The sequence below is a fragment of the Bacillus gaemokensis genome (genome assembly GCF_001590835.1).
Taxonomy (GTDB): Bacteria; Bacillota; Bacilli; order Bacillales; family Bacillaceae_G; genus Bacillus_A; species Bacillus_A gaemokensis.
Window position 1 is genome coordinate 872,806 of record NZ_LTAQ01000001.1, and the last position, 57,157, is coordinate 929,962.

Here is a 57,157-nt window from a genome sequence, read left to right on the forward strand (position 1 = left end):
TCCAAGCGCCTCCACTGCAAAACGGTGGTATTTATTTTTAGGTGGTGCTGCTGTTGGTGGAATTTTGAGTTGGTTTATTTTTTTGTACATATACGGTGTTTTTCAACAAGAACAAGCAAGTACAATTGGGGAGCAAGAACAAATTATTAAGAAACAAGAAGAGAAACTCCGCGTTCTCCTTGAAGATCACGATAAATTGAACGAAGAAAATAAACAGCTCTTAACAATCCAAGAAATTAAAGTTAAAATTTCAAATCGCGAGAAGGATGATTTAGATAACCTCACTCTCGAAAATATTACAACATCAATTCATAATGATCTCCAGCACCTTTTAACGAAAAATGTACAAAGTATTGCCAAAAATAAAGAACTCCTTAAAAAGGTAATTGAAAATAAAGTATACAAGCACTATGACCGAACCTATCGCTTTAAAGTTGACACAATCTCTTTTGATACCGTGCTTGAAATTAACATCAATATAAAACAAGAAAAGTAGGGACCAAAGGCCCCTACTTTTCTTGCTCTTGATATGAGTATTCTTATTTACAAATCTCACGTAAGTCTGCAAAAAGACGGTCTGCTTCTTCCCAAGAAGATGCTTTCGCACCAGATGCCATTGGGTGGCCTCCGCCGTTATACTGCATCGCAAGTTTATTAATAACCGGTCCTTTTGAACGAAGGCGTACGCGAATTACATCGTCTTCCTCTAAAAATAGAACCCAAGCTTTTAATCCGTCAATATTACCAAGCGCTCCTACAACGCCAGATGCCTCAGAAGGAAGTACATCAAATTCCTCTAATACTTCTTTTGTCAGCTTAATATACGCAGCTCCTTCTTCTACCATCGTAAAGTTTTGTAAAATGTATCCATTTAAACGAGCGATCTTCTCTTTCGTTTTGTACATTTCATTATATAGCGCCGGAAACTCCACGCCCATTTCTACAAGTTCACCCGCATATCGAAGTGTTCTTGCTGATGTGTTCGGGAATAAGAAACGCCCTGTATCTCCAACAATACCGGCTAAAATAAGACGAGCCGCCTCTTTCGGTAATGTTAGACCTTTATCTTTTCCGTAAGAATAAAATTCATAAATTAGTTCACTTGTAGAGCTGGATGTCGTATCTACCCACGTAATATCTCCATATGGATCTTCATTTGGGTGATGATCGATCTTAATAAGCATTTTCCCTTTTGTATAACGCTGATCACAAACTCGCTCTTGGTTGGCTGTATCACACACAATAACAAGTGCCTCTTCATATGTCTCATCATCAATTTCATCCATTACTCGTAAATAAGATAAGGACGGTTCACTATATCCAACCATGTAAATTTTTTTCTCTGGGAACGATTCTTGAAGAATAGTTCCTAATCCACATTGAGAGCCTAATGCATCCGGATCCGGGCGCACGTGACGGTGAATAATAATCGTATCAAACTCTTTAATCGCTGCTAAAATTTGCTCGTGCATATGTAATCTCCTTTTTATCAAATTCTACAAAATGTACTATAAAAGCCTCACTTTATTCTTCATTATAACGTAAAACAATTTATACACGGAAAGAATTGCTTTATAATAATAGTGTGAAAGTTTCGATAATCTTTTTTCTGTTCTCCACTGCCCTCTCATAATTCGTGGAGTTACACTATATAAATCCAGTTTGTTTTTCCAGCATATCAGTCACGGCTATGAAAACAAAAGGTAATCTCCACTCATTTCCTCCCTTTGTTTTCACTTAACATGGGGCTGACCGCTTCTATGCATGGACGGATCCTCTCTTCCGCCTAAAAAGAAGGTTTTTAATTTAGATTTACCTATATACAAAACGATGGAGGATTGTATCATGCCAGTATTAGTCTTTTGTATTATCGTCTCATTTATGTTGTATCTCTTTTATAAAACAAAATATTTTCGTACAAACCGTCCAATGGAGAAAGGTTGGCTTTCGGGAAAATCAGCAATGGCTCTTGGTCTATTCGTTACATTGTTTGGTGCAAATCAATTTTTCTTAGAGCTTTCTACAGCACGTATTATCGTCGGCGTATTATTTATCTTGTTTGGCGGTGCAAGTATTTTTAATGGATTCCGTCAGTATAAACATTTCTTGCCGCTTGCAGTAGAAGAAGCGGAAGCTTACAAAACAATGTGACACATGCAAAAAGCATCAGAGTTTCATTCTGATGCTTTTTCACGCCATTTTATTTTTAAAATCATATATGCAACCAATGCAGACGGTATATTGAAAGGATTTCCTTGCACGTGAAAATGTAATTGCTCTTCTTCAAAAGACATATTTTTATAACGTTCTTGTTGTGAAAGTTTTGTTCGTTGTTTTTGTTCGTATAACCCTTCAATGTAAAGATACTGAATAGGTATCATAATAAGAAAATAAAACAATGCAACACCTACAAAAAAGAGACCCTCTGATGCCATATCGAACACCATCCTTTTTCTTTTTATATAACTATTATCTGGTAATTCAATTATACCATAATTGAATTACCAAATAAAGGGATGTGTTGTCATATTGATTCATCACATTGGTCCGCTTCTCCTACAATTGGTTATCATCATTTGCCCGCGAATAGCAAGGCAAAAAAGAGCTGAATGAATCTCCCTCTAAAAAGGGATTCTTCATTCAGCTCTTTTCCATACTTATCGATCGATCAATTGCACCATCAATAATGCTTTCCCAACAACATTACCTTCATGATGCACTTCTACATCAACCTTACCAAATTTCCGCCCAATTTCTAATACTCTTGGATGCACAGATACGATATTATCAATTTGAACTGGCTTTACAAAATAAATTGTTAAGTTCTCAACAATTAAATCGCTTTTCTTCTGCGCACGAATGACGCGGTTTGTCGCCTCTGTAACAATCGTTGTAAATACACCGTAAGATAATGTCCCAATTGAATTCGTCATTTGCGGCGTCACAGAAAATTGATAATTATGTTCATGTTTCGTTTCTTTTGGATTTACAAATTGATTCGTTACAATATCATCAATCGTTTCACCAACTTGCGGTTGACGCTGAATCATTTGCAGCGCTTGAAGTACATCTTGACGGCTAATGATTCCTTGAAGCTTATTTCCTTCTTCAACAACAGGAATCATTTCAATACCTTCCCACACCATCATACGTGCTGCCGCTGCAACGGACATTTTTCCGGTTACTGTAATGGGATGCTTTGTCATTACCTTTTCAATCGGTGTTTCTTTCGCGACACCAATCATATCTTTTGAAGTTACGATACCGAGTACTTTTTTATTCTCATCAACAATTGGGTAACGCCCATGCATCGTTTCTTCATTATATGCATGCCACTGCTGCACCGTATCATTAGGCTTCAAATATAGTGTTTCTTCAATTGGCGTTAAAATATCTTCAACCAGTACAATTTCTTTCTTAATAAGCTGATCATAAATCGCACGGTTAATAAGCGTTGCGACAGTAAATGTATCATAACTACTCGAAATAATTGGCAACTTTAATTCATCTGCTAATTTTTTCACATAATCTTCTGTGTCGAATCCACCTGTAATTAGTACTGCCGCCCCAGCTTCCAATGCTAGTTGATGCGCATTCGTACGGTTACCGATGATCAATAAGTTCCCCGCTTCTGTATAGCGCATCATCGCTTCTAATTTCATAGCCCCAATCACAAATTTATTTAACGTTTTATGTAATCCTTCTCTTCCCCCAAGCACTTGACCATCGACAATATTGACCACTTCTGCATATGTTAGTTTTTCGATATTCTCTTTCTTCTTTTGCTCAATTCGGATTGTTCCGACACGTTCAATTGTACTAACATACCCTTTATTTTCTGCGTCTTTAATCGCCCGATATGCCGTTCCTTCACTTACACTCAAATCTTTTGCAATTTGGCGCACAGAAATCTTATGCCCTACCGGCAGGCTATTAATATGTTCTAAAATTTGATTATGTTTGGTAGCCAAATGGTTTCACCATACTTTCTTTTCCCTAAAGTCTTCATGTGTTGTATTTTCAGTATACTATATTTCCTAAACTGTTACACCGCTCTTTTACATATCTGTACTATTTTTTTTATAACAAATTGACCTTTACATTCCACCAGTCATATTCTTACAACAGTGTAATGCTATTGTCATCTCATTCAATAGTTTGTCTGCTGGTTCCGATATACAATAAAGACAAGAAATCAAACAAAGGAGCGAATGAAAATGAAAAAAATATTAGAAGTTGTAGGTGCTGTACTTTTAGCTTTCGTCGACGGAAAAAAGGTTGCAAGGGAATTAAATGAAGCACCAGAACAAGCATTACCAAAAGCGAAAGAAACAATAAAACAAGCTCATACGTTCAAGCCTGTATTACACACATAAAAAACCCTTCACTTGTCTTTTCAAATGAAGGGTTTCTTTTCTATAGTGTAATACTTTCCCCAACTTCTAATACCTTACCTGTACTACTTGTTAGTTTTTGTACAAAAAGATGCGGGTCTTGTTTAATAACCGGGAATGTATTATAGTGCATTGGCACAACCGTTTTAGCACCAATCCATTCCGCTGCTAACACAGCGTCCTCTGGTCCCATTGTAAAGTTATCACCAATTGGTAAAAATGCTAAATCAATATTATTAAGAGCACCGATTAACTTCATATCAGAAAATAACGCAGTATCCCCTGCATGATACACCGTTTTATCTTCTGCCGTAATTAAAATGCCAGCTGGCATCCCTGTATATGTAATCGTCTTATTTTCTTCATCAATATAACTAGATCCATGAAATGCTTGTGTAAATTTCACTTTTCCAAAGTCAAACATATGTGAACCACCGATGTGCATCGGATGTGTACTCACACCTTTCCATCCTAAAAATGTTGCCAATTCAAATGGAGCCACAACAACTGCATTATTTTTCTTCGCAAGCGCTACCGTATCACCAACATGATCCCCATGACCGTGCGATAAAATAATTACATCTACCTTTACATCTTCAGCCTTTAAATCTGTTTGCGGATTACCTGTTAAAAACGGATCGATTAAGATGACCTTTCCATTCGTTTCAATCTTTACAACTGAATGCCCATGATAAGATACTTCCATTGTTACATTCCTCCCTTATTCACATTCACACCTTTTATTCTACATGATTTCACAATTTCCTGTCTTTTCTAACATCGATTTGCTTGTCATAACGCTTTCATCCGATGTAAAGTTATACATGTAACTGAAATCTCGGAGGTGCAAATCTATGAATACTAGATTAGAAAACTTAACGCAATGGCTACAAGAACAAAACGTGGAAGCTGCCTTCTTAACTTCTACACCGAACGTCTTCTATATGACAAACTTCCATTGTGAACCACACGAAAGACTTCTCGGTCTATTTGTATTCCAAGAAAAAGAGCCAATTTTAATCTGTCCTAAAATGGAAGAAGGCCAAGCTCGAAACGCTGGCTGGGCACATGAAATCATCGGATTTACTGATACAGACAAACCATGGGATATGATTACAAAAGCACTTAAAGATCGCGGCATTGATGCAAATGCAGTTGCAATTGAAAAAGAACATTTAAATGTAGAGCGCTATGAAGAACTAACAAAATTATTCCCAAAAGCATCTTTCAAATCTGCTGAAGAAAAAGTGCGTGAACTTCGTTTAATTAAAGATGAAAAAGAGCTTTCTATTTTACGCCAAGCAGCTCATATGGCTGACTATGCTGTTGAAATCGGTGTAAATGCGATTGAGGAAAATCGTAGCGAATTAGAAGTGTTAGCAATCATTGAGCACGAATTAAAGAAAAAAGGCATACATAAAATGTCCTTCGACACAATGGTATTAGCAGGAGCGAACTCTGCCTTACCACACGGTATACCAGGCGGAAACAAAATGAAACGCGGTGACTTCGTACTGTTTGACTTAGGTGTAATCATCGATGGTTACTGCTCTGACATTACACGTACAGTCGCATTCGGCGATATTTCAGAAGAACAAACACGCATTTACAACACGGTACTAGCAGGTCAATTACAAGCAGTTGAATCATGTAAACCAGGCGTTACACTTGGTGAAATCGATCGTGCTGCTCGCTCTGTTATCGCAGATGCAGGTTACGGTGAATTCTTCCCGCACCGCCTTGGTCACGGACTTGGAATTAGCGTACACGAATATCCAGATGTAAAAGAAGGTAACGAATCTCTATTAAAAGAAGGTATGGTCTTCACAATTGAACCAGGTATTTACGTACCAAACGTAGGTGGCGTTCGTATTGAAGATGATATTTATATCACAAAAGATGGATCAGAAATTTTAACGAAATTCCCAAAAGAATTACAGTTTGTAAAATAATGAAAAAGGTAGCGCAGTCGCTACCTTTTTTATTTTAAGCTATCATTTTTCTCTACTATCTCAAACTTATTAACAATTATTCTTCCTGGATAACTTTCAAGTATCTGAGAAGACCATACTTTTATTTTATATCCTGATTTTAACTTTCCATATGCACTTTTATCGTTAAAATTTAGAATCATATCTGCTGGAATGTCCATATGTAGGTATTGATCTATATAACTCTGTAACTCTTCTATCGTTTCGAATTTTTTATTCATGATGAAATATACAGTCTTATTTTTCACCATAACGTATCCTTCCATAGCACCTTTTTCTGTTTGTTGATATACATTCGCTGGTTCATTTTCAATTTGCTCATTACGTGTACACGCTGTTAATATCGTGAAAGAAACAATAAGTAAAACATACATACACAACATCAATATAATTCTCTTCATCTCATGCCCCCATTCTAGAAATTGTACTGATTAATCCCATTTTTAATATTTTTGAAATCCTTAATACAAAGTATGTATTACTTGTATATTCTCTGTTTCTATCATAATATTTAAATGCGGAATTTTCTAAATAATAAAGGAGAGATTGCATGCAACAACTTCAAAAACAATTAGAAGAAATAAAAGCTAATCATTACGCTATAGATTCCACTATAAACATTGATGATTTAAGTTCAAAAATGCTTCAACATATCGGCGCACCCGATGGCTACTTACGGGATAAATTAATCTACACGACCTTTTTCCATCTCATTACAAATGCCCATATTACAAACACGCAATTACAACAATTATTGTCAAAAAGTATAAACAAGCAATATTTATTTTACAAAATACATACTGAAGATAACGACGCTGTATTCACTCGCGCGTTTACAACACTATTAATCGCTTTGATTTTAAGTGCTGACATAAAACATAATTTCTTATCACAATCCGAGATACTAGAGATAAAAGACAAATTAGTTTTATATATGAACCAAGAACATGATTTCCGCGGGTATGTTAACGATCGAGGTTGGGCTCATAGTATCGCTCATGTCTCGGATACATTCGATGAACTCGTGAAAAATCCAAAACTGGAGGTTTCATACTATCCAGAAATACTACAAGTCTTGTTAGAGAAAGTAAGTGTACATACAATTTCTTATAAGTACGAAGAGGATGAGCGAATTGTCTATCCCATCGTCGCTATGTTGCAAAATGGTTTAGACGAAAAAGAACTCATTACATCCTTACATTTCTTAGTGGAACAAATGCAAATTCAAAAAGCAGAATTATCTATCATTCCTTATGAAACGTTGTATGGAAATGTAAAATCATTTTTGCGAAGCTTGTTCTTTAGATTAAGATCTTTGTCCATATGTGAAGAAACAGAGAAAGAAATTGAAATTTTATTAAAAGGACTAAGCAAATACTACTAAAAAAGAAGGTCACTCAAAAAGTGCCTTCTTCCATTTCACTAATATTTAATTGAAATTTTACAATCCAAACTGAGAAAAGGTGTACACAAATCGCAATAGCCATACATGTCCCGCTCAAAAAAGTTAAAATCGGGTGCGAGTATAAATGCCCTAAACAATAAGACGCTCCAACGAAAAACATTGTTATGTAGATGTAAATTGCTCCATGTATTTGCTTCATATAAGCCCCCTTTTCCCATATTATAACATAAATTTTCTGATTTTTCTAATTAATGTATGTTGTTCATTGTTTCTCAACCGTTACACCTCTTACAGCTGCTTTTATATAGGGTTCCCCTTGTAACTGTTTTAATTCCTCTGTCTTTCCTGTTACGACTATGCCGTAGATAGGTAGGTCTTTTGATGGTATATTTTGAATTTCTTTATAATATTGATTAAAATAATCGTTTGGTATACCCTCACTATTCTCTGCTAAATACTTCATATTATCCAGAAATCCTTTTGAATTTCTTGTTAAATCATTTTTAATATTTTCTTCCGCTTTTGCATAACTCCCTTCAAAGCCAAATGCATTTATAGCCATTACAGCATTTAATACCGCACCACTCTGAGGATCTTTTAATCCTACATACGTATCGGCCTTTTTTTCATTATATGTATCAGCCCAAAACCAAACAGGTTGTATACCTTTTGGTAACATCTCTACAATTTGCTCAGCCGTATATGCTTTATCAAAAGATAACGCTACTTCCGCAACTTTATTTTGCAGCTCTCCAATGTTTTTTAAATCATTCACATAATTTTCATACGTAACGAAAGGCAAGTAAAACCTCATTTCCCTTTGCATTGTTTGAACATTATAATCTGGTAATTTAATAGTCTCTCTTTCTTTATTTACCTCTTCCTCATCTAACCTAACAAGATCACCATTATAGTGCATCATTCTATAATTCCATACACCTGATTCATACATCTCATTTGCCCATTTTACTGGTTGTCCCGCTATATTTTTATAAGAGTTATATATGATGGTTCGACCTATCATACTATTATTTAAATAAACACTACCACTAAAACGTATATTAGGCCCTTGGACAGTATGCAACGCAGCCACCTGTCTTTCCATTCTTTCAAAAGTTTGTTGTGAAAAATATGTTGTCCCTAAAAACATGCCTACTATAACTACAACAGATGCACAAATAGAAATAAGCCAGTTTCGCAAAAGCTGTTTCCGCTTCGCCCTCTTCATCAAAGCCTTCATCTGCTTCTCATCCATATCAAGCTCAAAGTCCTTCCGACTCATCATTCTTCCTCCTATACAATTTCTTAAATTGATTCCGTGCACGGTACAAACTTGTTTTCACTGTTTCTTCTTTCATACTTAATAAAACGGCTATTTCTTTGTAAGAGAGTTCGTATTCATATTTCAGCAATAACATATGCCGATAGTCTTCTGTCATCGTCTCTAATATTTCCTGTACTTCTCCTTGAAGCTCACTTGTTAAAAGAACTTCGTCTAATGATTTTTGACCAATCAAGACAACTGATTCAATTGCAACTGGATTTAATCGTTTTTCTTTTCGGTATAAATCGCGGTGCTGATTAATCGCTACGCGGAATAACCACGGTGTCAATCGTTCTAACGGTATTTCTTCCATGAGCAGAAGAGCTTTATACAGCGTATCTTGTACAATATCTTCTGCTTCTTTTCTTTCTGCGCCAATCTTAATTAAGTATCCATAAACAGCTTTTGACTTTTCTATCAATAATGATTCAAACGTATCATGGCTCATTCTGCACTCCCTTCTACATACTCAACGTTTGAGAGCTTAAAATGTATACAACTTTCCCCAACAATTTTTCGCACACAAAAAAGCACATCCATTTTGATGCGCTCCGTTCGTTACATGCAAAGAATACTATTCTAGTATTTCATGGCCTCTTTGACAACATCTTGAATCATGATAACTTCTGTTTTCATATCAATGACAGGCGATTCCTCATCCATGCATTCATACCAAAACTCTACATGTTTCTTATCAACTTCATGCTGAGAATTTTCGACGTTTGTCCCGCCTTCTCCTTGGACAGAATACCAATATAGATACTCTTCTCCATCTTTTATTTCCCGGAAAATTGTCTCTACATACATTTTCTCGTCGTTTAATGTCAACAATACTTCTTTCATATGATTATTTAAAAACTGCATCCATTCATCAACGCGGTGACTCTTCCCTGGCTTCACTTTGAATCTTGTTAATTCGACGTTCATCTTTTCCCTCCACCTTCTTACGAACATACAAAGTGTATTCCACCGGCTGGTCAAAGCCTAATTTACTAGCAAGCCTCTGTGAAGGCATGTTATCCATATTACAATCCCAACACGGCGTAACGCCATTTTGTATACAATGTTCGATGAAATACGTTGCGACTAATCTAGCAAGCCCTCTTCCTTGATAATCTGAATCTGTTGCAATATCAATTTCAGCAAAAACATTACTCCTAAAAATTGAAACACATTCAATAACTACCTTTTGATCGTGGATAATATAAAATCCAAAACCATTATTTAAAAAAACTTCTTTTGAACCCCAATATTCTTTATAATACCGCTCCGTAAATTCAGTACTTTTTTCTACTATGTTTTTATCAATTCGCATAACCTTGTATGTAGAATCGTCTAATCCTCTCTTTCTATCTTCAAAAATATTTCTCTGAAATAGAAATTTTTTTCTTGGAATTTTCTTCAACGAATCCTTGAAATGATTTTCAATAACCATTTCCCACTCTTTACTAGAAGTAAATAATGTGAATCGGTTTCCCTTTGTTAAAACGTCATTTTGAATATACGAAAACAAAGTATGTTGAAAATCCTGATCATGAGTATCTCCAAACAAATAGTAAATGCCATTAGCTGTTACGATCAATCCTGCTGTTACTCTCTCATTTACAAAAATCTCACCATTTATTATTTGATCACATACTGCATAGGCAAAAGTGGATGTTTGTTTATTTACTTCTAAAATCGGAAAAATTGTATGATATTCTGCTAATGCTAACTTCCTCATACATTCTTCACAATAACCGTATCTGCCTCTAAGTCTTCAAAACAAAGATTCACTGTTCGCTTCAAGGCCCTTGTTCGATGAATTGTACCCGCTGGAATCAAGATTGAATCATTCGGTTTTAATACCGCGGTTTCCCTGTCTTGAAAATCAATAAGCAATTCTCCATCTAATACGATAAATAATTCATCCGAATTAGAATGAAAGTGCCAATCATATTCCCCTGTAAAAACTGCAATCCGTAAACCATGGTTATTCACATTTGATACAACAAAATTTTTGTGCTGTTCTGTAATATCTTTTGTTAGTTCTAATAAATTTATCTTCTTCATCTCTTTCCCCATCCCTGAGCTATTTATTATTTCGTCCAAAACCACCCGATTGCAATAACAGTCATACAGACCCAAAAGCCCATATCCCCAACATCAAATGGCTTTTTCTGTTTTTTCTTCCTTAACTTTTTTACTTCTTCTTTCAACTCTTGTACACTTTGCTCTAAACTGACGATAGTATCCTTCATCTCATTCATTTCAATTTTGTCTTCTCTTTTTTCTTCTGGTTCTTTTGTTAAATTCATTGTTGTGCGCCCTTTCTATGATGTTCTATTCTAATGCTCTCGTTTTTTCAAAATCTATTTTCATTAGCGTCCCTCTTATTTATTCTGAATAATAAAATATTTTAAAATGAATTACTTTCATTTTTATTCCCTACCACAAGAAGAATAAATGATAGAAAATCAACAATATAATTCATGACAATCCTCTAGCGTTATTACATTATATAACATAAATACCAATATTTTAACAACAAAAAAAGACCCTCCTTATATAAGGAAGGTCTCAAATTTATTTCTATTATGATAAAGCAGGAGCTTTTTCTAGAAGCTCTTTCGCGTCAGCATATTGTAAGCCGTGTGCTTCTGCAACTGCTTCGAACGTTACATAACCATCTAATGTGTTAATACCTTTTAATAATGCAGTGTTGCTTAGGCAAGCTTGTTTGTAGCCTTTGTTTGCAATTTGTACTGCATATGGTACTGTCACGTTTGTTAATGCAAGAGTTGATGTACGTGGAACCGCACCAGGCATGTTTGCAACTGCATAATGAACAACGCCGTGTTTTTCATAAGTTGGGTTATCATGAGTTGTAATGCGGTCAGTTGTTTCGAAAATACCACCTTGATCAATTGCGATATCTACTACAACAGAACCTGGTTCCATTGATTTAATCATTTCTTCAGTTACAAGTTTTGGCGCTTTTGCACCTGGAATTAATACGGCACCAATAACAAGATCAGATTCTTTTACAGCTTCTGCAATGTTATATGGATTAGACATTAAAGTTTTTACTTGGTTACCGAAAATGTCATCTAATTGGCGAAGACGTTCTGCACTTAAGTCGATAATTGTTACGTCAGCACCTAAACCTACTGCGATTTTCGCTGCGTTTGTACCAGCTTGACCACCGCCGACAATTGTTACTTTACCGCGTTTTACCCCTGGAACGCCTGCAAGTAAAATACCTTTGCCACCTTTATTTTTTTCAAGGAATTGCGCACCAATTTGTGCAGACATACGACCAGCTACTTCACTCATAGGTGCAAGTAATGGTAAAGAACGATTGTCTAATTGTACTGTTTCATAAGCAATTGATACTACTTTGTTATCAATTAAAGCTTTTGTTAATTCTGGTTCTGGAGCTAAGTGTAAGTATGTGAATAAAATTAAACCTTCGCGGAAATAACCGTATTCGCTTTCTACTGGCTCTTTTACCTTCATAACCATCTCTTGATTCCATGCTTCTTCAGCAGTTTCAACAAGTTGTGCTCCAGCTTGTACGTATTCTTCATCTGTAAAGCCAGATCCTAAACCTGCACCCTTTTGAACAAAAACTTCATGACCATTGTGTACTAAATGTACAGCACCCGCTGGTGTCATTGCCACGCGGTTTTCATTGTTTTTAATTTCTGTTGGAATACCGATACGCATTATTAGTTCCCCCTTGAGTTATGAAATGACCCCTGAATCATTTTTTAAAGCGCTTTCTACGCTCTTATATTTTAACATAATATCTCAATATTTGACAAAAAATAATACAAGTTTTCCGATAGAATTTCCCCCTCATTAATGGACAGTAATATCCCCATCTCAAGATAAAAAAAGACAAGAAACTAGGTAAGGGATACACTGTCCGTAAATGCCCGATTGGTGAAGGCTAACCATCAGCGGGGGATGAAGCTCCCCACTGATGGAAGTTTCACTTTATCTATTTTTGTCGATATCTATGAATAACATCAACTGCCCCTGTTACTTCAATAATTGTACCGGTAATCATATCGGAATCTTCTTCGCATAGAAATGCAATCGTGCGAGCGATATCTTCACCTGTTCCAGATCTACCAATTGGCGTCTTATCATCTTTCATCGTACGTGATTGCTGAATCGTCGCCTCTTTCATTTCACCAATAATATCCCCTGGACAAACCATATTCGCTGTAATGCCATATTCCGCTTCTTCATAAGCAACTGTTTTCGTTAACGAAACAAGTCCTACCTTTGCAGCAGCGAATGCAGAGCGATATATCCAGCCAGGTGCACTATCAGCTCCTTGGAATCCATAGTTAATAATGCGGCCAAAATGCTGCTCTCTCATAATTGGAACGACAAGTTTTAACAAACGAAACACTGCAGTTAAGTTACCTTGTATCATTTCATCCCATTCATCTTCTTCATAATCAACTAGCTTTTTTCGTTCAAATACATAAGGACCTGCATTATTAATCAAAAAGTCAATCTTGCCAAAACGACTGATTGCTTCTTCTACTATTTTATGTAAATCTTCTTTTTTCGTGACATCAGCTTGTACGAACTGCAAACGTTCTTCCATATGTTTATATGTTTCTTTCATTGCTTCTACAGCCTTGATATCACTATGATATGTTACTGTTACTGAATATCCTTTAGCTAATAACTTCTCTGTTACTTGCTTTCCTAAACCTTTCGTACCGGCCGTAATGAGCGCGTGTCTCACAAAAATAGCCTCCTTTTTATTTCTATACTCCATATGTAACAAGTTCTTTCATCAATTACAACTAAAAAGAATTGAAACAGATTTTTCGAAATTCTGTAACGTTTCTGGCAAGCACGTTACCATAATTTGTTTTATACTTAAGTTGTAAAAGGTTATAAAAACGAATTGGGAGGAATCTACTATGAATAATACATATACAAATATTTTAATTGCAGTGGACGGTTCCAAAGAAGCAGAAAAAGCCTTTAAAAAAGCAATTCAAGTTGCGAAGCGTAACGATGCCACATTAACAATCGCTCATATCGTTGATGTAAAAGCATACTCCGCAGTAGAAGCATATAGCCGTGCGATTGCTGAGCGTGCAAATCTATTTGCAGAAGACTTATTAGAAGACTACAAAAAGACTGCAACTGAAGCTGGTCTTGAAAAAATAGAAACTGTATTAGAATTTGGTAACCCAAAATCTAAAATCTCAAAAGAAATTGCTCCAACGCATAAAATAGATTTAATCATGTGTGGTGCAACTGGTTTAAATGCTGTAGAACGCTTCTTAATTGGTAGCGTCTCTGAACATATTATTCGCTATGCGAAATGCGATGTCCTTGTTGTTCGTGGTGATGAGGAGCAAGGTGAGCTTTAAAAATAGCAAAAACACCAAGCCTTATACGGACTTGGTGTTTTTCATTTCACATATTTCCCTATAAAAACAAGACAAGCTACGATGATAATTACAATAGCATATAGATAAGACGGAAGGAACTTTAAAGACCAAAGCCCCATCATTAGTGTAGCTACTACCAAATATGTATCTTTCGCATCCTTCATCATTTTCTTTCGAAGTAGTAGCACATATATGTAGCCGATTGGCGGAGTTATAAAACAAAGAATATATACCAATTTAGATTTTAAATACCACTTTTGTTTTCCAAGCTGTTTTATCTCTTCTTCTACTCTCTTATTCTCTTGTTCTCTTGCCTCTCGTTCAACAGGATCTTCCTCTTCTCCTCGTTTTTCTTTCATATAAGGAATGAAGTGAAAGAAAAAATAACAAGTAAATACAATCGCACTAAATTTAATATCTAATCTTTCTAGCGGAATATGCTCACTTACAAAAGCTGCGATAACAGCTAATGAAAAACAATATGTTGTCATCCAAAACGATCTCTTTCTCTTTTTTCGCTCTATTTCTTTTTTATCTTCAGTCTCCTGCTTTTTCTGTTTTTGTGAAAGCCATAACGAGATACAGCAATCTACTACAAATAAACCAAAAATAAAAAGAGCAATATGTATCGTTTTTACATACGCAAGCGAAAAAGTTTCTGGAAAAGCAACATGCAGTACAATCAGCGTATACAAAATTAACCCTACAAAATAAATACGTCTCATCATTCATCCCTTTCTTATCTCCTAAGTATCACATTAACATACATTATTTAGAAGCCGAAGGGTAGAATATATCTGTTCGATTACATTCACAAGACAAGAAATGAGGGATACTACATGGGAGATCATGAGCGTATTATTTTAGATGTAAATGAACAAGAAATCGATATGCTTGATACAATCTGCTCGCATTTCAAAGAAAAACATGGTGTTGAGCTGAGTCACGGTGCTCTTCTGCGCGACTTAATGGATATTGAGTATATTCGTATTACAGAGGATAGACATAAATACGACTGAAAAACTCTATGAGAACTAAATAAGCAAGACTGATGATAATAATCATCAGTCTTGCAGTTTCAACCATTTTTCTTTTTACCTTTGCTTCTCCCCTACATATTCCAAATGCCAGGCATCTTGAATAGATAAGACTGGAGATTCACCTGCATCTTTTGTAAATCGAAGAAGTCCGTATTCTCCTGCGTAGAATATAGAAGCAGTGATAGGAAAACAAGGGAAGTGCTGATCTTCATCTATAAATACCGGGTTCCCTTCTTTTGTTAAGAAATCAAACTCGAATACACCTCCAGAATATGTTCCTTCATAACCCTTCCATTCTACTTCTTGAACATGTTCTCTTTGTAAATTTGTACACTTACAAGGACTTCCATTAATAATGACATATTTTACTCCTGAATCCATCACTTGAAACCCAACCGATATAGTCTCCCCATTATGCCGCGCTATATAGAAATCCGTTCGAACAGGTTCTAATCTCAGCTTTTCTCCATTCCACTCCATCATAAGAGAAGCCTCTTCATTTGTTACACTGACAAATCCTCTTTTTGCACCTAAATAATTCCCCTCATAATTTCTCCAGTAATCCGGATCGACGTGAACAGGAGTGATTTTAGGTTCGACAGCTGGTCCTATGAATTGGTTCATTAGCATCTCTATGATTTCCCATCCGTAATCTTGCGTTGCCATCGTCAAGAAACCAAGCTTCTTTTCTGGGAATAGCACCAAAAAACATGTATACGTGCTAATCGCCCCGCTATGCCAAAGCATTTCACAGCCACGTTCTTTCTCTGTAATTAGACCTAAACAGCTACCGAACTCAGTTAAAGTGTAATTGTCAATTTGCTTCTTATGCATTTCTTCTATTATTTCTGCCCTTAAAAAGGTCTTGCCATCTAAAACCCCTTTATTTAAATGCATCATAGCAAAGCGAGATAAATCTGTTATGGTGGACATTCCAAAAAAGGAAGGATAATTCGTTACATTTTCTGCGAATTTATGTTGCACCTTCCAATCGCCTTTTTCTGTTTTTTCATGAGCTAAAGCAAGAGAGTAGGTCATTGCTTCAAGTGGATCATACATCGTTCTGTTCATTCCAAGTGGATTAAATACATATTCCTTCATTAGCTCTGCGAACGACTTTTTGCATACAGATTGCGCTACATATCCTGCAAGATTATAAGCATGATTGCCGTATGAATATAGCGCGCCAGGTGGATTCATTAACTCCAAATTAGGAACAATCTCCTCTATATAAGATATCCACCCTGTCTGATCACGAGGTCCTTCGATATCCCCTCCATCTGGCAAACCAGCTGTATGGCTTAGCAACATACGAAGTGTAATGGTGCGAGCATGCTCTTTATTCTGTAAAGTAAACCCTTCTATATACGTACAAATTGGAACATCTAAATCCAAAATCCCCTCTTCTACAAGCTTCATTATTAAAGTCGCTGTGAAGCTTTTGCTAACCGATCCAATACGAAACAACGTGTCGGTCACAATAGCCTGCTTTGACTCTTCCCAGTTCATGAGACCGAATGCCTTTTCATACAAAAGTTCTGTTTCATTTATGATTGATAGTGTAAACCCCGGCACTATTTTATTCTTTATATGTTCTTCTATCTGCAATTCAATATCTTTTATGGATAACATAGCTTTTACCCCTCTATTCTGTTTGAATTTCATTTGAAGTAAGCTATTTAATGAGTCGGCATAATGAACGCTCCTTACATTCCTAAATTTTCCATCCGTTCGAATTTCAACATAGACTTACTGAACCCCTTTCTTCTCTTTCACATACTTATTATTTTTTCTATTCTTTTCTAGTAGGCATATAATAAAAAAAGAGAATACGATGCTTTCCTATGGAACGCCGTATCCTCTCATCATTATACGTATAAATGGCTTAACTCTTTACAGTTTCTCCTACTAACACCTTCGCTTTTTCCAACGCTTCTTCTATTTGAACAAATCCTGTTCCCCCTGCACTATTACGGCGTTTCACCGCTGCATAAGGAGAAAGAACTTCATATAAATCTTCTTCAAATAATGGACTCATTTCTTGATATGTTTCTAGTGGTACATCTAATAAATAGATTCCCTTTTGCGTGCAGTGAAGAACAAGTTTCCCAACGATTTCATGAGCGCGGCGGAACGGGAGTCCTTTGCTTGCTAAGTAATCGGCAATTTCTGTTGCATTGGAGAAGTCTTGTTTTACGGCTTTCCCCATTTTTTCTTTATTCACAGTCATTGTTTCTAGCATGCCAGCCATAATGTGCAGGCAACCTTCTACTGTTTTAACTGTATCAAACATTCCTTCTTTGTCCTCTTGTAAATCTTTGTTATAAGCAAGCGGTAATCCTTTCATTACGGTTAATAAACTAAATAGATTACCGTACACTCTTCCTGTTTTACCACGAATAAGCTCAGCCATATCAGGATTCTTCTTTTGCGGCATAATGCTGCTTCCTGTTGCATACTTGTCGCTCATTTCAATAAATTGAAACTCCTGACTGCTCCATAAAATGAGTTCTTCACAAAAACGTGATAAATGCATCATTAACATTGATGAATTGCTAAGAAACTCTAATATAAAATCACGGTCACTCACCGCATCTAAACTATTTTCATAAATCCCCTTAAAGCCAAGAAGCTCTGCGCTATATTCTCGGTCAATTGGAAATGTTGTCCCTGCAAGCGCACCTGCACCAAGCGGTGAAATATTAATGCGTTTCAGTGAATCTTCATAACGATTTACATCGCGCTCCAACATCCAAAAATATGCAAGCACATGGTGAGCGAAGGAAATCGGCTGGGCACGCTGTAGGTGTGTATATCCTGGCATAATTGTTTTAACATGTTCCTCGGCTTGATGAATGAGAACCTTCTGCACTTGTTTTGCAGCCTTTATGATGTCTTGTACTTTTTCTTTTAAATATAAATGCATATCGGTTGCAACTTGATCATTACGACTTCGGCCCGTATGAAGCTTACCTCCAACTTCACCAACTTGTTCAATTAGCATCTTTTCAATATTCAAGTGGATATCCTCAGCTTGTGTAGAAAACGTAAGCTTATTTGCTTTTGCTTCTTCTAGTAGATACTGTAAGCCTTCTTTAATTTTCTCGGCTTCCTCTTTTGTTACAATTCCTTGCTTCGCGAGCATTGTGATATGCGCAATACTACCTTCAATATCTTGATTCACTAATTGCTGGTCAAAGGAGATGGAAGCTCCAAACTCCTCGACCCACTCTTCTGCTTCTGCTGTAAAGCGACCTCCCCAAAGTTTACTCACGCTTCCACCTTCTTCTGATTCACTTGACTATATACTTTTGTTGGAAGACCAAATAATGAAATGAAGCCAACTGCTGCATCATGGTTAAATTCATCATCCACTGTATAAGTTGCCAATTTCTCATCGTATAGAGAGTATTCTGATTTACGCCCTTCTACAATTGCATGACCTTTAAATAATTTCACACGTACTGTACCTGTTACTGATTTTTGTGTTTCTTGCAAGAAAGCGGCAAGCGCTTGTTTTAAAGGTGAGAACCATAAACCGTTATAAATTAATTCCGTTAATTTTTGTTCAATCATTGGTTTAAAATGAGCTACTTCTTTCACAAGTGTTAAATCTTCAAGCTCTTTATGCGCTGTAAGTAATGTCATTGCAGCTGGGCACTCGTATACTTCACGAGATTTAATACCAACAAGGCGGTTTTCTACATGGTCAATACGTCCAACCCCATGTTTTCCAGCAAGAGAGTTTAGTGTTTTAATCAGTTCAGAAAGTGAATAAGCCGTACCATTTAATGTTGTCGGTACACCCGCTTCAAATCCAATTTCCACAAACTCTGGTTTATTCGGTGTATCTTCTAGTGCTAATGTCATTTCATATGCATCTTCTGGCGGTACTGCCCATGGGTCTTCTAAAACACCACATTCATTGCTGCGCCCCCATAAGTTTTGATCAATTGAGAATGGGCTATCTAAATTAATTGGAATCGGTACATCATTTTCTTTTGCATAAGCAATTTCTTCTTCACGTGACCATTTCCATTCACGTACTGGCGCGATTACTTCTAAATATGGATTTAATGCTTGAATGGACACTTCAAAACGAACTTGGTCATTCCCTTTTCCTGTACATCCATGTGCAACCGCACTTGCCCCTTCTTGCTCCGCGATTTCTACTAGTTTTTTCGCAATTAACGGACGTGATAACGCAGAAACAAGTGGATATTTCCCTTCATATAACGTATGACCTTGCAGAGCCATCAATGCATATTCATTCGCAAATTCTTCTTGAACATCAATCATATATGACTTAACAGCACCGACTGAAATTGCCTTTTCTTTTACAAACGCTAAATCTTTACCTTCCCCTAAGTCTAAACAAAGTGCAATAACATCGTAATTCTTCTCTTGTAACCATTTAATTGCAACGGAAGTATCAAGACCTCCGGAATATGCTAACACAACTTTTTTCTTCTCCATTTTGCATCCCCCTAAAGAATAAATATTCACTATTTCTTATAATAATCCAAACTTTATCACCTTTCACAAAATGAATCAAGGGATATTAGTAAAAATTTTTCAAACAATTTCGTCGAACTTCTTTCTTTTTTTCGGTACAATGGAAGCAGGAAAATGGAGGGGTGTCTATGGAACAGTATTTTATATACGATAAACATCTAGGAATAGAAGTGCCTGAGTTACAAAAAGAATGGGAAGACATCCCTGAAAAAGTGCAGCACGCTATTTTATTAAAGTGGGAACAAACTCGAGGGAAAATACCTGATCGTATAAAAGAACTGGAATATCATATTAATCAAAAACAACATCGTTTAAATAACGAAGAAAACTTCGAAATTTCCTGTAGACTCAATTCTGAAATTGCAGACCTTGCCTCCATCATTAACGACTTATGGCTTTGGTATCGCCTAACTCAAAATGTGTCTGAGGGAAAAGCACACCAATAATAAATCAAATAAAAAAGCATCTACAAATAGATGCTTTTTTAATAGTAATTCCATCCCTTTTCATATAAATCTAATAAATTCGGTTCATTCAAACGGTTAACCGGTAATTCAACTTTTTTCCCATCTTTCATAATCATTTCATCTTCATCTTTCCCAAACTGAAATAGCGATGGAATCATTTCTTCTGATAAATATTCTGTATCTACAGTAAGCTTACTCTTAGTTATTTTAAATGCTCCTCTAGAAGCAATTGTAAATCCCCAATTTCCAAACGAAGGAATATCTAAATGATAGTTTCTCACATGTAGCCCTGTAGATTTTACTGTCTTGCTAATGGTCCAAAAGGCCTCCCTTGCAAATACTGGCGACGTAGATTGTATAGAAACAAATCCTTCCTCAGATAAATGATTTCTAACAAGACTGTAAAATTCCCATGTGTAAAGTTTATTCAATGCCTCATTATTTGGATCAGGTAAATCAATAATGATGACATCATAAAAATGATTCGTTTGTTTTAAAAAATTGAATGCATCATCATTAATAATATTCATTTTGCTAGAACGAAATGAGTTTGTGTTTAATCGAAGTAAATGCGGATTTTCTTTCGCTAGCTTAATCATTTCGGGATCTAAATCAACTAAGGTAATTCTTTTTACCTCTTCGTATTTTAAAATCTCTCTCGTCGCTAAACCATCTCCACCACCTAATACTAAAACATTTTGTTTTTTAGGAGCGAGAGACATCGGAATATGTACCAAAGCTTCATGGTATCTATGTTCATCTGCCTCAGAAAACTGCAATTGTCCATTTTGATACAATCGTACATCTCCAGGACCTTTCGTCATAATAATTTTTTGATATTTCGTTTCCTTCTTTAGTACAACTGGATCTCGATATAACTTATTTTCTAATGTATAAGCATATCTTTCTCCAAACAGAAAACCGAGTAGAATTACAATAGTTAAAATAATACCGGTAACTCGTAAGTAAATATGGCTCATTTCTCTTTTAAAGACAAAGCTTAACCATACCGCAACAAGAATATTAATAAACGCAATGAAAAAGGCTGTCTTAATAAGACCTAACATCGGTCTCAATAATAAGGCGAACGTCACTGTTCCAATTAAACTTCCTGCATAATCAAAGAATAGTACTTTTGCAGTAGATTCCTTTAAATCAGCATTAATTTCTTCAGATTTTCGAATTAACAACGGTAATTCTAATCCAGTTAAATAACCTGTCATAACAATAATAGAATATAAGATAATTTTAGCTGTCCCGTCACCAAAGTGAGCTTGCATAAAGAACACCATAAAAATAGAGAAACCACCAATAATAGCGATAAGGTATTCCGTTACAATAAAGGTCGATAATAAATGGCGATGAAATTTTTCACTATGCATTGCCCCAATACCCATTCCACTTAAAAAAATCCCTATCGTCAAACAATAAAAGAGTGTAGAATCTCCAAATAAATATCCACCCGCCGCACCATATAAAACCTGGTATACAATACCACAAATTGATACAATGCCCGAAGAAGTGAAGATCCTTCTTTTTTGAATGGATTTTTCTCTTTCTGTCATATCTAAACTCCTTTTATTAACACTTTTCATTCGGTCAAAATAAAATCTATTTCATTGTTTCATAGAAAAAAAGAACCTGCACTAGCAAGTTCTTCTACGAAATAGCTCCCGATGTAATCAAAGCTATCGCTAAGGAAATACTCGCCGCAATAATTCCTATCGCAACATTTCCATTTTCAATTTCTTTATCCACACGAAAACGCGGAGTGAGAAACTCAAAAATAAAATAACCAATTAACATAAGTACAAAGCCAATAATGCCCCAAACTGCTGCACCAAGAAGAGAATCATTCGTAGCAATAGCGGACTTCATAATTAACGTAATTCCTATAATTTTCCCAAAAAATTGGATGGCCACTGCTTTATTTCCTTTTAGTAGCTGCTCACGATCGTTATACGGTGTAATCATCTCAAAAATAAACATACAGACAATTGTCACACCTGATAAAACGACAAAATAAAGAAGTGTATGCAATACTTCTTGTACATCTAAAATTTCATTAAACATGAACCATATCCCCCTATTTCCCCGCTCCTGGGCCACCACCACGAACTGTATTTCCACTTCTTATCGAGCCACTCTCTGATGATTTTCTTTCAACATTCACTGAAAATCTTCCACCGCTAGATCCTGAAGAACCCGAGCTTTCTTCCTCTTCCTTTTGGAAGTTTGCAGAGTCATTTTTAAAAGCACTTATATACCCTCTATAACCACTTCGTTTTTTCTTATTATCAAAATCTGCTTTATTCCAACCATAAAGTGTAGCAGCGACTCCTAATACCCCCATTGTTTCAAGTAAAGAAAAGTCATAACTACTTTCCGCAAAATCTTCATTTGCTACTTCTACAACTGTATGATTTGGATTATCTGAATCCTGAGTAATTTGAATAAATTCTTCATTAGAGCCTTCGGGATACAGAATAAACATTTCCATATTACTATCTTTCGAGACATACTTTGGTTTTTCATTAGAAATAATTTCTTGTGCCACTTCTTTTACAGTTTTATTTTCCACTGTGTAAACCTGAGCACTATCCCCTAAATCATTTTCCATTGTTTCGATATACTCATAATTAGAGGAAACAAATCCATCTGTGTTACTACAAGCCGTTAAAATTAATAGTAATGATGAAATAATCAAAAAGAGTTTTTTCATTGCGAACGATATTACCCCCTGTATTAAATTACAGTTTCAATTATAATTGGGGTATATAGGAAAAACTACTAAAATATTATATCTTCACAAAAAAACATTCCTATTATGAAAAATGCATTTTATTTTTCATAACAAGCTTTGCAATATATAAGCTACACATACATTAAAAAGCCCTACTAACAAGTTTCTTTCGGTAACGTTACAAAAGCAACAAGCTCTTCTTCATACTGAATCTTTGTCTGACAAATGGCACACTTTAACTCTTTTCGTTTACATATATCCTTGAGTATACTATATTCTTACCTTTTCATAACAATTTGTTTTTGTGAAAAAATGGCACATTACATACCGAATTTTTCATATACTAATGAAAAGAGTACGTAAGAAAAACAATACTCTAAAGGAGGGCAAACTCTTATGAAAGCTTTCGTTATTATCGTTTTAACTTTTCTTAGCGTCATTAGTTGGGATTCCTTTTTCAAAGACAAAGCAGATACAAAAAAAACAAATGATTAAATTCCACTGATTCTTCCTATTACTTATTGGACAACCCTCTTAAAACTATTGTCCAATTCCTAAATAACTCGGACTATCCTACAAAATATTTAAAAATAACAACACAATTCCTGTAAAACTACAAACCTTGTAGATTTCCTCCAGTTATTGTCGGTTTCCATCCACATACATTTTTTGAAAGTATGATATAATAGTATAAAATCTTTACAGAAAGGATTTTGATAGCATGATCGCTCGAAGGAGCATGTGGCATCGAATTGACGAATCTTACACGTAGCGTATTTTTCCAGCTCAGATACTTTAGTCTAGCGAAAAAAATACGAGAGTGGGGAAATTATGATTGCCCGAAGGATAATTTGGCAACGAAAAGACTCTTCTTACACATAGCGTTTTGTTTAGGCCCGCATTGTTACTCGCTAAACAAAACAAAGAAAGAAGAGAGCAGGATTGCTAAATGACAAATCCTACTCCAAGTTTTGTTTAGTCTATTTTAGGCTTAAACTAAAACGAAAGTAGGGAGAATTGATGGACGAGAGGATTATTCGTTATTTCTTCAGCGACATATAGCGTAGTTAGTTTTAATGTAAACTAACTGAAGGCTACATGAGCTCGTAGTTAGTTTACAAAGTAAAAAGAACTACTAACTACGGAAAGAAGGAATAACGATGAGGAACATCCAAAGTCGACAAATTATTAAAGAAATTTTTATGGTTTTAATCGGTTCATTTATTTTATCTGCAGCGCTATATCACATTCACTTTCAAAACCACTTAACAGAAGGTGGCTTTGTAGGAATTGCTTTATTCATACAAAACTTTTTTGATATTTCACCGTCAATTTCAACTGTATTGATGGATATTCCAGTTATTTTACTATGTGCTACATTTTTAGGTAAAAAGATGGTTGGTTATTCATTTATGGGGTCAATTTCATTCGGAGTATTTTATTCTTTAATGGAAAACTACTCTCCATTTACGGTAGATTTATCAAATCATTTATGGATAGCTGCAGTTGTAGGCGGCGCGCTAGCTGGTATTGGACTCGGTTTTATATTGCGATTTGGCGGTGCAACCGGCGGAGACGACATTTTAACAATTGTATTAAGTAAACGAACTCGTTTTACAATTGGGCAAATTTTCTTCGTCTTTGACGCGATTGTTCTTGCGCTTTCATTATATTATTTAACATGGACAGAAATTGCCTTTACTATTCTTTCCATTGCCGTGCAGGCAAAAACATTGGATTTAATTTACTATCCAAAAACAGAAAAGAAAACAGTATCAATTCCAATGTCCAAAAAACATGCAACAAATTAAAAAGCGAAAGGCTACCGCCTCTCGCTTTTTTTCATGCTCTTTTTTCTTTTTCTAATATGTAACGCACTTGATAAAACCTGTTCGCAAATTCAGTAACATTCCTTGTTAAACGATAGTTTACGGTAGAACCAATCGCAATCCCTAACACCGGAACACCTTGGAACAATTTACGACGAAGCGCATAAATAGAGAACGTCTTCAAAATTTGTTTTAAGATAACTTCTACAGACGCTGGTTTTAATACTTCTTCTTCCCCTTCATAAAAGAATGAATCTTCTTGTTCAAGTTCTTGCAGTAAGTTATACCATGCATATTGCTGAAGTCTTGCTGGTAACAATGCCGCATGAAATACTTTTAAAGCAAGCATCATTTCGTAAGGCTTGTTTACATCATGGCCAAATGACGTTGCAATAAGCTGAACAGCCTTCACATTTAATGCAATCATAACAGGAAAATCAGCAGTTAATAATAATACACCGCCGACTCCAGTTGCTCCCCCCTGTACGAAAGAATAGAGACGATGACGTGCCGTCTGTTGCTCTGCTATGTATGTTAATTGATCAATGGATAACGATTTTACATCCTCTAGCTGCTCAATGGATTCATCAAACAATCTCGCTGTACCTAAAATGCGATTTCGCGCATCAAGCTGTGATTGTGAGCTTTGAATAAATGCATGAAGATGGAAAAGCCATCCATCTGCTTTCATAAAAAACTCTCTCCGCTTTTTCTCCGGTAACTTTGCTACTGTACCATGTAACCATTTATCAAACACCTTTTGAAAATCGGTCGCTTCTTGTTCTAATAATTGCCCTTCCCAATCTTTTATGTTTTGTAAAATGGCTTGTTCTCGCTTTGATCGCATCGTAACAACCACCTCGCTCAATTTTTTTCTATTGTAACATATTTCCGCTTTTTCTTTGCACATCTGCTGCTAAGCTAAACATATATTTATCCACGCATAGGGAAGATGTTGTATGTATCCACGCGCAAAAGCATTTGGTATTGCACTTCATAACGAACATATTCTCGTTCAAGAGTATCGTACGGAAAGCGAGATATATTATAGACCTCTCGGTGGTTCCATTGAACTTGGGGAAAAATCAACTGAAACCGTGATTCGTGAATACAAAGAAGAGCTTAACGCACAAGTAGAAATTACAGCTTACTTAGGATGCCTTGAAAATATATTTTATATAGATGAAGAAATCGGGCACGAAATCATTCAATTGTATTCCCTTCGTTTTATAGATACATTGCTATATGAAATCGAAATAATCCCTATCATTGATGGGGAGCCGGATGCATATGCAAAATGGATTCCAATTGCAGCATTTCTAAATCAAGAAAAAGTATTATATCCAAATGGACTCACAGGTTTTCTCGCAACAAAAATAAAAGACGGAACCCTATAGGATTCCGTCTTTTTCAAATATATTAAGCCATATCTCCAAGACGTAATACGTCACGAGCAATCATAACTTCTTCGTCAGTTGGAATTACGATAATTTTTACTGGAGAGTGAGGGAAGCTGATAAATGCTTCTTCACCGAATACGTTGTTGCGTTTTGCATCAAAGTATACGCCCATAAATTCAAGGCCTTCTAATACGCGCTCACGAACGATTGCGCTATTTTCACCTACACCAGCTGTAAAGATAATTGCGTCAACGCCTTTCATACGAGCTGCGTAAGAACCAATATATTTATGAATACGACTTACGAATACGTCTAATGCTACTTTCGCACGCTCGTCGCCTTCTTCTTCTTTCGCGATGATGTCACGTAGGTCACTAGAATAACCAGTAAGACCTAACATACCGCTCTTCTTGTTTAATACGTTAACTACTTCTTCTACAGTTTGGCCTGTTTTTTCCATAATGTATGGAATTAACGCAGGGTCAAGGTTACCAGAACGTGTACCCATTGTTACACCAGCAAGTGGAGTGAAGCCCATAGAAGTATCGATAGATTTTCCGCCTTCTACAGCTGCGATACTTGCACCGTTACCTAAGTGGCAAGAAAGTAAACGTAAGCTTTCAAGTGGACGACCTAATAATTCAGCCGCACGCTCAGTTACATATTTATGAGAAGTTCCGTGGAAACCGTATTTACGGATGCCGAATTTCTCATAGTATTCGTATGGTAAGCTATAAAGAAACGCAGATTCTGGCATTGTTTGGTGGAATGCTGTATCGAATACTGCTACTGCTGGTACGTTCGGAAGTACTTCTTGGAACGCTTTAATACCAACAACGTTTGCTGGGTTATGAAGTGGTGCTAAATCACTTAAATCTTCGATGTCCGCTAATACTTGGTCAGTAATTAAAACAGAATCAGCAAACTTTTCGCCGCCGTGTACAACACGGTGACCGATACCGCCAATCTCATCAAGAGATTTCACGATTCCGTTTTCAGTTAATTTGTTAAGAAGCATATTAACTGCTACTGCATGATCTGGAATATTTGTAACTTCTTTTTGTTTTTCGCCGTTCACAGTAATTGTGAAGATACTATCTTCTAAACCAATACGTTCTACTAAACCTTTTGTTAATACTGTTTCACTTGGCATTTCGAATAATTGGAATTTCAAGGAAGAGCTTCCTGCATTAATCGCGATGATTTTTGACATCTAGTCTTTCGCCCCTTTTTTCTTGGTAGTTGTGTGGATTAAACCACAAACCGCTCGATTTTATCTGATTAAATTCACTAAAAATGAAAACGTTTCACTTTCAGTAATTTTTATACTCACGAGTTTAATTTAAACATCGTCCGACATATATTTCAAGTGAAAAAATTGTAACACCAAGAAAAAATATATATTACAGATTTAAAAAAATTCAATTTTTATCTTGTATATATTCAAAGTCATGGGACACAATATAAAACTGTACTATATAAACAGATACCACTGTTACATATACGATTATTTATGTGTTGCAAACCAGCTATTTAATTGAGTCATGATATTCTCCATTGCCATCATGTTGGAAAACTTAGGTAATTCCACTAACAATGCCTGTTTTGGCATTGTTACATTCGGTCCTTTCTTTTGGAGAACAAATATACTTTTTGCATTTTTCTCGTTTTTAAACATGGAAACAGGAAGCTGTAATAGTCCTTGAATAAAGCTCGTTTCCTTTATAAAAGCATGCAGTTTTGGTGCTTGATCACTTTCAAAAATGAAGTTTGGTACTAAGAAGAATAAGTATCCTCCTTCTTTTGTATGCTTCACACTTTGTTCAATAAACAAGTGATGCGCATAAGACATTCCTTCATCCGCTTTTAAAGTATATTCACTTGCACCCATTTCGTTTGGGTAATAACCGATTGGTAAATCCGAAACAACTGCATCAACTGGGTCAATATATAAAGGTGCTAATCCATCTTGATTGAAAAACTCAATTGCTTGCTTTTGTAAATTTGCGTTCACTAAGGCAAGTTTAACAAGCAAGTCATCCACTTCTACACCAAATCCATTTATCGTTGTTCCTTCTTGCGTACCATTAAAGATTGTCGTCATTAAGTTCCCTGTTCCAATAGCAGGATCTAAAACCGTGATTTCTTTTTGATCCTTCATAAATTTGTGGAACAAATAACTCATAAACATACCAACTGCATCAGGCGTCATTTCATGATTGGCTTGTACGCCCTCTTTCATGCCTTTTAAAATGGCAAGCTGAAATGCTTTGCGAATTTCTTCACTTTTATATGTTTCTTCATTAAATTTACTGTATTCACGATTCAACCGTTCAATTGTTGATTCCGATAATTCTTCTTGTAAAATTGATCCTTCAAACAGGTTATCTCCCGTTTCCACAAGCGCTTCTAAATATGTTACATCTAATTCTTTACGTAAAATTACGGTAGAAGAATCAAAAATAGAAAATAATGTTTCTACTGCCTGACTCACAAACATTCCTCCTTCTGTCAAATACACATAACTTATATCATACCATAAAGTGAAACTTTAATCAGTGGGGAGGTTTCTTCATCCCCCACTGATTATTAGCCTTCACCAATCGGGCATTTACGGGCAGTTTATCTCCCAACTAGCTTCTTTGTGTTACTGCACCTTGAGGTAGGAGCTTTACTGCCCGTTAATGCGGGGCAATCTGATTTTTTCCCAAAAGAAAAAGCGACCTCGATTAAGGCTGCTTTTTCTTTTGGGAAATTATATCGGCGGTTTTTTCAATATATCGGTGATTCGACACAGGATATCGACCGTTCTACAATATACGACATGCCTTATATTAAAAAATGACCTCTAAATAGAGGCCATTTTCATTACTTCGCCAATTTTGCTGCTTCTAATGCTGCTTCATAGTTTGGATGGCTTGTACCTTCGCTTACGTATTCTACGTAAACTACTTTATCGTTGCTATCTACTACGAATACTGCACGAGCAAGTAAACGAAGCTCTTTCATTACTAAGCCGTAAGCTTCACCAAATGAAAGATCGCGGTGGTCAGAAAGTGTTGCTACGTTTTCTAAACCGTTTGCTGCACACCAGCGTTTTTGAGCGAATGGTAAATCAACACTAATTGTTAATACTTTTGCGTTTTCAATACCAGCTGCATCTTGATTAAAACGACGAGTTTGCGCATCGCATACACCTGTGTCGATAGATGGTACAACACTAATTAATTTTACTTCACCTTTGTATGTTTCTAAACTTACTGGAGATAAGTCATTTGCTAGCACTTGAAAGTTTGGCGCTTGATCGCCAACTTTAACTTCTGTTCCAACTAAAGTGATTGGGTTACCTTTAAAAGTTACGTTTGCCACTTAAAAATCCTCCCTTATTTAAACAAAATATGTACACTGTAAATGATAGTTTGTCCTTCTATATAATGCAAACAAAATCGCTTTATTTACAAAAAATAAAGAAGCTAACCACTGGATTAGCTTCTTTATCTGTTAGATTTCAAACTCAGGCGCCTCGCCTTTTCGCTTCTCCATCATTTCCTTCACTTTATCGACAGCTTGTGGTGCTAATTCAATTATTTTATCAATCACATGTGTTTGTTTATCTAAATGCAACACTTTCACACCATCTCCATTAATCACAAGGAAGGCAACAGGGTTAATGGAAACACCACCACCGCTACCTCCTCCAAATGGATGGCGACCAGAATTTTCAACTCTGCCAAATTCGCTTCCACCTGCTGCAAAACCGAAACTCACCTTAGAAACCGTTAGAATAACGCTTCCATCAGCAGCCTTAATTGGATCACCAATAATTGTATTTACATCCGTCATTTGTTTTAAATTCTGCATTGCTGTCGTCATTAAATCTTGAATTGGATGGTCCATTCTATCCCCCCTATGTTTGAACAGGTTTTTCTGTTATACCAGATCTTTGTTTCCTCATAAACATGAGTAATGTAACTCCGGCTTTTATGGCGCGATATATATGAAAGGATGCTGTTAATTCACATTTAGATGCGAATCCCTTTCCTTGGAAAACAGGTGTAATCTCAAATTCTGGTATATCTACAATATGCATATACTGCCCCAAGGCTCCGGCAGCCATTCCTTTTGTTCCCCAAGCATATCCGGTTACAATTCCAGTACTAGCTGCGTCACCCGTTCCAATTTGAGACTGCCATTTCCAACTATTGATTTTCACTTTTTTTAGAAAATCTTTAGTAATAGTATGGATCTCTTGCAACCTTTTTATCAATTCTCCGATAGTATCAAGTTGTGCCATTATTTTATTTTCAATACCGCCATCTTCTTCCGCTTTTTCAATTTTTTGTTCAGTCTTTTTTTCCATTTTTTCCATTCTTTCTAAAACATCAAACGTATAGTCGATCATCCATATTTTCACTTGAAACAAACATTGCTTCTCCATTTCTGAATATAAGAACGTCACTTTCAACGATATTTTTGACAACAACACAATTAAAATAAGTAATATAACAATCCCAATTCCAATTGCAAGCCACTTCATTTGTACCACCCTTTCACTCCATATCCATTATCGACAGTTTCAAACAGGATTAAACAATTCAGAATGAAATTGAATATAGAAACTTTTCTAAAAATAAAGAGGGATTTTGACATTTTATATCGAAATATACTATTTGAGCATATTATCAGGATTGCTTTCTGATGAAGCACAATGTTAAATTTAACTGCAATGGAGGGATACACAATGGCAGATCGTCGTAATTTATTTTTCTTTTATGGTGATGACAAAGCAACGCTTGTCGAAAAAATGAAGCCAATATATCGTATTCTAGAGGAAAATGGATTTACCATATTAGATCATCCAAAAAATGCAAACGCTATCGTTAGTGTCGGTGATGATGGAACCTTCTTACAAGCTGTTCGTAAAACAGGCTTTAGGGAAGATTGCTTATATGCGGGAGTTTCTACGAAAGATGAAATTTCTTTCTACTGCGATTTCCATATTGATCATGTCGATACAGCCCTTCAAGAAATTACAAAAAATGAAATTGAAGTGCGAAAATATCCAACAATTCAAATAGATGTGGATCATGACACATCTTTCTATTGTTTAAATGAGTTTTCTTTACGCTCTAGCATCATCAAAACATTCGTAGTGGATGTGTACGTTGATGATTTATATTTCGAAACGTTTAGAGGAGACGGTCTAGTTATTTCTACACCAACAGGAAGTACAGCTTATAATAAATCATTGCATGGTGCGGTGGTCGATCCATTAATTCCATGCTTCCAAATAAGCGAGCTTGCTTCTTTAAATAACAACACATACCGTACACTTGGATCACCTTTCATCTTAAATCACGAACGCACATTAACTTTAAAACTTGCTCCAGGCGGCAATGACTATCCAGTTATTGGAATGGACAATGAAGCTCTTAGCATTAAACAAGTCGAAAAAGCCGTTGTACGTTTAAGTGATAGACAAATTAAAACAGTAAAATTAAAAAACAATTCGTTCTGGGAAAAAGTACAGCGAACGTTTTTATAAGCAAAAGAGAGTGCCAGAAGATTTCCTGGCACTCTTTTTTGGGATTCACGTGGCATCTATTGTCGAACGGTCGATATTCCGTGTCGAATCGCTGATATATGTTGAGAAACGGTCGATATATTTGAATTTGCGCCGATATATCATGTCGAACCGCCGATATTATTTTTGATAGACCGTCTGACCATCTATTATAGTTGCGACAACTTGTATGTTTTTTATTTCTTCTGCTTCGATTTTAAATATGTCACGGTCTATTATAGTAAAGTCCGCTTCATATCCTTTCGCAATTTTACCACGTGTGTGCTCTTTTCCAATTGCATAAGCACTTCCTATCGTAAATAAGGAAACAGCCTCAAATACTGATAGTCTTTCTTCTGGTATGTAACCTGTTCCATCAATAAAACTTTTCCGCGTTACTGCACTATATATTCCTAAAAGCGGATTTACTTGCTCAATTGGCGCATCCGATCCACCGCTGCAATGTAGCCCTGCACCGAGCAATGTTTTCCAAGCATACGCATACCGAAGACGACGCTCCCCCAATTTTTCAATTACTGACGGGAAATCAGAAGAAACAAATATCGGTTGAATATCTAAAATGGCTTGCAACTGTTTCATGCGTTCAATTAGCTCTTCACGAACGAGCTGACAATGAATAATACGGTCACGCAATCCTTCTGCAGGCGGATATAACTCCAGCGCATCAATGACATATTCAAGTGATAAATCTCCGATTGTATGAATCGCAACTGGCATATGCAAGTTACGCGCCTTTTTCACTAACTCTGCAAGTTCTTCTCGAGAAAAAATTGCCACACCATTTGTTTCTTTCGCATCTTCATATGGCTCCCTTAGTAAAGCTGTTCTTCCGCCAAAAGAGCCATCTGAAAAAACCTTCATCGCTCCAAATTCGATATAATGCTGGTTCTCATATTCTTTTCTTTCCTCTGCTACTTCATGGTGTACAAGTAAATGAGCTTTGAATGGCATTTTCTTTATCACGTGTGAAAAAGCGTTATATGTTTTTTGAAAACCACCGTAATAGTTTAAATCTTCCGTATGCCCTCCTACTAGACCATACTTCCAGCAGTCTTGAATGGCTGTTTGCAATGCACCTTGTAAATACGCTTCATTGATTTCTGGCTGAACGTGCTTGATTAAATCTTGTGCCTGCTCATACAATAACCCTGTTAGTTCACCCGAAACGCCGCGGCCAATCTTCCCGCCTTTTGGATCCGGCATTTCTGCTGTTATATTCGCTTTTTCAATTATGTAAGAGTTCACCCATGTAACATGACGGCAAACACGTTTTAATAAAATGGGATGTTCTTTAGAAATGGCCTCTAAATCACGTACGTGAACATTTTTTGTATCTATAAAATTATTTTCGTTCCAGCCTTCACCGATAATCCATGTACCTTCTCGGGTTTCTTTCACCCGCCCTGCAACGAGTTCTAGCACTTCCTTATAAGATGTACAAGATGACACATCCAATCGAAGTAATCTTTCCCCATGTCCGATGAGGTGCATATGACTATCAACAAGACCTGGAATCATCGTTTTCCCCTCTAGATGCCGCACCTTCTCAGGCCCATAACGACTCTCTAAGTCCGCTTTATTACCTACATCTATAATCATTCCACCTTCTACGTAAACAGCTTCAACCGTTTCGTTTTCTTCATTCATCGTATAAATATGTCCGCCGTACCAAATTTCTCCCATCTTCTCAGCCCCCTTTTCTTTCTAGTCTACGAAATCAAAGCGTAGAAAAAAAGCACCACTTCACATAACATGGTGCTTTTTCCAAAAATTAATTATTATCAACAGCGACTGTTGAGATTTGCCATTCTACATTAAATTTATCTTTCACTTGTCCATACGCTGGACTCCAGAAAGTTTCTTGAAGTGGCATTAAAACCTCACCACCATCTTGCAATTTCTCAAATACTTCTTTTGCTTTTTCTGAATCATTCATTCTGATAGCAATCGTTACTTGTGATCCAATTTCGTACGGTTTACCTGGGAATGTATCAGAAATCATAAGTTCCGTATTACCAACTTTCAAATGTGCATGTAAAACGCGATCTTTCACTTCATCTGGAACAGTGAATTCCGGACTTTCAGGCATTTCTCCAAACGTTTGAATGATTTCAACTTTTGCATCTAACGCATGCTCATAAAATTTAACTGCTTCTTGTCCATTACCATCCAAAACTAAATACGGGTTAATACCTAAAATCATAAAAGACACCTCTTTTTTAAGTTTTTTATTATTTATCACACATAAAACCAGAACATAAGTTCTGTTTTTATGATATCATACGTGTCATATTTCATTCAACTATTTTCTCTCTTCATTTTCATACATATTTCTTACTTTGATGGAAGTTCCATTTCTTGTTTTCTCAGTTCAACGCGGCGAATTTTTCCTGAAATTGTTTTTGGTAATTCTTCGACAAATTCAATTTTCCGAGGATATTTATATGGTGCAGTTAGTTGTTTGACGTGTTCTTGGAGTATAGGAATTAATGCTTCTTCTGTCTCTTCTATATTCTCTCTTAATACGATAAATGCCTTTACGACACTTCCGCGAATTTCATCTGGACTTGCGACTACTGCGCATTCTCTCACATACGGATGTTTTACAAGCGCATCTTCCACTTCAAATGGTCCAATTGTATAGCCCGAGCTAATAATAATATCATCTCCGCGGCCTTCAAACCAAAAATAACCGTCTTCATCTTTTTTCGCTTTATCACCTGTAATATAGTAATCACCACGGAATTGCATCGCCGTCCGTTCATCATCTTTATAATATTGTTTAAAGAGTGCGGGTGTATCAATATGGACAGCAATATCACCGACTTCTCCTACAGATACAGGCTGCCCCTCTTCATTTACGATATCTACATGATTGCCTGGAGTTGGTTTCCCCATTGATCCTGGTCTAATCTCCATCCCTTTCATAACGCCAACTAGCAACGTATTTTCTGTTTGTCCGTAGCCATCTCGAACCGTGACGTTAAAATGATTTTGGAATGTTTCAATTACCTCTCGGTTTAACGGCTCTCCTGCTGATACGGCACTATGTAAAGCTTCTAAATTATACCGCTTTAAGTTCTCTACCTTTGCCATTAAACGATATTCTGTCGGCGTACAACAAAGTACATTCACTTTATTATCATCTAATAACTGTAAATATGTTTTCGGCTCAAATTTACCGTGGTACACAAATCCTGTTGCTCCAGAACCGAGCGTTGCTAAAAATGGACTCCAAATCCACTTTTGCCACCCTGGACTAGCAGTTGCCCATACAACATCATTCTCCTCGATTCCGAGCCAATTCGGAGCGCTTGTACGCAAATGTGCATAGCCCCAGGCATGCGTATGAACAACGCCTTTTGGATTCCCTGTCGTCCCTGATGTATAGGATAAAAAGACCATATCTTCTCGGTCTGTCTTAGCGATTTCTAATTCATCACTTTCTGTTTCTAGCGCATCTTGTAAGTTAATCCAGCCGTCTACCGACCGCTCGCTCAATACGAACTTTTGAAGAGACTCCATCATTTCTACACCTTCAAATTGCCGGATATACGGTTCATAACTGACGATTGCTTTTACTTCTCCGTGGCGAATACGATATTCAATATCTTTCTTCCGAAGCATCTCTGAACTTGGAATCACTACGAATCCCGCCTTAATTGCTGCAATGTACGTTATATATGCTTCAATTAGGCGCGGCATCATAATGAGAAGCTTGTCCCCTTTTTGCAGACCACTCTTTATAAAAGCGTTTCCAATTTTATTCGCACCTTTTATTAATTCAAGATATGTAACCTCTCGTCTATTCCCTTCGTCATCTTGCCAAATTAAAGCAAGTTTCTGCTTTTCATTTGCATATTTCTCTATCTCCGCAACTAAGTTATAAGACGGCGGTGCTAACAATTCTTCTCTATTCATAAACATCCTCCTTTGTCACTATGCCTCCCTTCTATAATAAAGAATTTTCAGTTAATTTTAAACCTACTTCTTTTGACAAATTTTTCAGCGATACTTCGACAAAAAGAAGGAGCGGGGAAACCCGCTCCTTCTAAGCCATGATATATGGGATTATTTTTGGAAACCGCCTAATTGTTGTTCTGCTAAAGAAACTAGACGTTTTGTAATTTCGCCACCAACAGATCCGTTAGCGCGAGATGTTGCATCTGCTCCAAGTTGAACACCGAACTCTTGAGCGATTTCGTATTTCATTTGGTCTAATGCTGATTCAGCACCAGGAACCGCTAATTTATTTGTGCTTCTTGCCATATGGTATCACCTCCTTGTGAGTATAGAGTGTGATAAACCATATGACTTCATACATATCTAATGATGGTAATTTATGGTTTTAGAAAAGATCTTCAAATTGTTCTTCTTCAGCCACTTCTACTGTTTGTAATACCATTTTTTCTGCACCCGCAACAGCTGCTTCAATCAGTGGTGCAAAGTCATATTTCGATTCAAAGCGATTTGCTTTTTCACGCTTCGGTTTTGTCGATGGGCTTGCTGGTGTAAATACTGTACAGCAATCTTCATATGGACGAATAGAAATATCATACGTTCCAATTTCATTTGCAATTTTAATAATTTCTAGCTTGTCCATCGTAATTAACGGACGGATAATTGGATAGTTTGTTACTTCATTAATCGTATGCATACTATCTAACGTTTGACTTGCTACTTGTCCAAGGCTTTCACCAGTTGTAATGGCAAGTGCGTTACGCTCTTCTGCAATACGCTCTGTAATACGCATCATCATACGACGCATAACTGTCATAGAATAGCTAGATGGAATTTCTTTATTAATTGTTTTTTGCACTTCAGTAAACGGTACAAGGTGAAGCGTTACACGTTTACAGTACTTCGTTAACTCTTGTGCCAAATCAATTACCTTTTGTTTTGCACGGTCACTTGTAAATGGTGGACTATGGAAGTGAACTGCTTCCACTGATACACCACGTTTCATCGTTAAGAAGGCAGCGACTGGGCTATCGATACCACCAGAAAGAAGAACCATTACTTTACCGCCAACACCAACTGGTAATCCACCAGCTCCCATGCGCTCATCACACATAATATAGCTATAACCACTACGAATTTCTATGCGAACATTCACATCTGGATTATGAACATCTACTGTAATGTCCTCTGTATTTTCTAGAATATGACCACCAATCTCCGGAAGTAACTCCATCGTTTGCATTGGGAATCGCTTATAAGAACGATGCACTGTAATTTTAAATGTTTTCACATCGTCTTTGACTTGTAAGAAAGCAGCAAGTGCACCTTTTTTAATTTCTTCTAATTCTGAAGGTACTTTCATCGCTAAGTTAAACTTATGAATACCAAACACATCTTGTAATCGGTCTGCAATTGCCTCATGATCTTCACCATTTAACTCGATATACATGCGATCATGTGTTGCATCGATTTTGATATTTGGGAACTTCTTTAATTTAAATTTAACGTTATCTTTTAACGTACTAACAAACTTAGAACGGTTTTTTCCTTTTGTCGTCATTTCACCATAACGAACTAAAATATATTCATATGTCATCATATTTCTTTACCTCATCACTTCATATAATTTTGGCAATGTTTCTTTTATAATGCCTTCAAATTGTATTACTTCTTCCATTGTATTTTCCGGCGCTAAACTAATGCGAATGGCACTTGCTGCTGCAGCATGTGGCACTCCCATCGATACTAACACACGGCTCACTTCATTTGCTTTGGAAGAACAAGCTGATTTTGTTGATACATATACATCACGTTCTTCTAAAGCATGTACCACTACTTCTGGTTTTAAGCCGACAAACGATACATTTAAAATGTGCGGTGCTGCATACGTAAGCGATGTATTCATTGTCACATCATCCATTTCCTTAAAGAAGCGTACTAATTCTGCTTGTAACTTCTGTAAATGGGCAATCTTTTCCCCTATATGTTCCATTGTCATTCGCAGTGCCTTTACCATCGCTACAATACCAGGTAAGTTCTCTGTACCCGAGCGATAACGAAGTTCCTGCTGACCACCGGATAAAATTGGATCTATCCTTACACCATCGCGTACATATAGAAGTCCAGTTCCCTTTACACTATGGAATTTATGCCCAGATATCGAACAAAGATCAATATGAGAAGCATATAGATCAAGCGGTACTTTTCCAATCCCTTGTACATGATCCACATGGAATCTTACTTTTGGATAACCTTTTAACAATTCACCGATTTCAGAAACAGGTTGAATCGCCCCTGTTTCATTATTAACATGAATGATCGAAACAAGGATTGTATCCTCACGAAGCGCTCGTTTTACATCCTGTACCGATACAACACCATGTTCATTTACAGGTAAATAAGTTACATCGAAGCCGAGCCCTTCTAATTGCTTATATGCTTCAAACACAGATGCGTGTTCAACATTCGTTGTAATAATATGCTTACCACGAGAGCGATTTTTCATCGCTATTCCTTTAATCGCAAGGTTATTTCCTTCCGTTCCACCTGATGTGAAAATAATCTCAGAAGGCTTAACATGAAGGATTTGCGCTGCAATCGTTCTCGATTGTGTTAATAACCGCTCTGCTTCTCCACCAAGCGAATGAATAGAAGAAGGGTTCCCAAAATATTTCCCTGCAACCGTTACGTAAGATTGAAGGACTTCTGGATACGGTTTCGTCGTCGCACTATTATCAAAATAGATCATCGTTCTTCCCCTTTCAGCGCTGTCACATCATATAATCATATCACAAATACGAGCAATTACGCTAAACATACTCAGCGTATTCCGCTATTCATTATAGCAATATCATCCCTAAAATTACACAGATCCGATACAAAAAAACAAACCCCTTTTTCATCAAGGGGTTTGTTCGTTATCCACAAATTCAGCAATTTTTTGAACAACACCAGGTTCCATTTGTTCTAAAACCGAAGCTGCTTGTTCTAAAGCTGCATCATATTCATATTCACGGAACAATCTCTCTGCATCATCTAAGCTTTGCGCAAGCGCCTCGTCATGACTGCGGTAGCGATTACCATATTGAATTAATTTTTCTACTAAATACGCTTGTCCAATTAATTCCTGTGTCATTTCAAATACACCATTTACAACTCTATATGCTTCTTCTAACATGCTGTTTACAACATTCATATTCAATGGTTTTAATTCTAATTGCGTATAAACACCTTGCATTGCTTCTTGTCCTCGTTGTAAATCTTCCATAATGCTATCAGGAAGACCTGGCAAATTAGACTTTTGCATAAAGCGTTTCGCTTCTATAATCGTATTGCGCATTTCTTGTAGCTTCTCACGCGCTTCAAATTCTTCCTTACGCATTGTTTGTAACATCTCTTTATATTCCGCATGGAGTACCTTCAATGTCTCACATTGCTCATAAATCTCTTCAAGTTCTTCACGAATAACAGAGAATGCAATATCTTGCTCCGCAACACGTAATTGCAACACTTCAAAGCGTTTCATTAAAATATGCATTTGTTTTTCAATTAATTTCTGTGATTCGATATCTTTATCTTGTAATTGATAGCTCTGCTTTACAAAGTGTGTTTCTGACTTTGTTTCTATTGCTTGTTCATGAATTTGCTCTAAATCCTCGTAAACAGCAACTGATTTTTTCTCTACATAGTGCTTCGCATGCACTTCTTGCTCTAATTGATCATACAGCGTATCTAAACGTTTCTTTAAGTCTTCTATTTTCCCATTAACTTCTGTTATATGAAGCTCTTGTAAATCAATCAAACATGTTTGTAGTTGTTTGTTCATAGCTCTTACTTCTTTAGGGATTTCCAAATGATCTAATACATATCCTTGTCTTTTCATATCATCATGACCTTGTAACAAGTCATCTAATTGTACTGGCAGTGTTGCTTGGCACTCTACTAATAGATCAGGAACTTCATGAATGATAACTTCTAAGTTTGCTAATCCTTCTTCCAAACTCTTCACAATATCTCGCGCTTTTAAATAATCACCATTTAATGTCGCTTCTTCGAACGCTTGGAACTTATTTGATTCTACATCCAGTAATTCTTCAATGTTTTTCTCAGATAGACCAAACATATGACGATGAGCAAGTACACTCTTTTTCATACTACGGTATGTATCACGTAAACCTTCAATTTCAGAACTATTTTTCTCATAGCTCTCTAGCAATTGTTGAAGCTCGTTTAAAATCTCCGTAATGCGGTTATCCGCTTCATCTAAATCAACAATGGATTCACTCATCAATTTTTTTGCTTTTCGGAAGGAAAATTGTGAGGCTAACTTTTTTGCACTTTCCAAAGTTTTATCAGCTTTTGGTAGAAGGTTTGTAACAATTTCATCCCATTCTTCACGCCATTTTCCAAACAGTTCTTCTGTTTGGCCCGTCATATTTAAATCCTTAACCCGTTTCAATTCATCGGCAACAGGCTTATCTTTTATTTCTCGTTTCCACTGCTCAAGTGCTTCAATATCTTTATATAAACGATTTCTTATCACAAGCTCTATCATAAGCAGCACTAGAATAGAGCTTACTACGATGATAACGATCGTTAGGATAGAATCCATGCAAAAAAGCCTCCTACTATATCTCTTTTTTTGTCCGTTCCGTTTATGAAATGGAAGGCGTTATGTATAAAAAGGGAAAACCCCTATATTTAACAACTAACAATGTACTAATCATACCATGTAATGGCTTGTTTTTGACCTAGTTTTTTTAAAATTTCATGTTTCTTTTGTTGCACTTGTAATATTGCTTCTAAAATTTTCTGGATTTCCTTTTCCCTCTGCCTCTACACTTTTACATAATTTCTTTATTAAGAATTTGCGATTGTTTACTGTAACAACTGTAATAACAGTGTATTCCCCCGCTTTGTCTCCACTTCGCTATACGACACTTACTTGTTTATTCGGATCGATTTCCCGCGGTTATACAATCGATCCAATTAAAGTAATTAGAGCGGGGCTTACGATTATTGCTTTACTATGTAACAACTTATGGCAGCAAGAGAAGTCAGTTACAAAACAAGAAGTGGCATTATAAAATATCCCCACCTTATTCCATGAGGTGGGGATATTTTATATATGAACTGCTCTTGGCAAAGGATAATACATATGTGTTCCACATAATATTTGTTCCATCCATTGCTCGATTTCCTTCGTATACATTTCCAAAAAGAATGTCTCCGACGGAAATGAATGCAGTACTTCCGATATATATTGCGGATATAAATACGGCATATTAATCATGCCTTTTAACTGCGTCATAAACATTGTAAACGACACCTTTTGAAACTCTTGCTGCATTTGTCCTTGTTTAATAATTTGCTCTATATAATACCTTTCTTTAGAAAAGTAAATGGTCATTACTTCTCGAATTAACGTTGTATCTAATGAAAGCTCTCGATAAAAGAAACGCGTTAGTTCTCGGTTCTCAAATTGATATCGTAAAATCCCTCTGACAATTTGATTCATCACTTCTTTAGCTGACACGTACTCCCTTTGTCCAAACGACATTTCAATTACATGAATATATCCTTCTAGAAAATCAGTAATGAGCTGTTCTAATAAACCTTGCTTTCCAGCAAAATAATACGAAATATTAGCCACATTCACATCCGCCCGCTTTGCAATGTCACGCACCGACGTCCCATCATACCCTTTCGTATAAAACAATGAAATTGCCGCATCAATTACCTTTTGTTTCGTCTGCTTCATGCGCTCACTTCCTCTCACTCTGAACAGCTATAGTTTAAATTTCTTGACTTTTAAGACAAATTCCTTTAATTTTCTATCGACAAAGTCATGTGAAATACAGCGTGTTTTGCTATGATTTTACATTTCTCGATAGAAAGGGTGACGTTTCCATGTTTACAAAAGAAAGTTATGCAGGATCCCGCGCGCAGCAATACGAAACAGTGGTCAAACAACTTGATGCATTGTTAACTGGCGAATCAAATGTAGTCGCAAATTTAGCAAATGCCTCCGCACTACTAAACCAATTTTTAGATCGCATTAACTGGGTTGGCTTTTATGTAACCGAAGGAAAGCAACTTGTACTTGGACCATTTCAAGGAATGCCTGCGTGTGTTCGCATTCCATTTGGACGCGGTGTTTGCGGCGTAGCAGCTGAAACAAAAACAACTCAGCTCATTGCAGATGTTCACCAGTTCCCTGGACATATCGCTTGTGACAGCGCCTCTAATTCTGAAATTGTTGTACCGATTATAAAAGAAGGTAATGTCATCGGTGTGCTTGATATTGATAGTCCTGAAAAAAATCGTTTCGACGAATTGGATCAGCACTATTTAGAGAAATTTGTGGAAACGCTCCTAAAACATATGTAAAAAAAACGAGCCATTGATGGCTCGTTTTTTCAATCCCCATTCACATGAGAAAATGTATTTTTTCTTTCCTGCAGCGCACTTGTTAGATCAGAGACTATATCTTCCCACGATTCTAAGCCGACGGATAAGCGTATTAAATTATCGTAAATCCCCATTTCATGGCGAATCTCCGCTGGAATAGCAGCATGCGTCATCGTTGCAGGATGTTGCACTAACGTTTCAGTGTCACCAAGACTTACCGCGATTGTAATAAATTGCAATGCATTCATAAACGCCTGTGCTTCCTCTTTTCCTCCCTTTATAGAGAATGAAATTACACCGCCCCCACGCTTCATTTGGCGAGACGCTATTTCTCCTTCTGGATACCAAACTTCTTCAACACTTTCGTGATTCTTCAAAAAGGCTACTACTTTCTCTGCATTCTCACAGTGCCGATCCATTCTTACAGCTAATGTCTTTAAGCCTCTTAACAACAACCAGGCATCAAAAGGGGCCATAATCCCGCCAATATCTTTTCGCATCGGACGAATTTTTTCAGCTAATTCCTTCGTTTTACAAACTGTAATTCCTGCAACAACATCACCATGACCGCCAATATATTTTGTAGCGCTATGAAGAACAGCATCACAACCGATTGCAAGAGGCGTTTGTAAGTAAGGTGAACAAAATGTATTATCGACAACGACGAGCAGGTCATTTTGTTTCGCTACTTTAATAACTTTCTCTAAATCGATAAGCTTCATTGTTGGATTAATTGGTGTTTCCACAAAAATCAATTTTGTATTCGAACGAATTTCCCCATGAATCTCTTCCTCTGTTTCCATCTCGCACAATGAATGAGTGATCATAAATTTCTCTTCTAACACTTCTAAAAAACCATACGTACATCCGTACAATCCATTTGAACAAATAATATGATCTCCAGCACGTAAACATGCAAGAAGCGTCGCAGAAATAGACGCCATTCCTGAACCAAAAGCTAGCGCTGCTTCGCCTCCTTCTAAAGCTGCCATACGTTCTTCAAATACTTCCACAGTTGGATTTCCAAGTCTTGAATACATGTAGGATGGATCTTGCCCAGCAAAACTTGCTTCTCCTTGCTGGGCTGTTTCAAATGTATAACTTGACGTTTGAAATAGTGGCGGCGTTAAACTTCCCCTATGCACTTTCGAATCATATCCATGATGAATCAACAATGTCTCAATATGTTTCGTTTTCATGCCAACATCCCCCCTATATCTCTATTTTATGTAAACGTTTTCTTTGTGTTGCAATTCTTTTTTTATATTATTTTGAATTCCTCCTTTTCATTTCCAAATTTTACATACATAAAACAAAACACGAACTCACTTGACGAAATCTCATCCAAAAGATATAATAGCGTTTGTGTAAAATAAAAAGGCAGCCTTGTAATGTGAGTTTATTGTTTGTATTTTGTTCCTCTATCTTGAGGTGTATCTCGTAACTCCCTGCTGCTGGAGCGAAGGTACATGAAAACAAAATGCGCATAAATGTCGATTACGTCTGTTTTTATTTTACGAAAATAAAAACACTTAAAGGAGGAGTCAACTATGGCTCGTTATACAGGTCCAGCTTGGAAACTGTCTCGTCGTCTTGGAATCTCTCTAAGCGGCACAGGTAAAGAATTAGAAAAACGCCCTTACGCACCAGGTCCTCACGGTCCTAACCAACGTAAGAAACTTTCAGAATACGGTTTACAATTACAAGAGAAACAAAAACTTCGTCACATGTACGGCATGACTGAGCGTCAATTCCGTCGCACATTTGACCAAGCAGGTAAAATGTCAGGTAAACACGGTGAAAACTTCATGATCCTTCTTGAAGCTCGTCTTGATAACCTAGTTTACCGCATGGGCTTAGCTCGCACTCGTCGTGCAGCTCGCCAATTAGTAAACCACGGTCACATCATGGTAGATGGCGCTCGCGTAGACATCCCATCTTACCGCGTAAAACCTGGCCAAACTATCAGCGTTCGCGAAAAATCTAACAACCTTGTTGTTGTTAAAGAAGCGATCGAAGTTAACAACTTCGTACCAGAATACTTAACTTTCGATGCTGATAAATTAGAAGCTACTTTCAACCGCTTACCAGAGCGCGCTGAGTTAGCTGCTGAAATCAACGAAGCGTTAATCGTAGAGTTCTACTCTCGTTAATGACGAAAAACCGATCCATTGGATCGGTTTTTTTCGTGCTTATTTAAAAAGGATGATAATGAAAGCGACAGCTATCTTTATCATCCTTTTCTAACCTTCTCTTATATATAAAATAAAATTATTTATCTTCTTGTTTTTGAACATACACATAAGCATCCTTTGGATTTTTATGTACAGTACTTTGTTCATTCTCCGCAAGCTGACTAGCATTTAGCAAAGAAAAAATAATGAGCGCCTCTAGTGACATTTCTTTTTACCACTCCTTTCTTTTCTATCTTTATACATATATCATACTCTTCACTTGTGATTTCCGTATGAACATGAAGTGAAGCGCTTAAATAAGCAAAGAAAAAAGCGTAAGATCACTTACGCTTTTTTCTATTAGTAACGAATTAAGAAATATTTTTTCTTACCGCGGCGGATAATTGTAAATTTACCTTCGATGCGGTCATTTTCTGTTACAACATAATCTAATGCTTGTGTACGCTCACCATTTACGTAAATTGCACCATTTGTTACATCTTCACGTGCTTGACGTTTTGATGGTGAAATTTTGCTTTCAACAAGTAAGTCAATTAATACTGTATCTTCTGCTGCACGTTCAACAGATGGTACATCTTTAAAACCTTGCTCAATTTCATTTGCAGTTAATTCTGCTACAGAACCACTAAATAATGCTGCAGAAATTTTGATTGCTTGCTCTAATGCATCTTTACCGTGAACAAGCTCAGTCATTTCAGATGCTAATGCTTTTTGCGCTGCACGTTTTTCTGGTGCTTCTGCTACTTGTTTTTCAAGCTCAAGAATTTCTTCATGAGATAAGAAAGTAAAGTATTTCAAGTATTTCACAACGTCGCGATCATCTGTGTTAATCCAAAACTGGTAGAACTCGTAAGGAGTTGTTTTTTCTGGATCTAACCAAATTGCGCCGCCTTCCGTTTTACCAAACTTCGTACCATCAGATTTTGTAACAAGTGGAATTGTTAAACCAAATGCTTTCGCATCTTCTTCTGATTTACGAATTAATTCAAGACCAGCTGTAATGTTACCCCATTGGTCACTACCACCAATTTGCAGGCGGCACCCTTGTTGTTGGTATAAGTTTAAGAAGTCGTATGATTGTAAAATCATGTAACTAAATTCAGTAAATGAAATACCTGTCTCTAAACGAGATGCAACTGTATCTTTCGCTAACATGTAGTTTAAACCGAAGTTTTTACCGATGTCACGTAAGAATGTAATTACATCTAAGTTTCCTAGCCAGTCATAGTTATTTGCCATTGTTGCTGGATTTTCTACATTTTCAAACTCCAAGAAGTTAGAAAGCTGATTTTTAATGCTTTCTGTGTAGTAAGCAACTGTATCTTTCGTATTTAATGTACGCTCTGCCTTTTTACCACTTGGGTCTCCGATCATTCCTGTACCACCACCAACAAGTGCGATTGGTTGGTGACCAGCTAATTGGAAACGACGTAACATTAATACCGGTAGCATATGACCAATATGTAAGCTGTCCGCTGTTGGGTCAAAACCACAGTATAATTTTACACTTTCTTTTTCTAATAATTCTTGTAAGCCTTCAGCATCTGTTTGCTGATTAATTAGTCCGCGAAATTCAAGATCTTGTAAAATACCCATGTCCTACACTCCTTTAAATTAATCAAACGTGAAATTTGAAAACATAAAAAAATCGCCCCTTAAATAAGGGACGATTTTGATCATCGCGTTACCACCCTAGTTGCAGGCAAAAAAAGCCTACCACCTCATTCACATAACGGCTCAGCACCGTCTTTTCCCTTTTGAATACGATTCAATCGAAAAAAGATGCTCTAGGGGCGTAATTCGCGATCATCTATGTGCTGATTTCCACCGACCATCAGCTCTCTAAAACAGGGAAATGATCACTACTTCTCCCTTTCCACGCTCAATTATTTATATACTTTTCTTTATACCATCATTTATATAGGCATGTCAAATAGAGGTGGAAAGTTCTAGACAATCAATTTCCTTACAAACTCGCAATGAGTATCGTAACCAAAGAAAGAATCGGAACACCAGCTAATAACGATACATGAAACACAATCGATAAATCATTCCCAATCGTTGCTTCCACAGGATCTTTTGCTGGAGAAGCGAGAAAGCGTAAGAAACGATCTCCCATATTAACTTTTTTCGAAAAATCAGGAACCTCGACATGATCGCTATCTAACTGCTGCTTCAATTTATACTCTTTGTCAAAGGGATTTTCGTTCAATTTCATCCACCTCCAGCAATTGTTTCAATTTCTTAATGCCATTATGCAGCCTCGATTTCACCGTTCCTACAGGAATATCAAGTACCTCTGCGATTTCTTTTTGCGACATATCGTGATAATAAGAAAGAATAAGGACAGCTCTCTGGTCTTCTGGAACTTTCAAAACCGCCTCTCTAACTGTAAGGCGGTCTTCTTGTGAAAATTCCCTCTCTTGAATCGGTACAAGGAACGGCAAAAGAGAGCGCCATTTTTTTCTTCGATTCAATTTATTAATCATGAGGCGATAACCAATTTGAAACAAATACGTTTTAATCTTTCCTTTTTCAATCGCATACATATTTCTTACGTTCTAACGTCAAAAACGTATCTTGAACGAGATCTATGCTCAGTTGCTCATCACGGTTAAAACGATATAAAAATTTATATAGTGCCGGTTTGATTAAGACATATAGTTTTTCTCCAGCTTGCTTATCTCCATTTTGATAAGCAAGCATGAGTTCTTCCTCACTCCCAATCTGCGCCAGATTTTTTGATCTCCTTTATTCCTTTTAGCGTTAATGAAATACGAGAAATTAAATATAAACTTGCGCAAAGTGTCCATGTTGGTGATTGAATTACAAAAAACTGAACATATGGGCTTTGAATCGTCAATTCACTTGCAATTAAAATACTTAATAGTTGCCCACATATATATGCATAAAGCGCCAGACAAACGGAAATGGTATCAAATACATTCCAACGAAAATATACTTTCGTTTTTGTAAAATCAATCTCGTTCCCTTTTTTTCTTACAACGTATTTTCTATCAAAAGGTATTAAAATCCCAAGAATAACAATCATCATTACAACTACTACAATACCTGAAATAATAAACCCCATTTGCATATAAAGTGCCTCCCTCATCTATTGTGTCATAAATATATACAGACGAGGGAGGCACTTGGTTCAAAAATCAATCTATTTTTTTAATTATTTTCGCAGGATTCCCGCCAACTACAACATTATTTGGTACATCTTTCGTTACAACTGCACCAGAAGCAATCACCGCATTATCTCCAATTGTAATTCCTGGATTAATAATCGCTCTTCCGCCAATCCATACATTATTCCCGATTTTTACTGGCTTACCAAATTCAATTCCGCTTATGCGCTCGATCGGATTAAGTGGATGCGTTGCCGTATAAATGTGAACACCTGGAGCTAACATGCAGTTCTCCCCAATCGTTACTGGACATACATCTAAAATGACGCAATCAAAATTCGCGTAAAAGTTTTCTCCAACATGAATGTTATAACCGTAATCACATTTAAACGCAGATTCAATGTGAATGTTGTTACCTGTTGATCCAAATAATTCTTTTACGATCAAACTCCGCTCTTCATATTTTGTTTCCGGTATTTCATTTAATTTTCTTGTTAATATGCGAGCCTGCTCCCTGCCTTCTACTAGCACCGGATCAGCAGGTACATACATTTCTCCTTGTATCATCTTTTCTTTTTCTGTTTTCACAAACATCTTCCCCTTCAAACACGTATATATAAGTTATTCATTCCTTATGATAGCACAAAAAGAAAGGCCTGAACGAAGCATACGTTCAGACCTTTCTTTTTTAATCTTCCATCGTTGATAAATCTCCTGTTGGCAAGTTTAACTCCCATGCTTTTAACACACGTCGCATAATTTTACCACTTCTCGTTTTCGGTAATTTATCTCGGAATTCAATTTGTCTTGGCGCTGCGTGAGCTGCAAGTCCTTTTTTCACAAATTGACGAATTTCTTCTTTTAATTCATCAGATGCTTCGTACCCTGCACGTAGTGCGATAAATGCTTTAATAATTTCACCGCGCACTGGGTCTGGAATACCGATTACACCAGCTTCCGCTACAGCTGCGTGTTCAATTAATTTACTTTCTACTTCAAATGGGCCAACGCGCTCACCTGATGTCATAATTACATCATCAATACGTCCTTGGAACCAGAAGTATCCATCTTCATCCATATAAGCAGAGTCACCTGACACATACCAATCTCCTGGCATAAAGTAAGACTCATATTTTTGCGGATTGTTCCAAACTGCGCGCATCATCGATGGCCATCCCTTTGCAATCGCTAAGTTCCCCATTGTATATGGCGGTACTTCATTTCCTTCATTATCAACAATTGCAGCCTTCACGCCTGGAATTGGTTTCCCCATTGATCCCGGGCGAATTTCCATACAAGGGTAGTTACAGATAACTTGTCCACCTGTTTCTGTCATCCACCATGTATCATGAATACGAAGGCCAAATGCGCTCATTCCCCAGCGAATAACTTCTGGGTTTAACGGTTCACCGACACTTAACACGTGACGTAGCGCTGATAAGTCGTATTTCTTAATCGCCCCTTCTCCTGCTCCCATTAACATACGGAACGCTGTTGGTGCACTATACCAAACCGTTACACCGTAATCTTGTAACGCTTCATACCATGCTTCTGGACTAAAACGACCTCCTAAAACGACATTTGAGCCGCCTACTAACCATGGTGCGAAAATACCGTAAGCAGTTCCTGTCACCCAGCCCGGGTCAGCTGTGCACCAATATACATCGTCTTCTTTTAAATCTAGCACCCATTTTGCAGTTTGATAGTGCTGTACCATTGCATTTTGTGCGTGAAGAACACCTTTTGGTTTCCCTGTAGAACCGGACGTATAATGAAGAATCAATCCATCCTCACGGTCTAACCATTCAATATTCAGCTCTTTTGAAGCTTGTTCAAATAATGGATTAAACGCAACAAGCTTCCCGCCGTCTTCTACATTTTCTCCAACAAGAAAGACTGTTTTTAATGCTGGTAAATCGTTGAGTGGTATACGCTCTAACAATTCAGGTGTTGTAATTAACACCTTTGCCTCGCTATCTTCTAAGCGATCGCGCACTGCTCCTTCCATAAATGCTTCAAATAACGGACCAACAATCGCTCCTAATTTGACCGCACCAAGAAGTGCAAAATATAATTCTGGTGAACGCGGCATGAAAATAAAAACGCGGTCTCCTTTTTCCACATCGCCATAATTTTTCAAGACATTTCCCGCTTTGTTAGAGAACTCTTTCATTTCTTTAAATGTATATTTCTCTTTACGCGATCCATCTTGATAATAAAGTGCTACTTTATTTTTTCGATCAGATTTCGCATGTTTATCAATTGCCTCATATGCCATATTTACTCGGCCTGTTTCAGACCAAGAAAAATTTTTATTAACCTCTTCCCAGTTAAAATTTGCATATGTTTCTTCATAATCGGGCAAATTATTTTCTCCTTTAATGACAGGAAGCGTTTCCACTTTCATACTTTACATCCCCCTCCTATGTATTCTATTATCTATTATAATGATATTATTTAAAATTTTCAGTATATTTGTTGGTTTTTAGACAAATTTTTAATGACAAAATTCGATTCACATCGCATATATTATAAAGTACCATATATACTAGATTCACAAACCCTCAAGGTGGTGAGCCAAAAATTGATTCATAAAAAAATATATAATGCAAGAAACTTAAGAACGCCCAAAGGAACCTTAATCATTGAAGGTCCTGTGTCTACACATAATCTCGAAATGTATGAATTCCATCAAGATTTAGTTGCGTTTCGCCCTGCCGATCAGCAATATAAAGCAATTGTCGAAATTTCTAAATTACCAGAAGCTCGTCTCATTATTGCAAGACATGAACAAATGATTGTCGGATATGTTACATACTTATATCCTGATCCATTAGAACGTTGGTCAGAAGGAAATATGGAAAATTTAATTGAACTCGGGGCAATTGAAGTCATTCCAGCATTTCGGGGATGCTCTGTTGGAAGAAATCTATTAGAAGTTTCTATGATGGATGACCATATGGAAGATTATATTATATTAACGACCGAATATTATTGGCACTGGGATTTAAAACAAACCGGTTTAAATGTTTGGGAATATCGAAAAGTAATGGAAAAAATGATGAATGCTGGCGGTTTAGAATGGATGGCAACAGACGATCCAGAAATTTGTTCGCACCCTGCCAACTGTTTAATGGTTCGCATCGGTAAACGCGTGGATCCAAATTCCATCCAAGCATTTGACCGCTTACGCTTTCAAAACCGTTTTATGTATTAAGAAGGGAGGCATATAAAATGATTGTAGAAGAAATTATGAATCATGATGTAATAGTATTGCACCCAGATGATACGATAGAGACCGCAATACGAACCATACGGACAAAGGGTATTCGGCACATTCCAATTGTTAATCATGACAACAACGTAGTCGGCATTATTTCCGACCGCGACGTACGTGATGCAAGTCCATCCATTCTTGATGAACAGGTTTCACTAGATATGCTGAAGCAACCCATTCAATTAATTATGAAACAACCGGTGATGACATGCCATCCTCTTGATTTTGTTGAAGAAATTGCGACGTTATTTTTTGAGAATAAAATCGGCTGCCTTCCTGTTACAAAGGGCGGGAAGCTCGTTGGAATCATTTCAGAATCCACAGTGCTTCACACACTCGTGAAATTAACAGGCGCTCATCAGCCAAGTTCACAAATTGAAATTCAAGTAAAAAATGAACCTGGTATTCTCGGAAAAGTAGTTGCTATTTTTAGTGAGCTACAAATCAATATCGTGAGCGTTCTCGTCTATCCAGCAAAAGACGAGAATGATAAAGTACTCGTTTTTCGCATTCAAACGATGAACCCTCTAAGAGTAATTGAAGTATTAGAGAAAAAAGGCTACCGCGTTTTATGGCCAAATATAATGGGGATGCAGGCATGAAGAGCGCCTTCATTTATTCAGATGATTTTCGGGGCTATTCCTTTAGCCCTGAGCATCCTTTTAATCAACTTCGCGTCACACTTACCTATGATTTATTAGTAAAGAGTGGTTTCATTCATCCTTCTCAAGTCATTCCGCCGCGAATGGCAACAGATGAGGAAATTGCTTTTATTCATACAGAAGAATACATAAATGCGGTAAAACGTGCTGGAGAAGGAAAATTAGAACAATCTATCGCCATGTCATACGGGCTTGGAACAGAGGATACACCGATGTTTCAAAATATGCATGAAGCGAGCGCATTACTCGTTGGCGGAACATTAACAGCGGTAGATACGGTACTATCCGGTAAAGCAAAGCACGCGTTAAACTTAGGTGGTGGCTTGCATCATGGGTTCCGTGGCAAAGCATCCGGTTTTTGCATCTATAACGATAGTTCTATCGCTATTAAATATATGCAGAAAAAATATGGGCTACGTGTTTTATATATTGATACAGATGCTCATCACGGTGATGGTGTTCAATGGTCTTTTTATGATGACCCTAACGTCTGCACCATTTCACTACATGAAACAGGACGTTATTTATTTCCAGGAACTGGTGCTGTAAACGAGCGTGGGCAAGGCGTTGGATACAGTTATTCTTTTAACGTTCCACTCGATGCCTTTACAGAAGACGAATCTTTTTTACAATCTTATCGCACTGTTGTAAAAGAAGTTGCTGCTTACTTTAAACCGGATATTATTTTAACGCAAAACGGCGCCGATGCACATTATTATGATCCTCTTACCCATCTTTGTGCAACGATGCAAATTTATCGTGAAATTCCAAAGCTTGCTCATGAAATCGCTAATGAATATTGCGACGGACGTTGGATTGCTGTTGGTGGTGGTGGCTACGACATATGGCGCGTCGTTCCAAGAGCATGGGCACTCATTTGGCTAGAAATGAACAACATCCAAAACATCTCAGGTTATCTCCCTCCAGAATGGATTGAAGCTTGGAAAGGACAAGCACCTACCCGACTTCCCCTCACATGGGAAGATCCAAACAACATGTATAATCCTATACCTCGAAAACCAGAAATTGAAGAGAAAAATGCATTAACAGTGGCAAAATCTCTTGAAATTATTCGGAATAATACAAAAAAAGCTTTATATTAAGAATAGGAGTGCTTCTCCTATTCTTTTTTATGAAAGGGGATATTTTATGTGGAAAGGACAGCTCTTGTATACAAAACGAGGTACCTTTGAAATTTTCACAAAAGGAAACGGCGAACCACTTTGCGTTACACATCATTATTCACAGTTTAACGAAACTGGTGATTATTTTGCTGAAAGTTTTACCGCTACTCATTGTGTCTTTCTAATCAATTTACGAGATGCTGGTCATTCTGTAAAAGCTAAAGCAGAAAATGAATTAACTATGAGGAAAACAATTGAAGATTTAGAGGCTATCAAAGAATCTCTGCATTTTTCATCGTGGCATTTCGCTGGTCACTCTACAGGTGGGATGCTTGGGCTCTTGTATGCCATTACCTATCCAAATTCTTTGCAATCCTTAGTCGTTGTCGGCGCTGCTGCAAGTAACTATACAGAAACACCCGATTGTATTTATCATCCGAAGCATCCACGATTTCAATATATGCAAGACATCATCGAAAACTTAAAACTCCCTCATCTTACATCAGAAGAGCGAAGTACATTATCAGCTGAACGAACAACATTATCTTTATATAAACCAGGACACTATAAAACATACTTCTCGAAACCGATTTATAAAACAATGGCTGTAAGTCGGATGAACGCTTTCGCTAAAGAATACCCAAAATTCGATTTAAGAGACCAACTGTCATCTATTACAGCAAAAACACTAATTGTTTGCGGAAAACATGATGTTCAATGCCCGATGCAATATTCTATCGAGATACACGAGAGTATACCAGATTCTACTTTTATTCTATTTGATTACAGCAATCATTATCCTTTCTTAGAAGAAAGCGATTGTTTTTCCTCTATCATGAAAACTTTTTATAAACCATTACAACATAAAAGCAGCAGGTGCTAACTTACCTGCTGCTTGTTTAAAACCCTTCTTCAATTCGCTACAAACGTAACCTGATTTGCAGTTGCCCAGCCATTCATCGGTACGACTGTATATTTCACACCCTGCTTTAGCGTTGCACCATTTTGCAAATCAAAGATTCCTACAGCTCCTTTTCGAGAAGTAAAACGATATTGCGCTTCTACTCGATTTCCATCTTCACCTTGTAATTCTACTTTTCGTCCAGCAAAAAGCTCCATATTCGGGTCTTTTCCTAGCATAATTTGAATCGACTTATTATCTATCGCTTCAGCGCTTTGAATCGCAAGTGGCTCAATAGTTCCCGCAGTAAAGGTTGGGTTTTTGAGCGTCGCCCAATCAGATGTTATTGTATACGTCGTACCTGGTTGTAATGTTTGGCCAGCAAGTAGACGGAACTTTGGTGCTTGTCTGCCATCTGCCGCTTGTGTAAACGGAACATATCCTACTACAATTCGTTCCCCGGAACTTGATGTGATCGTTACTTTCCTGTCTCGTAGCGAAGAAATAATTTGATATTGTTTTCCTTCTTTATCTTTGTTTTCTTCATCCAATTGAAACGCTTGATCTCCTCTTCCTGCTTTATATGCCTCAATAATATTCGCGTAATCTGTCACACCGTCTTCTAAAAAGGATTCAATTTCAAACGTATCATTTGTTACTTGTTTCGCTTGGCGAACATTAATTTTTTCAGTACTCGCCTCAAATTTTTCTTTCTTTCCACCTTTATAACTTACCTTATATTTTGTACCTGGTTTTTGAATTGTAACAGGTACAATATATGTACTTGTCGCACCTGTTTTTAATCGTGGGACATTCACAATTTCTAAGCCATTATCAAATACAAAGTTTTTCTTAATCGCCTCTAAATTTTCTAATTTCACCTCTTCTTCTGATAAAGGTTTAGAAAATGTTAATTGTAATGTCATCGCGTTTAGTGGTTGTAATTTTGTAATCTGCGCTTCTTTTTGCTTTTTTTCTTTTTTCGCTTCTTGCTTTGTTTCCTGTTTTGATTGCGCTTTTGCTTCCTCCTGCACACACCCTGTTACCATTACTGTAAATCCAATCATGGCTGGTACTAAAAATTTTATTTTTCTCATCCTCATCAAACCCCCAAATGATTATTTTTATTTCATATTCAACTATCTAATACTCATCTAACAGATAGCAGTTTCCTCACATCACCTTATCTGTTCACTTTCTGCCCTTAATACTTATAGTAGATGGCAAGTATAAAGTGCCCATAAATAAATTCTTAAAAAAAGATAAAATAAAGGTAATATATTTTTTATGTCGTGCGTCTTACTTATTTAAGAAATGGCTTTGTTACATTACTCTGTTAATGTTTGATAAAACTGAATGAAAAACTGTCTTCTTCAAGTAACTGGTGCATTAGTATAAAAGGCCATAGAAAAAGACTGACATAATGAGTCAATCTTTTTTTTGATGTGAAAATCAAAATTGAAATGTAACAGAGAGACTTCAAACAGCATTCCTTTTTTAACGTTCTATACATATACACAACGTATTGTGGTTGAAAACATAAATTTTTTAAAAATTTAGTATTGATAACTTTAACAGAGCCTAAAAAATAAAAAACCTGCCAATATTTTGACAAGTTTACTATACGTTAAAACGATATCCAGCCCCCCACACCGTCTCAATATATTGTGGATGGGCAGGATCTCTTTCAATTTTTTCACGTAACTTCCGAACATGAACAACAACTGTAGCTAAATCTCCAGCTGAATCTAATCCCCAAATACGTTCAAATAATTGCTCCTTATTTAACACTTGATTCGGGTTCATCATAAAAAATGTTAGTAGATCAAATTCTTTTGTTGTAAAAGCAACTTCTTCGTTGTTTATGAATACTTTTCTAGCTCGCTGATCAATAGAAATCCCATGGATATATAATGTATCTCGCTGCTTGGTCATATTTCCAGATAACCGCTCATAACGAGCGATATGAGCTTTTACTCTTGCAACTAATTCACTTGGACTGAACGGCTTTGTAATATAATCGTCCGCTCCTAGCCCAAGTCCACGAATTTTATCGATGTCTTCTTTTTTGGCTGAGACAAGTAAAATAGGAATATCTTTCACAGCACGTATTTGTTTACAAATTTCAAAACCATTCATTTTTGGGAGCATAATATCTAAAATAATCAAATCATATTGCTCCTGTAGTGCGCAGCGCAATCCTATTTCACCTGAATGCTGCACATCCACTTGAAAATCATGAATCTCCAAATAATCTCGTTGCAATTCCGCAATACTTACTTCGTCTTCGATTAGTAAAACTCGCTTCAATCTACTCACCACATTCCTGTACTTTTTTCAATGTGAAGAAAACACTTGTGCTTTCTCCCAATTTACTTTCCGCCCAAATCTTCCCGCCGTGTTCTTCAACAATTTGCTTTGCGATAGCTAAACCAAGTCCACTTCCACCTGTACTAGAATTACGAGACTGTTCTGCACGATAAAACCGTTCAAAAATATACGGAAGTGTATCAGGTTCTATACCCGATCCATTATCCGTCACCTTAACTATTACTACATCCCTTTTATCCAGTAATGTAACCGTAATTTCTTTCAGCGGCTTATCCATATACTTCACGCTATTATGAATCAAATTAGAGACAACTCGCTTCATCTTTTCACGATCGGCTGTTACATAAAACTGCGAAGAATCAAGCGATTGAAGGTATAAATTAATTCCATTTTTACTCAAATCCATCTGCATCTCTTCTATCAAATCTTCCATAAACGTATATAATTCTATCGTCTCAAATTGAAATGGCACCCGATTCAAATCTAATTTTGAAAATAAAAATAGCTCATCAATGAGTGTATCCATATGCGTTGCTTTCGTATAAATTGTTGTTAAGTATTTGTCCATCTTTTCCGGCGTATTTGCGACTCCGTCTTTTATTCCTTCTACATAGCCAATAATAGATGTAATTGGTGTTTTTAAATCATGTGAGATATTCGAAATGAGTTCTTTTCGATTTTCTTCATATTGCGCTTGTACTTCAATTGATTCTTTTAATTTCTGTCTCATTTCTTCAAATGCTTGGTTTAATTGTCCAATTTCATCATGTGACGTAACTGGAATTTGAAAATGTAAATCCCCATCTTTAATTCTTCCGGTTGCATCCTTCAATGTGAGAATAGGTTTTATCACACTTCTCGAAACAAAATAACTTAATAATCCAATGATAAAAATAGCTAAAAGTAATAACGATATAAATAAAATGGGAAATAACTTTTGCGTTAAATCTACATACGAACTTTGCTTATTTAATACAAATATACTTCCTTTTTCATTATGAGGAAAATAAAAATCAAACTTCACGTAACGATAAAATGTATCATTTAATTCAGCAGTAC

At 36.7% G+C, this 57,157-nt stretch carries 63 protein-coding genes, 1 pseudogene and 1 other annotated feature (2 of these 65 running past the window's edge); of the genes and pseudogenes, 18 read left to right on the forward strand and 46 right to left on the reverse strand.

Annotated features, from left to right (window positions below; translation table 11 throughout):
- Positions 1–496, forward strand: the 3' portion of a protein-coding gene (gene ytrI / locus AZF08_RS04575; RefSeq protein ID WP_033678320.1) for a sporulation membrane protein YtrI. Its footprint begins 8 nt before the window's first position; 496 of the gene's 504 nt are visible here — the last part of the coding sequence; its start codon lies off the left edge, out of view; its stop codon occupies positions 494–496.
- Between the two features lie 43 nt (positions 497–539).
- On the opposite strand, the gene AZF08_RS04580 is transcribed toward ytrI, so the two are convergent.
- Positions 540–1,472, reverse strand: coding sequence for a DHH family phosphoesterase (locus AZF08_RS04580; protein WP_033678322.1), 933 nt, complete (start codon positions 1,470–1,472; stop codon positions 540–542).
- Positions 1,473–1,845: 373 nt separating this feature from the next.
- Here AZF08_RS04580 and AZF08_RS04585 point away from each other — a divergent pair, with 373 nt between their 5' ends.
- The gene (locus AZF08_RS04585) at positions 1,846–2,151 is read left to right on the forward strand and encodes a YtpI family protein (RefSeq protein ID WP_033678324.1); all 306 of its coding nucleotides are present in this window, start codon (positions 1,846–1,848) and stop codon (positions 2,149–2,151) included.
- A 23-nt stretch (positions 2,152–2,174) separates the two neighbouring features.
- Here AZF08_RS04585 and AZF08_RS04590 read toward each other — a convergent pair whose 3' ends face one another.
- Positions 2,175–2,435: a DUF3949 domain-containing protein gene (locus AZF08_RS04590; protein ID WP_033678327.1), complete on the reverse strand. Its 261-nt coding sequence runs from the start codon at positions 2,433–2,435 to the stop codon at positions 2,175–2,177.
- A gap of 222 nt (positions 2,436–2,657) precedes the next feature.
- Positions 2,658–3,971, reverse strand: coding sequence for a CBS domain-containing protein (locus AZF08_RS04595; protein ID WP_033678330.1), 1,314 nt, complete (start codon positions 3,969–3,971; stop codon positions 2,658–2,660).
- 246 nt (positions 3,972–4,217) lie between these two features.
- Here AZF08_RS04595 and AZF08_RS30690 point away from each other — a divergent pair, with 246 nt between their 5' ends.
- Positions 4,218–4,376, forward strand: a complete 159-nt coding sequence (locus tag AZF08_RS30690; protein WP_063177238.1) for a hypothetical protein — start codon at positions 4,218–4,220, stop codon at positions 4,374–4,376.
- 40 nt (positions 4,377–4,416) lie between these two features.
- Here the strand turns inward: AZF08_RS30690 and AZF08_RS04605 are convergent, their stop codons facing one another.
- Positions 4,417–5,100, reverse strand: a complete 684-nt coding sequence (locus tag AZF08_RS04605; protein ID WP_033678334.1) for a metal-dependent hydrolase — start codon at positions 5,098–5,100, stop codon at positions 4,417–4,419.
- 148 nt (positions 5,101–5,248) lie between these two features.
- Between AZF08_RS04605 and pepQ the strand changes: the two genes are divergently transcribed.
- Positions 5,249–6,346 carry a Xaa-Pro dipeptidase gene (pepQ, locus tag AZF08_RS04610; RefSeq protein WP_033678337.1) on the forward strand — a complete coding sequence of 366 codons (1,098 nt, stop codon included), beginning with the start codon at positions 5,249–5,251 and terminating at the stop codon, positions 6,344–6,346.
- A 29-nt stretch (positions 6,347–6,375) separates the two neighbouring features.
- Here the strand turns inward: pepQ and AZF08_RS04615 are convergent, their stop codons facing one another.
- Complete coding sequence (locus tag AZF08_RS04615; RefSeq protein WP_033678340.1) at positions 6,376–6,786, reverse strand: DUF3221 domain-containing protein; 411 nt, start codon at positions 6,784–6,786, stop codon at positions 6,376–6,378.
- A gap of 149 nt (positions 6,787–6,935) precedes the next feature.
- Here AZF08_RS04615 and AZF08_RS04620 point away from each other — a divergent pair, with 149 nt between their 5' ends.
- Positions 6,936–7,769 carry a DUF2785 domain-containing protein gene (locus tag AZF08_RS04620; protein ID WP_033678343.1) on the forward strand — a complete coding sequence of 278 codons (834 nt, stop codon included), beginning with the start codon at positions 6,936–6,938 and terminating at the stop codon, positions 7,767–7,769.
- A 13-nt stretch (positions 7,770–7,782) separates the two neighbouring features.
- On the opposite strand, the gene AZF08_RS04625 is transcribed toward AZF08_RS04620, so the two are convergent.
- From AZF08_RS04625 to AZF08_RS04665, 9 genes are all read right to left on the reverse strand, one after another.
- Complete coding sequence (locus tag AZF08_RS04625; RefSeq protein ID WP_033678346.1) at positions 7,783–7,989, reverse strand: hypothetical protein; 207 nt, start codon at positions 7,987–7,989, stop codon at positions 7,783–7,785.
- A 63-nt stretch (positions 7,990–8,052) separates the two neighbouring features.
- The gene (locus tag AZF08_RS04630) at positions 8,053–9,072 is read right to left on the reverse strand and encodes an anti sigma factor C-terminal domain-containing protein (RefSeq protein WP_033678348.1); all 1,020 of its coding nucleotides are present in this window, start codon (positions 9,070–9,072) and stop codon (positions 8,053–8,055) included.
- Complete coding sequence (locus tag AZF08_RS04635) at positions 9,053–9,562, reverse strand: RNA polymerase sigma factor (RefSeq protein ID WP_033678352.1); 510 nt, start codon at positions 9,560–9,562, stop codon at positions 9,053–9,055. The genes AZF08_RS04630 and AZF08_RS04635 overlap by 20 nt, the downstream gene beginning before the upstream one ends.
- A gap of 131 nt (positions 9,563–9,693) precedes the next feature.
- Positions 9,694–10,041, reverse strand: a complete 348-nt coding sequence (locus tag AZF08_RS04640; protein WP_033678355.1) for a DUF6176 family protein — start codon at positions 10,039–10,041, stop codon at positions 9,694–9,696.
- Positions 9,986–10,837: a GNAT family N-acetyltransferase gene (locus AZF08_RS04645; RefSeq protein ID WP_051725935.1), complete on the reverse strand. Its 852-nt coding sequence runs from the start codon at positions 10,835–10,837 to the stop codon at positions 9,986–9,988. Before AZF08_RS04645 ends, AZF08_RS04640 begins: the two co-directional genes overlap by 56 nt.
- Positions 10,834–11,166 (reverse strand): cupin domain-containing protein, encoded by a 333-nt coding sequence (locus tag AZF08_RS04650; RefSeq protein WP_033678369.1) that lies wholly within the window; start codon positions 11,164–11,166, stop codon positions 10,834–10,836. The genes AZF08_RS04645 and AZF08_RS04650 overlap by 4 nt, the downstream gene beginning before the upstream one ends.
- A gap of 26 nt (positions 11,167–11,192) precedes the next feature.
- Positions 11,193–11,411: a hypothetical protein gene (locus tag AZF08_RS04655; RefSeq protein ID WP_033678358.1), complete on the reverse strand. Its 219-nt coding sequence runs from the start codon at positions 11,409–11,411 to the stop codon at positions 11,193–11,195.
- Positions 11,412–11,688: 277 nt separating this feature from the next.
- Positions 11,689–12,822 (reverse strand): alanine dehydrogenase, encoded by a 1,134-nt coding sequence (gene ald / locus AZF08_RS04660; RefSeq protein ID WP_063177239.1) that lies wholly within the window; start codon positions 12,820–12,822, stop codon positions 11,689–11,691.
- Positions 12,823–13,099: 277 nt separating this feature from the next.
- The gene (locus AZF08_RS04665; protein ID WP_033678799.1) at positions 13,100–13,897 is read right to left on the reverse strand and encodes an SDR family oxidoreductase; all 798 of its coding nucleotides are present in this window, start codon (positions 13,895–13,897) and stop codon (positions 13,100–13,102) included.
- 148 nt (positions 13,898–14,045) lie between these two features.
- Between AZF08_RS04665 and AZF08_RS04670 the strand changes: the two genes are divergently transcribed.
- Positions 14,046–14,504 carry a universal stress protein gene (locus AZF08_RS04670; RefSeq protein ID WP_033678801.1) on the forward strand — a complete coding sequence of 153 codons (459 nt, stop codon included), beginning with the start codon at positions 14,046–14,048 and terminating at the stop codon, positions 14,502–14,504.
- Between the two features lie 41 nt (positions 14,505–14,545).
- Here the strand turns inward: AZF08_RS04670 and AZF08_RS04675 are convergent, their stop codons facing one another.
- Positions 14,546–15,250: a WVD2 family protein gene (locus AZF08_RS04675; RefSeq protein ID WP_033678823.1), complete on the reverse strand. Its 705-nt coding sequence runs from the start codon at positions 15,248–15,250 to the stop codon at positions 14,546–14,548.
- Positions 15,251–15,364: 114 nt separating this feature from the next.
- Between AZF08_RS04675 and AZF08_RS04680 the strand changes: the two genes are divergently transcribed.
- Complete coding sequence (locus AZF08_RS04680; RefSeq protein WP_033678803.1) at positions 15,365–15,544, forward strand: hypothetical protein; 180 nt, start codon at positions 15,365–15,367, stop codon at positions 15,542–15,544.
- Positions 15,545–15,619: 75 nt separating this feature from the next.
- On the opposite strand, the gene AZF08_RS04685 is transcribed toward AZF08_RS04680, so the two are convergent.
- The 3 genes from AZF08_RS04685 to AZF08_RS04695 all read right to left on the reverse strand — a co-directional run bounded on the left by AZF08_RS04685 (position 15,620) and on the right by AZF08_RS04695 (position 20,041).
- Positions 15,620–17,197, reverse strand: coding sequence for a serine hydrolase domain-containing protein (locus tag AZF08_RS04685; protein ID WP_033678805.1), 1,578 nt, complete (start codon positions 17,195–17,197; stop codon positions 15,620–15,622).
- 253 nt (positions 17,198–17,450) lie between these two features.
- The gene (gene argH / locus AZF08_RS04690) at positions 17,451–18,839 is read right to left on the reverse strand and encodes an argininosuccinate lyase (protein WP_033678807.1); all 1,389 of its coding nucleotides are present in this window, start codon (positions 18,837–18,839) and stop codon (positions 17,451–17,453) included.
- Positions 18,836–20,041 carry an argininosuccinate synthase gene (locus tag AZF08_RS04695; RefSeq protein ID WP_033678809.1) on the reverse strand — a complete coding sequence of 402 codons (1,206 nt, stop codon included), beginning with the start codon at positions 20,039–20,041 and terminating at the stop codon, positions 18,836–18,838. The genes argH and AZF08_RS04695 overlap by 4 nt, the downstream gene beginning before the upstream one ends.
- Positions 20,042–20,208: 167 nt before the next feature.
- Between AZF08_RS04695 and AZF08_RS04700 the strand changes: the two genes are divergently transcribed.
- Positions 20,209–20,526: a hypothetical protein gene (locus AZF08_RS04700; protein WP_033678810.1), complete on the forward strand. Its 318-nt coding sequence runs from the start codon at positions 20,209–20,211 to the stop codon at positions 20,524–20,526.
- 38 nt (positions 20,527–20,564) lie between these two features.
- Here the strand turns inward: AZF08_RS04700 and AZF08_RS04705 are convergent, their stop codons facing one another.
- The 3 genes from AZF08_RS04705 to AZF08_RS04715 all read right to left on the reverse strand — a co-directional run bounded on the left by AZF08_RS04705 (position 20,565) and on the right by AZF08_RS04715 (position 23,269).
- Positions 20,565–22,112 (reverse strand): polyamine aminopropyltransferase, encoded by a 1,548-nt coding sequence (locus AZF08_RS04705; protein WP_033678812.1) that lies wholly within the window; start codon positions 22,110–22,112, stop codon positions 20,565–20,567.
- A gap of 94 nt (positions 22,113–22,206) precedes the next feature.
- Positions 22,207–22,620 carry a DUF350 domain-containing protein gene (locus AZF08_RS04710; protein WP_033678814.1) on the reverse strand — a complete coding sequence of 138 codons (414 nt, stop codon included), beginning with the start codon at positions 22,618–22,620 and terminating at the stop codon, positions 22,207–22,209.
- Positions 22,621–22,633: 13 nt separating this feature from the next.
- Positions 22,634–23,269, reverse strand: coding sequence for a DUF4247 domain-containing protein (locus AZF08_RS04715; RefSeq protein ID WP_033678816.1), 636 nt, complete (start codon positions 23,267–23,269; stop codon positions 22,634–22,636).
- Between the two features lie 1,181 nt (positions 23,270–24,450).
- Here AZF08_RS04715 and AZF08_RS04725 point away from each other — a divergent pair.
- Positions 24,451–25,101, forward strand: coding sequence for a YitT family protein (locus AZF08_RS04725; protein WP_033678818.1), 651 nt, complete (start codon positions 24,451–24,453; stop codon positions 25,099–25,101).
- Positions 25,102–25,132: 31 nt separating this feature from the next.
- Here the strand turns inward: AZF08_RS04725 and AZF08_RS04730 are convergent, their stop codons facing one another.
- Positions 25,133–25,966, reverse strand: coding sequence for an EcsC family protein (locus tag AZF08_RS04730; protein WP_033678819.1), 834 nt, complete (start codon positions 25,964–25,966; stop codon positions 25,133–25,135).
- A gap of 112 nt (positions 25,967–26,078) precedes the next feature.
- On the opposite strand from AZF08_RS04730, the gene AZF08_RS04735 reads away from it, so the two are divergent.
- Positions 26,079–26,516, forward strand: a complete 438-nt coding sequence (locus tag AZF08_RS04735; protein ID WP_033678820.1) for an NUDIX hydrolase — start codon at positions 26,079–26,081, stop codon at positions 26,514–26,516.
- Positions 26,517–26,538: 22 nt separating this feature from the next.
- Here AZF08_RS04735 and ackA read toward each other — a convergent pair whose 3' ends face one another.
- From ackA to AZF08_RS04760, 5 genes are all read right to left on the reverse strand, one after another.
- Entirely contained in the window at positions 26,539–27,732 is a 1,194-nt protein-coding gene (ackA, locus tag AZF08_RS04740) for an acetate kinase (RefSeq protein WP_033678821.1), read from the reverse strand.
- 294 nt (positions 27,733–28,026) lie between these two features.
- Complete coding sequence (locus AZF08_RS04745; RefSeq protein ID WP_033678822.1) at positions 28,027–29,013, reverse strand: class I SAM-dependent methyltransferase; 987 nt, start codon at positions 29,011–29,013, stop codon at positions 28,027–28,029.
- A 374-nt stretch (positions 29,014–29,387) separates the two neighbouring features.
- Positions 29,388–29,888, reverse strand: coding sequence for a thiol peroxidase (gene tpx, locus AZF08_RS04750; RefSeq protein WP_002173762.1), 501 nt, complete (start codon positions 29,886–29,888; stop codon positions 29,388–29,390).
- A 132-nt stretch (positions 29,889–30,020) separates the two neighbouring features.
- Positions 30,021–30,416 (reverse strand): GerW family sporulation protein, encoded by a 396-nt coding sequence (gene ytfJ, locus AZF08_RS04755; protein ID WP_033674179.1) that lies wholly within the window; start codon positions 30,414–30,416, stop codon positions 30,021–30,023.
- Between the two features lie 10 nt (positions 30,417–30,426).
- Positions 30,427–31,065, reverse strand: a complete 639-nt coding sequence (locus tag AZF08_RS04760; protein WP_033674181.1) for a DUF2953 domain-containing protein — start codon at positions 31,063–31,065, stop codon at positions 30,427–30,429.
- A gap of 195 nt (positions 31,066–31,260) precedes the next feature.
- On the opposite strand from AZF08_RS04760, the gene AZF08_RS04765 reads away from it, so the two are divergent.
- On the forward strand, positions 31,261–32,064 hold the full coding sequence (locus AZF08_RS04765; protein WP_033674183.1) for an NAD kinase: 804 nt from the start codon (positions 31,261–31,263) through the stop codon (positions 32,062–32,064).
- 159 nt (positions 32,065–32,223) lie between these two features.
- On the opposite strand, the gene AZF08_RS04770 is transcribed toward AZF08_RS04765, so the two are convergent.
- The 7 genes from AZF08_RS04770 to ezrA form a co-directional block, all read right to left on the reverse strand.
- Positions 32,224–33,786 (reverse strand): amidohydrolase, encoded by a 1,563-nt coding sequence (locus AZF08_RS04770; protein ID WP_033674185.1) that lies wholly within the window; start codon positions 33,784–33,786, stop codon positions 32,224–32,226.
- Positions 33,787–33,874: 88 nt separating this feature from the next.
- Positions 33,875–34,306: a VOC family protein gene (locus AZF08_RS04775; protein ID WP_033674187.1), complete on the reverse strand. Its 432-nt coding sequence runs from the start codon at positions 34,304–34,306 to the stop codon at positions 33,875–33,877.
- Between the two features lie 131 nt (positions 34,307–34,437).
- Positions 34,438–36,024, reverse strand: coding sequence for an acyl-CoA synthetase MbcS (gene mbcS, locus AZF08_RS04780; RefSeq protein WP_033674188.1), 1,587 nt, complete (start codon positions 36,022–36,024; stop codon positions 34,438–34,440).
- Between the two features lie 150 nt (positions 36,025–36,174).
- Entirely contained in the window at positions 36,175–36,372 is a 198-nt protein-coding gene (locus AZF08_RS04785) for an alpha/beta-type small acid-soluble spore protein (protein ID WP_000124490.1), read from the reverse strand.
- A gap of 79 nt (positions 36,373–36,451) precedes the next feature.
- A complete protein-coding gene (gene thiI, locus AZF08_RS04790; protein WP_033674190.1) occupies positions 36,452–37,663 on the reverse strand; it encodes a tRNA uracil 4-sulfurtransferase ThiI in 1,212 nt (403 codons plus the stop codon).
- 6 nt (positions 37,664–37,669) lie between these two features.
- Positions 37,670–38,812, reverse strand: coding sequence for a cysteine desulfurase family protein (locus tag AZF08_RS04795; RefSeq protein ID WP_033674192.1), 1,143 nt, complete (start codon positions 38,810–38,812; stop codon positions 37,670–37,672).
- 153 nt (positions 38,813–38,965) lie between these two features.
- A complete protein-coding gene (ezrA, locus tag AZF08_RS04800; protein WP_033674194.1) occupies positions 38,966–40,675 on the reverse strand; it encodes a septation ring formation regulator EzrA in 1,710 nt (569 codons plus the stop codon).
- Between the two features lie 262 nt (positions 40,676–40,937).
- Here ezrA and AZF08_RS29640 point away from each other — a divergent pair, with 262 nt between their 5' ends.
- Positions 40,938–41,150: a hypothetical protein gene (locus AZF08_RS29640; RefSeq protein WP_153019478.1), complete on the forward strand. Its 213-nt coding sequence runs from the start codon at positions 40,938–40,940 to the stop codon at positions 41,148–41,150.
- A gap of 35 nt (positions 41,151–41,185) precedes the next feature.
- On the opposite strand, the gene refZ is transcribed toward AZF08_RS29640, so the two are convergent.
- Positions 41,186–41,824 (reverse strand): forespore capture DNA-binding protein RefZ, encoded by a 639-nt coding sequence (refZ, locus tag AZF08_RS04805; RefSeq protein WP_033674196.1) that lies wholly within the window; start codon positions 41,822–41,824, stop codon positions 41,186–41,188.
- Between the two features lie 149 nt (positions 41,825–41,973).
- Between refZ and AZF08_RS04810 the strand changes: the two genes are divergently transcribed.
- A complete protein-coding gene (locus tag AZF08_RS04810; protein ID WP_033674198.1) occupies positions 41,974–42,453 on the forward strand; it encodes a GAF domain-containing protein in 480 nt (159 codons plus the stop codon).
- A gap of 29 nt (positions 42,454–42,482) precedes the next feature.
- Here the strand turns inward: AZF08_RS04810 and megL are convergent, their stop codons facing one another.
- Positions 42,483–43,673: a methionine gamma-lyase gene (megL, locus tag AZF08_RS04815; RefSeq protein WP_033674200.1), complete on the reverse strand. Its 1,191-nt coding sequence runs from the start codon at positions 43,671–43,673 to the stop codon at positions 42,483–42,485.
- Positions 43,674–44,024: 351 nt separating this feature from the next.
- Between megL and rpsD the strand changes: the two genes are divergently transcribed.
- On the forward strand, positions 44,025–44,627 hold the full coding sequence (gene rpsD / locus AZF08_RS04820; RefSeq protein ID WP_033674202.1) for a 30S ribosomal protein S4: 603 nt from the start codon (positions 44,025–44,027) through the stop codon (positions 44,625–44,627).
- A gap of 118 nt (positions 44,628–44,745) precedes the next feature.
- Here rpsD and AZF08_RS04825 read toward each other — a convergent pair whose 3' ends face one another.
- The 7 genes and pseudogenes from AZF08_RS04825 to acsA form a co-directional block, all read right to left on the reverse strand.
- Positions 44,746–44,874: a hypothetical protein gene (locus AZF08_RS04825; protein ID WP_033674203.1), complete on the reverse strand. Its 129-nt coding sequence runs from the start codon at positions 44,872–44,874 to the stop codon at positions 44,746–44,748.
- A gap of 134 nt (positions 44,875–45,008) precedes the next feature.
- Positions 45,009–46,265, reverse strand: coding sequence for a tyrosine--tRNA ligase (gene tyrS / locus AZF08_RS04830; protein WP_033674204.1), 1,257 nt, complete (start codon positions 46,263–46,265; stop codon positions 45,009–45,011).
- A 63-nt stretch (positions 46,266–46,328) separates the two neighbouring features.
- Positions 46,329–46,557 (reverse strand) — a binding site (T-box leader).
- 78 nt (positions 46,558–46,635) lie between these two features.
- Positions 46,636–46,881: a hypothetical protein gene (locus tag AZF08_RS04835; protein WP_033674205.1), complete on the reverse strand. Its 246-nt coding sequence runs from the start codon at positions 46,879–46,881 to the stop codon at positions 46,636–46,638.
- Positions 46,862–47,405 (reverse strand): annotated as a pseudogene (locus AZF08_RS04840) (RNA polymerase sigma factor). The gene AZF08_RS04835 and the pseudogene AZF08_RS04840 overlap by 20 nt, the downstream one beginning before the upstream one ends.
- Positions 47,386–47,784 carry a hypothetical protein gene (locus tag AZF08_RS04845; RefSeq protein WP_063177240.1) on the reverse strand — a complete coding sequence of 133 codons (399 nt, stop codon included), beginning with the start codon at positions 47,782–47,784 and terminating at the stop codon, positions 47,386–47,388. Before AZF08_RS04845 ends, AZF08_RS04840 begins: the two are co-directional and overlap by 20 nt.
- Before the next feature lie 49 nt (positions 47,785–47,833).
- Positions 47,834–48,397 (reverse strand): maltose acetyltransferase domain-containing protein, encoded by a 564-nt coding sequence (locus AZF08_RS04850; protein ID WP_082246045.1) that lies wholly within the window; start codon positions 48,395–48,397, stop codon positions 47,834–47,836.
- Between the two features lie 94 nt (positions 48,398–48,491).
- Complete coding sequence (gene acsA / locus AZF08_RS04855) at positions 48,492–50,210, reverse strand: acetate--CoA ligase (protein WP_033674216.1); 1,719 nt, start codon at positions 50,208–50,210, stop codon at positions 48,492–48,494.
- Positions 50,211–50,387: 177 nt separating this feature from the next.
- Here acsA and AZF08_RS04860 point away from each other — a divergent pair, with 177 nt between their 5' ends.
- From AZF08_RS04860 to AZF08_RS04875, 4 genes are read left to right on the forward strand one after another with little or no spacing between them, the layout of a single operon-like run.
- Positions 50,388–51,020 carry a GNAT family N-acetyltransferase gene (locus AZF08_RS04860; RefSeq protein WP_033674219.1) on the forward strand — a complete coding sequence of 211 codons (633 nt, stop codon included), beginning with the start codon at positions 50,388–50,390 and terminating at the stop codon, positions 51,018–51,020.
- 17 nt (positions 51,021–51,037) lie between these two features.
- Positions 51,038–51,682, forward strand: coding sequence for an acetoin utilization AcuB family protein (locus AZF08_RS04865; RefSeq protein WP_033674221.1), 645 nt, complete (start codon positions 51,038–51,040; stop codon positions 51,680–51,682).
- Complete coding sequence (locus AZF08_RS04870; RefSeq protein ID WP_082246046.1) at positions 51,679–52,845, forward strand: acetoin utilization protein AcuC; 1,167 nt, start codon at positions 51,679–51,681, stop codon at positions 52,843–52,845. The genes AZF08_RS04865 and AZF08_RS04870 overlap by 4 nt, the downstream gene beginning before the upstream one ends.
- Positions 52,846–52,891: 46 nt before the next feature.
- Positions 52,892–53,749 (forward strand): alpha/beta fold hydrolase, encoded by an 858-nt coding sequence (locus AZF08_RS04875; protein ID WP_033674225.1) that lies wholly within the window; start codon positions 52,892–52,894, stop codon positions 53,747–53,749.
- Positions 53,750–53,778: 29 nt separating this feature from the next.
- Here the strand turns inward: AZF08_RS04875 and AZF08_RS04880 are convergent, their stop codons facing one another.
- From AZF08_RS04880 to AZF08_RS04890, 3 genes are all read right to left on the reverse strand, one after another.
- A complete protein-coding gene (locus AZF08_RS04880) occupies positions 53,779–54,864 on the reverse strand; it encodes a hypothetical protein (RefSeq protein ID WP_033674227.1) in 1,086 nt (361 codons plus the stop codon).
- A gap of 523 nt (positions 54,865–55,387) precedes the next feature.
- Positions 55,388–56,077, reverse strand: a complete 690-nt coding sequence (locus tag AZF08_RS04885; protein WP_033674228.1) for a response regulator transcription factor — start codon at positions 56,075–56,077, stop codon at positions 55,388–55,390.
- A gap of 1 nt (position 56,078) precedes the next feature.
- Positions 56,079–57,157: the 3' portion of a sensor histidine kinase gene (locus AZF08_RS04890; protein WP_033674229.1), read on the reverse strand. Its footprint extends 379 nt past the window's final position; only the last 1,079 of its 1,458 coding nucleotides appear in the window; its start codon lies beyond the right edge, outside the window; it ends in the stop codon at positions 56,079–56,081.

What these genes read in the sequence shown, in the direction of transcription:
- AZF08_RS04675 (WP_033678823.1), bottom strand. Translation starts at nt 15,250, where the DNA reads ATGAGACGTATTTATTTTGTAGGGTTAATTTTGTATACGCTGATTGTA.
- AZF08_RS04870 (WP_082246046.1), top strand. Translation starts at nt 51,679, where the DNA reads ATGAAGAGCGCCTTCATTTATTCAGATGATTTTCGGGGCTATTCCTTT.
- refZ (WP_033674196.1), bottom strand. Translation starts at nt 41,824, where the DNA reads ATGAAGCAGACGAAACAAAAGGTAATTGATGCGGCAATTTCATTGTTT.
- AZF08_RS04590 (WP_033678327.1), bottom strand. Translation starts at nt 2,435, where the DNA reads ATGGCATCAGAGGGTCTCTTTTTTGTAGGTGTTGCATTGTTTTATTTT.
- AZF08_RS04685 (WP_033678805.1), bottom strand. Translation starts at nt 17,197, where the DNA reads ATGTTATCCATAAAAGATATTGAATTGCAGATAGAAGAACATATAAAG.
- AZF08_RS04700 (WP_033678810.1), top strand. Translation starts at nt 20,209, where the DNA reads ATGGAACAGTATTTTATATACGATAAACATCTAGGAATAGAAGTGCCT.
- AZF08_RS04715 (WP_033678816.1), bottom strand. Translation starts at nt 23,269, where the DNA reads ATGAAAAAACTCTTTTTGATTATTTCATCATTACTATTAATTTTAACG.
- AZF08_RS04795 (WP_033674192.1), bottom strand. Translation starts at nt 38,812, where the DNA reads ATGATCTATTTTGATAATAGTGCGACGACGAAACCGTATCCAGAAGTC.
- AZF08_RS04650 (WP_033678369.1), bottom strand. Translation starts at nt 11,166, where the DNA reads ATGAAGAAGATAAATTTATTAGAACTAACAAAAGATATTACAGAACAG.
- AZF08_RS04645 (WP_051725935.1), bottom strand. Translation starts at nt 10,837, where the DNA reads ATGAGGAAGTTAGCATTAGCAGAATATCATACAATTTTTCCGATTTTA.
- AZF08_RS04770 (WP_033674185.1), bottom strand. Translation starts at nt 33,786, where the DNA reads ATGGGAGAAATTTGGTACGGCGGACATATTTATACGATGAATGAAGAA.
- AZF08_RS04580 (WP_033678322.1), bottom strand. Translation starts at nt 1,472, where the DNA reads ATGCACGAGCAAATTTTAGCAGCGATTAAAGAGTTTGATACGATTATT.
- AZF08_RS04670 (WP_033678801.1), top strand. Translation starts at nt 14,046, where the DNA reads ATGAATAATACATATACAAATATTTTAATTGCAGTGGACGGTTCCAAA.
- AZF08_RS04880 (WP_033674227.1), bottom strand. Translation starts at nt 54,864, where the DNA reads ATGAGAAAAATAAAATTTTTAGTACCAGCCATGATTGGATTTACAGTA.
- AZF08_RS04765 (WP_033674183.1), top strand. Translation starts at nt 31,261, where the DNA reads ATGGCAGATCGTCGTAATTTATTTTTCTTTTATGGTGATGACAAAGCA.
- AZF08_RS04695 (WP_033678809.1), bottom strand. Translation starts at nt 20,041, where the DNA reads ATGGAGAAGAAAAAAGTTGTGTTAGCATATTCCGGAGGTCTTGATACT.
- AZF08_RS04655 (WP_033678358.1), bottom strand. Translation starts at nt 11,411, where the DNA reads ATGAATTTAACAAAAGAACCAGAAGAAAAAAGAGAAGACAAAATTGAA.
- rpsD (WP_033674202.1), top strand. Translation starts at nt 44,025, where the DNA reads ATGGCTCGTTATACAGGTCCAGCTTGGAAACTGTCTCGTCGTCTTGGA.
- AZF08_RS04640 (WP_033678355.1), bottom strand. Translation starts at nt 10,041, where the DNA reads ATGAACGTCGAATTAACAAGATTCAAAGTGAAGCCAGGGAAGAGTCAC.
- AZF08_RS04585 (WP_033678324.1), top strand. Translation starts at nt 1,846, where the DNA reads ATGCCAGTATTAGTCTTTTGTATTATCGTCTCATTTATGTTGTATCTC.
- AZF08_RS04865 (WP_033674221.1), top strand. Translation starts at nt 51,038, where the DNA reads ATGATTGTAGAAGAAATTATGAATCATGATGTAATAGTATTGCACCCA.
- AZF08_RS04810 (WP_033674198.1), top strand. Translation starts at nt 41,974, where the DNA reads ATGTTTACAAAAGAAAGTTATGCAGGATCCCGCGCGCAGCAATACGAA.
- AZF08_RS04825 (WP_033674203.1), bottom strand. Translation starts at nt 44,874, where the DNA reads ATGTCACTAGAGGCGCTCATTATTTTTTCTTTGCTAAATGCTAGTCAG.
- ezrA (WP_033674194.1), bottom strand. Translation starts at nt 40,675, where the DNA reads ATGGATTCTATCCTAACGATCGTTATCATCGTAGTAAGCTCTATTCTA.
- AZF08_RS04875 (WP_033674225.1), top strand. Translation starts at nt 52,892, where the DNA reads ATGTGGAAAGGACAGCTCTTGTATACAAAACGAGGTACCTTTGAAATT.
- AZF08_RS04620 (WP_033678343.1), top strand. Translation starts at nt 6,936, where the DNA reads ATGCAACAACTTCAAAAACAATTAGAAGAAATAAAAGCTAATCATTAC.
- AZF08_RS30690 (WP_063177238.1), top strand. Translation starts at nt 4,218, where the DNA reads ATGAAAAAAATATTAGAAGTTGTAGGTGCTGTACTTTTAGCTTTCGTC.
- AZF08_RS04680 (WP_033678803.1), top strand. Translation starts at nt 15,365, where the DNA reads ATGGGAGATCATGAGCGTATTATTTTAGATGTAAATGAACAAGAAATC.
- AZF08_RS04850 (WP_082246045.1), bottom strand. Translation starts at nt 48,397, where the DNA reads ATGTTTGTGAAAACAGAAAAAGAAAAGATGATACAAGGAGAAATGTAT.
- ald (WP_063177239.1), bottom strand. Translation starts at nt 12,822, where the DNA reads ATGCGTATCGGTATTCCAACAGAAATTAAAAACAATGAAAACCGCGTG.
- AZF08_RS04635 (WP_033678352.1), bottom strand. Translation starts at nt 9,562, where the DNA reads ATGAGCCATGATACGTTTGAATCATTATTGATAGAAAAGTCAAAAGCT.
- tyrS (WP_033674204.1), bottom strand. Translation starts at nt 46,265, where the DNA reads ATGGGTATTTTACAAGATCTTGAATTTCGCGGACTAATTAATCAGCAA.
- AZF08_RS04725 (WP_033678818.1), top strand. Translation starts at nt 24,451, where the DNA reads ATGAGGAACATCCAAAGTCGACAAATTATTAAAGAAATTTTTATGGTT.
- ackA (WP_033678821.1), bottom strand. Translation starts at nt 27,732, where the DNA reads ATGTCAAAAATCATCGCGATTAATGCAGGAAGCTCTTCCTTGAAATTC.
- megL (WP_033674200.1), bottom strand. Translation starts at nt 43,673, where the DNA reads ATGAAAACGAAACATATTGAGACATTGTTGATTCATCATGGATATGAT.
- AZF08_RS04665 (WP_033678799.1), bottom strand. Translation starts at nt 13,897, where the DNA reads ATGGAGTATAGAAATAAAAAGGAGGCTATTTTTGTGAGACACGCGCTC.
- AZF08_RS04605 (WP_033678334.1), bottom strand. Translation starts at nt 5,100, where the DNA reads ATGGAAGTATCTTATCATGGGCATTCAGTTGTAAAGATTGAAACGAAT.
- pepQ (WP_033678337.1), top strand. Translation starts at nt 5,249, where the DNA reads ATGAATACTAGATTAGAAAACTTAACGCAATGGCTACAAGAACAAAAC.
- acsA (WP_033674216.1), bottom strand. Translation starts at nt 50,210, where the DNA reads ATGAAAGTGGAAACGCTTCCTGTCATTAAAGGAGAAAATAATTTGCCC.
- AZF08_RS04630 (WP_033678348.1), bottom strand. Translation starts at nt 9,072, where the DNA reads ATGAGTCGGAAGGACTTTGAGCTTGATATGGATGAGAAGCAGATGAAG.
- AZF08_RS04710 (WP_033678814.1), bottom strand. Translation starts at nt 22,620, where the DNA reads ATGTTTAATGAAATTTTAGATGTACAAGAAGTATTGCATACACTTCTT.
- ytfJ (WP_033674179.1), bottom strand. Translation starts at nt 30,416, where the DNA reads ATGGACCATCCAATTCAAGATTTAATGACGACAGCAATGCAGAATTTA.
- AZF08_RS04730 (WP_033678819.1), bottom strand. Translation starts at nt 25,966, where the DNA reads ATGCGATCAAAGCGAGAACAAGCCATTTTACAAAACATAAAAGATTGG.
- thiI (WP_033674190.1), bottom strand. Translation starts at nt 37,663, where the DNA reads ATGATGACATATGAATATATTTTAGTTCGTTATGGTGAAATGACGACA.
- AZF08_RS04625 (WP_033678346.1), bottom strand. Translation starts at nt 7,989, where the DNA reads ATGAAGCAAATACATGGAGCAATTTACATCTACATAACAATGTTTTTC.
- AZF08_RS04735 (WP_033678820.1), top strand. Translation starts at nt 26,079, where the DNA reads ATGTATCCACGCGCAAAAGCATTTGGTATTGCACTTCATAACGAACAT.
- mbcS (WP_033674188.1), bottom strand. Translation starts at nt 36,024, where the DNA reads ATGAATAGAGAAGAATTGTTAGCACCGCCGTCTTATAACTTAGTTGCG.
- AZF08_RS04615 (WP_033678340.1), bottom strand. Translation starts at nt 6,786, where the DNA reads ATGAAGAGAATTATATTGATGTTGTGTATGTATGTTTTACTTATTGTT.
- AZF08_RS04775 (WP_033674187.1), bottom strand. Translation starts at nt 34,306, where the DNA reads ATGATTTTAGGTATTAACCCGTATTTAGTTTTGGATGGTAATGGACAA.
- AZF08_RS04785 (WP_000124490.1), bottom strand. Translation starts at nt 36,372, where the DNA reads ATGGCAAGAAGCACAAATAAATTAGCGGTTCCTGGTGCTGAATCAGCA.
- AZF08_RS04845 (WP_063177240.1), bottom strand. Translation starts at nt 47,784, where the DNA reads ATGAGGGAGGCACTTTATATGCAAATGGGGTTTATTATTTCAGGTATT.
- AZF08_RS04705 (WP_033678812.1), bottom strand. Translation starts at nt 22,112, where the DNA reads ATGACAGAAAGAGAAAAATCCATTCAAAAAAGAAGGATCTTCACTTCT.